Consider the following 54,625-nt stretch of genomic DNA (forward strand, 5'->3'; position numbering starts at 1 on the left):
TCCACCAATTTAGGGAGTGAGTCTAGCAGTTACAAGCCACGTCAATATGACAGTGGCCTGTCAGTCCGCTGCTTCGAGCGATTTAGTGATGCGAGCGAGCATGTCGAGATAGGCCGCGCGCTCGTCCTCGCTCAGCTGCGATAGCGCAGCTGCGTTGATATCGCGAACGGCCTGTTGCACCTCACGCGCCTTTTCGCGGGCCACTGGCGTCAGCGCAATCAGCGCCGAGCGGCGGTCGGCGGGATCGGGCCGGCGTTCGAGTAGGCCATCGCGCTCCATGCGCTTGAGCGTCGCCGCCATTGTCGGCTGCTCGATGGCCGCAATTTCGGCGAGCGCCTTCTGGGTCAGCGCCGAGCCGTCACCCAGCGCGAAGAAGACCGGCATATAACCGCTCGAAACGCCAATCGACTTGAGGCGCCTGTCGACGACGCGGGCAAACAGGCGAGCGGCCCAGTTGGTCATATATCCGGCGGAGGCGCGGCGATCGAATATCATATTACATAGCTTGCTATATAACTACATTGCATGCTATATAAGCAGCATTCGGCAATACAGACAAGAAGGCGATTATGTCGACAAGAAGTACGGCCAACCGCTATGGAACCGTAGCGATCACAATCCATTGGGTGACTGCGGTCGCGGTCCTGGGCATCCTGATTTCCGGCTTCCAGGCGGCAGGCATTGAGAATGAAGCGAACAAGCGGGCCCTGCTCGCTATCCACGCCGGGATGGGGGCATCGATCGTCCTGCTGACGGTTCTGCGCATCGCGTGGTGGCGGTTCGGAGATTCGAAGCCGGCCTCCGCACCGGCGCCGAAATGGCAGCAGATGGCGGCAAGCGCCATGCATGTTCTGCTCTACGTCATCATTCTGGGTATGGGCGCGAGCGGAATCGGCATGCTTGTGCTTTCCGGCGCCGGTGCCGTCCTTTTCCTGGGCGTCCAAGACCCCCTGCCCGATTTTTGGGACTATCTCCCGCGCATTCCGCACGGGATCGGCGCACGCCTCCTGATCGCGCTGGCGCTCGTGCACATCGGCGCGGCGCTCTATCACCAGTTCGCCATGAAAGATGGCCTGATGGCGCGCATGGGGCTAGGCACGGAAAAACGGCGCTGACGGAACCGCCAGCGCCGCGCGGGTTACCGTTGGTCCGATGCCGGGTTACGCCGCCGCGTGCAGCTTGCTGTGCGCCGGTTTCCCGGCGTTCTCCTCCACGAGGCTGCGGTGCAGCGCAATCACGGCCCTGTCGAAATCGTCCTCCTCGACGATCACCTGTAGATCGACTTTGCGGATCATGTCGGTCATGCCCATCGGCTCGATGCCTGCGTCCGCGAGCACTCCGATGGCGCGCGCAAGCGTGGAGGCTCCACGCAGATCGCGCCCGATGGCCGAAACCATCGCGACCTTCCTCAAGCTGATCGTTGCGGTCGGGAACGCCTTGGCAAGGTCACCCTCGACCCGCCGGATCGCCTTCATCGAGCCCTTCAGGAAGTGCGTGATCGTATTGGCATTCGAAGACTTGGAGATGATCCAGACCTTGTGCCGGGTCAGCGCCTCGAGGATTTCGGCATCGTAACCTTTCACGCCGACCATGTCCTGATCGTAGAATTCGAGCGCGAAGACGCCCTTCAACCCGGTAACGATCTCGGCGCCCGGCGTTCTGGCCTCAAGGTCCGAGCGGATCACGGTGCCGGGATGTTCCGGCTCGAAGGCGTTCTTCACCCGCAGCGGAATACCCGATTGGCGCAGGCTTTTTGCCGCGCGCGGATGGATCGCTTCCATCCCCATGTTCGAGAGCTGGTCAGCGACGTCGTAATTGGTCTCGCCGATCACCCGCACGCGGTCTTCGCCCACAAGCTTGGGATCCGCGGAGGAAAGATGGAATTCCTTATGGATAATCGCCTCGGCAGCGCCGGTCACGACCGCAACGCGGGACAATGTGACTTCGCTATAGCCGCGATCGTATGTCTTCATCAGCACTTCGGCGCACTGGGCATAGCCGGTAACGATGGGCATCTCGGTGGCAAAATCGACGCCCTCGAAAGCGTTCTCGATCTGCGTGTCGAGCTTGTGCTCACCATCCTGCCGCCAGCCGGTCAGGTCCACCATGCGGGCATTCACGCCGCGCTCCTTCAAGAGCAGCACGGTGTTGTAAGCCGAATGCGCCTCGCCGAGCGAGGAGAGCATTTCGCGTACGGTCAAAAGATGCTGCTCGAGCTGAAAATGGCCGAACGAACACAGCCGCGACAGGTCGATAAGGCATGACCGCACACCTTCCACGCGCTCGCGGATGAACTTGTCGGCCATCTCCCGGGTCGAGGCGTCCGAGAAGATCTCGGCGTTCTTGTCGAGCATCTTCTTGCACACATCCGAAAGCGCATCGCCCCAGCTCCAGCCGCTTTCGGCGGAGGAAAAGAGCGAATAGACACCCGGCTCACCGGATTTCTTGTGCTCGAGCAGGGCGTCGGTCATCCCGCCATAGGCCGAAACCACGAACACGCGGTTGTAGAGCGCATCGCCCTTGCGGTCCCCGATAAGGACCGTATCGAGCAGCTCATGGCTGCGGGACATCGATGTGCCGCCAATCTTTTCGACGGTATGGGGGTGCTTACTCAATTCTGCCTCCCGCCGGCCGCTATGGGCCCGGCGTTGCTTGTGTTCGGATGAGGACGAAGGCCCCATATGGCCCCTCTCCCGCAGGGGGAGAGGGGAAGGGAGCTTCCCGCCTAGGCGATCTCTCCGCTCTCAATCGTGATCGGGCCTTTGGGCTCGCGCTCGGACAAGAACGCCGGGCGCGGCGCCTTGGCTGCGAACGGGTGCGTTACTTTGTTCGACCAGGCGTTGTAGACGAAGAACGCGTTCGAGCGCGGGAACGGGGTAATATTGCCGTTCGAACCGTGGATCGTGTTACATTCGAAAAGGATCACGGTACCGGCCTTGCCGGAGGCGTATTCTATGCCGAACGTTTCGGCCATCTTTTTGAGCGCCTCGTGGCTCGGCACGCCAATCTCCTGTTTCTTGAGCGAGGATTTGTAGTTGTCCCCGGGCGTCTCGCCTGCGCAGGCGATGAAGTGCTTGTGCGAACCGGGCATCAGCATCAGCGGACCGTTAAGCGCATCGTTGTCGGTCAGAAGGATCGACGCTGAAATCGCCCGCATGCGCGGCATGCCGTCCTCGGCGTGCCAGGTTTCGAAGTCCGAGTGCCAGTAGAATTCCTTGCCGGTGAACCCTGGCTTATAGTTCAGCCGACTCTGGTGGAGATAGATATCCTCATCGAGCAGAAACTTGACCTTTCCGGCAATACGCTCATCGCGCGCCAGCCGGTCGAAGACGGCACTCTCGGTGTCGAGCCGGAAGACGGTCCGAACCGCGTCGGAGTCCGGCTCGGTGATCACGTTTTCACTCGAAAGATCTGCCTCGCCGGACCGCAGGCGCGCGGACTCGGCCTTGAGTTTTTCGATCTCGGCTTCGGAGAACAGGTCCTTCAGGATCAGGAAACCGTTCTTCTCGAAGCTTTCGGTTTCGGCGCGCGTCAACGGCGCCTCGGGAGACCATTTGCCCCAGAATACGGGGTCCTGGCGCTCCATCCAGGATTCTTCGGGTAGCCGGGTCGGGTATGCGTCCCCAGTGTTATGAACGGCAGAGAGTGTCATAGCAGTAATTCCCTTCTCTTTTGTTCTAGGTTGACTTGGGCGGGTACGAACCCGTCCCGTGAGACTGCCCCTAGCGCCCCGCAGGATGCGGCGCGACTTGGCCTTGCGCGAGGCACTATGCCCCGCGCAAGAGATTCAGGCGCTCTGCGCCAGTTCCGCGGCAGGTGCGTACGAGCCGTCCTCGCGATGCACCTCGGTGCCCGTAACGGGCGGATTGAAGCAGCACGCCATCACCATTTCGCTGCGCGCGGTGAGGCGGTGCTTGTCGTTCTTGTCGAGCGCGTACATGACCCCGGGCTTGATCTGGTAAACCGTGCCGGTTGCGAGATCCTCGATTTCACCGTCGCCCGAGACACAATAAACGCTCTCGAAATGGTGCTTGTAGTGGAACACGTGGGTCGTGTTCTCGTGGATCCGGGTGATGTGGAACGAGAAGCCCATATTGTCCCCGGCGAGCAGCAGGCGGGTCGAATCCCAGCCATTGGAATGGATCAGCCGCTCGCCCTGCCGAGCCTCGTCGAGATCACGTACGATCATTTTTCTTCCTCTTGTTCTTTATTCGGCCGCCGCACGCGGCGCGTTCTTGGCCATCACCGCCTCGAAGGCGTCCTCGATGATGTCGAGGCCCTTGTCGAACTGGGCCATATCGATGGTCAACGGGCAGAGCACCTTGACCACCTCGTCCTCGCCACCCGACGTCTCGATGATCAGGCCCTTTTCGAAGCACTTGGCGCAAATCTCGGACGCCGCTTCGCCGTCGTCGGTGTTGATGCCCAGCATCATGCCGCGCCCGCGCAGCGACAGGTAATACCGCTCCGCAATAGCACCGAGACGTTTCCTAAGGTGCGCGGCCTTCTCCTTGACGGATTTGGAGAACGCTTCGTCCTTCCAGAATTTCTCGAGCGCCACACGTGCCGTCACGAAGGCATGGTTGTTGCCCCGGAACGTGCCGTTGTGCTCGGCGGGCTTCCAGATGTCGTGCTCGGGCTTGATCAGCGTCAGCGCGAAGGGCAGGCCCATGCCCGAAAGCGACTTGGCCTGGGTGATGATGTCCGGATCGAGCCCGTAGTCCTCGAACGAGAAGAACGTGCCCGTCCGGCCGATCCCGGCCTGGATATCGTCGAGGATGAAGAGCGCGCCGTGCTTTCTGGCGATCTTTTCAATTTTCCTGAGCCACTCGCCGGACGCGGCGTTCAGCCCACCCTCGCCCTGCACAGGCTCAACGAGGATCGCCGCAGGCGCATCGATGCCGCCGGAGGGATCGTCGAGCATCTGCTCGAGCATATCGGCGGTATCGACGTTGTCGCCGAAATAGCCGTCGAAAGGCGCGCGATAGACATCGTTGAGCGGCACACCGCCACCATTGCGCTTACCGGCATTGCCCGTCGCGGCGAGCGCGCCAAGGGTCATGCCGTGGAAGCCGTTGGTGAACGCGATGACATTGGTCCGCCCGGTCACCTTGCGCGCGAGTTTTAACGCAGCCTCGACCGCGTTGGCACCGGTCGGACCGGTGAACATGAGCTTATAGTCCATGCCGCGCGGCTTGAGGATGATCTCTTCATACGCTTCGAGGAACTTCTCCTTGGCGTCGGTGAACATGTCGAGCCCGTGGGCGATCCCATCGGACGTGACGTAATCGACCAGCGCAGCTTGCATGTCCGGGTCGTTATGACCGTAATTCAAGGAGGAACAGCCGGCGAGGAAATCGATATATTCCCTGCCGTCTTCCCCGAAGATCGTCGCGCCCTTGGCTTTGTTGAAGAGCTTGGGAAAGCTGCGCGAATACGAACGCACCTGGCTTTCCACGCGATCGAAGGTCGAATGGTCGGTCGTGGTCATTGCATCGTCTCCTTTGGGGACGGCGTTGAGATATTTATGCCGGGCCGGCGATCAGGCTGCGGAGCGCACCGGGAGCGCCTCGCGCTCGAACGGGCCGATGGTCACGAGAAACTCGGTGTCGTGCAGGCCGGCGAAGTGGTCGTCGCGCGTAAAGTGCGGCTTGCGGCTCAATTCGGTTTCGAGCGTTTCCGCGATCGAGCCGAAGAGCGCCCAGGACGCCTTGTTGTCGCTGGTGATCGTCGATTTCACATGCGTGACATTCCCGCATACCTTACGGGCGAGCACTGCCGCGATCAGGCGCTTGGCAAGCCCCTTGCCACGGGCCTTCGCGTCGACGCAAACCTGCCAGACGAAATAAGCTTCGGGATCTTCGGGCGGGATATAGCCCGACACCCAGCCAACGATCTCCCCATCCATTTCCGCAACCGCGCATGTCGAGGCGAAATGAGTGCACTGCAGGAGGTTGCAGTACATGGAGTTGTCGTCGAGCTTTGCGGTGTTTTTGATCAGCTGCCAGACGTCCGAGCCATCTTCGCGCCGGGGCGTCCGAATCGAAATCTTCTGGTCCGCCTTGCCCTTTATGGGCGTGATCGCCGTGAGTTGCATATTCATGCCTCCGCTCGTTTCGGGCATTTAGTTAGCTCATTCAAACTAAATGTCAACCGCGCAAAGGCCGTCAACCGCCGCCGATTATAGCCAAACTACCGCGATAATTGCCGTTTTCCGGATCAGAAAATTATTTCCGACTCAGAATAATCCATCCTCCCTTGCGTCAAGAGTGGAATGCTTTATTTTCTATATACAAACTAATTTTCTCTCGATAAATGCGTGAGCCGCTTGGGTTGCGCGGAAGGGATCGATTAAGATGGACGCGCGAAACCGCCATCGGACCAACGCCTTGGAAAACCGCACGAAAACAGCCCTGTCGGCGATGCGCAAAATCCTGCGCAAAACCGAGCTTAATTCCAAAGCACTCATGCGCGAGACGGGCCTCACGCCGTCCCAGCTCGTGTTCATGCAGCTGCTCGAGGACGGCAATGAGCAGACGGCCGGCAGTGTTGCCGGCCGCATGGGCATCACCCAGGCGACAGCGACGGCGCTCATTCAGAAGCTCGAAGCGCAAGGCCTGGTTGTCCGCCGCAAGGGCGAAACGGACCGGCGTCAGGTCTGGCTCTCGCTCACCCCAGCGGGCCGCGAGGTGCTCGCGATTGCGCCGGATGGTGTGCACGCGCGTTTCCATGAGCAGTTCACCGCGCTCGAGGAATGGGAACAGCTCATGCTGATCGCCGCGCTGGAACGCGTTGCGAGCCTCCTGGGCCAGGACGACATGGACGCAGCGGCGGTGCTCGACGCCAGCGCTACCATCGCGCCGAAGATGGTGGCGGAGACCGAGGCGCAGTAGGACCAACCGGGATTTTGTGTATCCTGCCCTCTTGCAATTCGGACATTTTTGTCCGATATTGAGACTGAACGCGCGGATGGGGGCAGCGTGGACAAACGAGACCGCTTTATAGCGGAGATCAGGAAAGAGGCTAAGGCGCAAGGCCTTGCCTTTTCGATCCGCAAAGGCAGAGGCAAGGGCGGTCATGCAATGCTCTATGTGGGCACACGGTTCTCTACCCTGCCGTCGCGGGAAATAGATCCCAAGACTGCGCGAAGAATTAGAAAGGCCCTGGGCCTGGACTAGGCGCTCTGCCGTTCGAACGGGAGTATACCATGCGCACTTATGCTTATCCGGCGATGTTCGAGCCGAGCGAGGATTCGGACGCCATCTTGGTTACGTTTGCCGATTTCCCGGAGGCGATCTCCGAGGGAGACGACGAGGTCGAAGCACGCACCAACGCGGCGGATGCTCTGGGCATCGTCATGCTCGAATATCTGCGCATAGGCCGAACTCTGCCGACACCTTCGGCAGGCGCGCTGCTTATCGCGCCGGAACCGGATGTCGCCGCCAAGATAGCCCTGCTCGAAGCGTTCAAAGCATCGGATATTTCCCGCAGCGAGTTGGCGCGACGATTGAACTGGGACGAAAAGGCGGTAAGGCGGGCGCTTGATCCTTTTCATGCCACTAAGCTTCCCCACCTGTCTGCCGCACTGAATGCGCTTGGTCGACGCCTCATTGTCTCGGTGGAAGCGGCGTAAGCTAGGCCGAGCCTACCGACAACCGGTGCCGGGGGGGGCCTCGTCACAGAATGGCAGAAACCGCCGGTGTGAACACGGCGCCGATGCGCGCCTCGGCACCTTGCCCATCGCCAAAATCGGGCACCTTGTATTCAGCGATGCTCCGCAGCGCCGACGCCGGTAAATCCACCCGCATCGGATCGCCGATCAGCACCTTGATCCCCGCTGCAGCGCACCGGTCTGCAAAAGGCAGCATGCGCCGGGCAACGTCAGCGTCGTAAAAGACGTCGCCCATCAGAACCACGTCAACCTCGGGCAGCGGAGCGCCAAGAAGGTCACCGGCGAAAAGCTCGAGACAAACGCCGTTGGCCTCGGCATTGAGCTCCGCGGCAGCGATGGCGTTGGGGTCGATATCCACAGCCAGAGCGCGCCGCGCGCCCGCTTGCGCAGCGGCAACGGCAACGACCCCTGAACCGGTGCCCAGGTCGAGCACCGACAATCCCGCAACGCTCTGGGGATGATCCCGAATGTACCGCACCAGCACCAATCCACCGCCCCAGGCATAGGCCCAATACGGCGGCAAATCGCCCGAGATGCGGGATAACCCGGTTCCCGGGTGGGCCCGATAAAGGCTGATCCCCTCCAGCCCCGGTACCTGCTCAAGGCGCATCCGTTCCCGGATGAACTGCCGCAGCGGTGCGGACGCGTCCGCCGCTGCACTCAATCGGCCGGCTCCCAATGCGGCCAGTCGGCGATGTGGCTTTCCCAATCCTCGGTATTGGCATCGGCCTCCGCGACCGTCCGGCTGCGCACCGAGACGCCCGCTTTATGCACCGTCTCGGGATCGCCCGAAACCAGCGGATGCCACCAGGCGAGCCCCCTGCCCTCGGCCAGCCGGCGGTAGGCGCAGCTTTTGGGGATCCATGGGATTTCGGTGACCTTGTCGGGAGTCAGCTTGATACAGTCGGGCACCTTGGCCTGGCGATTGGGATAATCGGTGCACCGACAGGTGTCGCCGTCGAGCAGCGAACAACGGACATCGGAGGTGTAGATTTCACCCGTATCCTCGTCCTCGAGCTTCAACAGGCAGCACTTGCCGCACCCGTCGCAGAGCGCTTCCCATTCCTCTTGGTTCATGGCCGCGAGCGGCTTTTCATCCCACCAGGACATATCCAGCCTACAGTTCATCTGGGCATAAACCCAAAGCACATAGAAGTGTTGTGACCTAAACCCTTTGCTGGCAATAAGATAGGTATAATTACCGAGAGAACCACCCGCGCGGCCCGGAGCGCATTTTTCGTGAAAGACCCATTCTATCAAAAGCAGAAGCGTGCCAAGAGCAAGACGCGCCTCCTCGAGGCCGATGCCTGGCTCGATTCCGCGCTTTACGATGGGTTCAAATCGGCCGGGCGCACATACATCAAAATCCAGGACTTCTTTTCGCTCTTCGCGGTTCGCGGGATCAAGCGGTTTTTCGTTGAGATCGCCTCGGATGCCATGAGCTTTGCGGCCATCGGCGCGGTTCTGATGACCGCGCTGGCGCTCTCGGCGATGGACGCAACGGCTTCAGGCGAATTCAATCGTGCCGAAGACTATTCGGTCGTTTTTCTCGATCGCTATGGCAACGAGATCGGCCGCCGCGGCATCCGCGCCGACGATTCCGTGGCGCTTTCGGCCATCCCCGACTACATGATCGAAGCCACGCTCGCGACCGAGGACCGGCGCTTTTACAATCACCTTGGGATCGACGTCTGGGGTACGCTGCGCGCGCTTGTGTCCAATGTGGAGGGCGACTCCAGCCTCCAAGGCGGCTCCTCGATCACTCAGCAGCTCGCCAAGAACCTGTTCCTGACCAATGAGCGGACGCTCGAGCGCAAGATCAAGGAATTGTTCCTCGCCTTCTGGCTCGAGGCCAATTTCTCCAAGGACGAGATTTTGAAGCTCTATTTCGACCGGTCTTACATGGGCGGCGGCGCATTCGGCGTCGTGGCGGCGGCGGACTTCTATTTCGGCAAGCGTATCCAGGATATCACGCTCGCCGAAGCGGCCATGCTCGCGGGGCTTTTCAAGGCCCCCACGCGCTATGCACCTCATGTCGATCTCGCGGCGGCGCGCGGGCGGGCCAATGTGGTTTTGTCCAACCTCGTCGATGCCGACTTCATGACCGAAGGCCAGGTCACCGGCGCACGGCGCCGGCCCGCCGAGCCGATCGTGCGCAACGATATCGCCGAAGCACCCAATTATTTCCTCGACTGGGCGTTCCTCGAAACCAAACAGCTCGTCGGCGACAGCGATGAAATCGGCTTCATCGTCCGCACCACCATCGATCCCGAGCTTCAGGACTATGCCGAGGACGCCATACAGACCGTTCTGCGCGAGGAGGGCGATGCATTCAACGTCTCCCAGGGTGCGCTCGTGGCCATGGATCATGACGGCGCCGTGCGGGCGATGGTCGGCGGCGTCGACTATGGGGCCAGCCAGTATAACCGCGCCACCAATCCGACCCGCCAGCCGGGCTCGTCCTTCAAACCCTTCGTCTATGCGACGGTATTCGAGATGACAGATTACACGCCACGCTCGACGATTACCGACGCCCCCGTCTGCATCGGCAATTGGTGTCCTCAGAACTACGGGCGCTCCTATCGCGGCACCACATCGATCCGCGCCGCCGTCGCCGCCTCGATCAATACCGTGCCGGTCCGGCTTTCGATCCAGACGGGCCGCGAACCCATCGCGGATATGGCGCATCGGCTGGGTATCCAGAACGATTTCCCTATCACCCGTTCGCTCGCGCTGGGCGTGGCGTCCGTGAGCGTCCTCGATATGGCGTCGTCATACGCCGTTTTCGCCAATGGCGGTTGCCGTGCGACAGGCTATGCCGTGACCCGCATCACGACCCTAAGCGGCGATCTCGTCTACGACGCACCTGAGAATACCGGTTGCGACCGGCTCTTGAGCGATGAGGTCGTGCTTTCGATGAACGACGTGCTGCACGCGGTCAACTATGGCGGCACCGGCGGGCGGGCTGTCGTCGAAGGTGTGCCCTCGGCAGGCAAGACCGGTACGACGACATCGTACCGCGATGCCTGGTATATCGGCTATACGGGCAATTACGTCGCTGCCATTTGGTACGGGAACGACAATTACGAGCCGACCAATAATCTCACGGGCGGGCGCCTGCCCGCGCAGACCTGGCACAATTTCATGGACAACGCCCACCGCGGCATCGAGGTGCTGCCGCTCTACGGCGTCGAAATGGAGCCTCGCCCGCTGATCATCGCCGAGGGCGAGGACGCGCCCGGACAGGCGGAAGAGGAGGCGCCTCCCCCCACGCTCACCGAGGCGGCAGCCGTCAAACTCCTTGATCTCTCTGAGAAAATGCGTCAGGCACAGACCGGCGCGGGATCCGGTTCACTCGATCAGGCTGCCGTGCCGATCCCTGGCAGCTCCGAGAGTTTGTGATCCTTGCGGTTCATCGTCTCCCTTATCGTCATGCTTGCGGTCGCACTCGGCGTGGGATTTGGCACAAGCTATTACGCGCTTACCGACGGGCGCCTGTTCGGTGCAATCCGTATCGGCCCATGGGCCGGTTGGTCGGAGATCGGCACCGAAAACCCCGACCCCTATTCCCGCGCCTATCTCGCGCGTACGGGGCTTTTGCAACTGGGCAAATCCGAAGGTATCCGGTTCGTCGCGCGCACGGACAGCGAGGGGGACCCGCTCGAGCGTGACTGCAACTATGCCATGACCGGCAATACGCCTGGCGCAACGTTCTGGACCTTGCTTGCCATCGCCGAGGACGGCGCGACCATCGCCGCTTCGCCAGCGCTGAGCTATTTTCATTCCGAGCGGATCGTCTATGATCCCGACGGCACCGTCACGCTGCATTTCGGTCCTGAAATGATGCCGGGCAATTGGCTGCCGACGGATGGCGATGGCCGCTTCGCGTTCGTTATGACACTCTACGATGCCGCCGGACTGGCGGGCGGGGGGGCGTCCGTAAGCACCTTGCCGGCCATCGAGAAGGTGTCCTGTTCATGACGCGCCTGATTGTGTGGATATTCGGCGGGCTCCTCTTGGGCGGGCTCATCCACGTCGTCGTGATCCTCACCCTGCCCAACCTCGCGACCCGTGACGTTTGGAGCCAGATCGCAGCGCTCAATACGCACGAGAACATGACGGCAATCGCCGCGCCCGAACCCGGAGAAGCCAATCCGCTCGGCCTCGATCCAGCGCTTTTGTATGGCATCTGCCAACTGGACCTCGATGAGGGCCCGGGCGTCGTCAACGGCACGCTGCCGCTGAGTTTCTGGTCCGTCGCGGTGTTCGACCGGCAAGGGCAAATCGTCTATTCGACGACCAATCGCTCCGGTTCGGGCACCGGTCGCGCGCTCGACATGGGCATATTCAACCCTGCGCAGATGCGGCTTCTGGCCGAGCAGCGTTTCGAGATCGAGGAGGGCCTGCTGATCGTCGAGGCGCCGTCCGACGACGTGATGGTCGTCATCCGTCTGGCCCCGGCCCACGCCGCTATGCGGGCACGGTATCGCGACATGCTCAACGACTTGCGGTGCCTTACTATCCGGTAACAAGCAAGGTGCGCTCTACTTCCTGATACAGGGAAACCGGGTGAAGGATATGGGCCTGTTTGGTCCCCCCTACGACATTCACACGTCGCCATTTGAGACTGCGGGACTTGAACGGGGCACGGTTCCCCTTCTCCCCTTGAGGGAGAAGGTGGCCGCGAAGCGGTCGGATGAGGGGTGCCTGCAGCGTTGCGAACAGCACAGAGTCTATGCGTTTTCGCAGGCGCGCACCCCTCATCCGACCCTCGCTTCGCGAGGCCCACCTTCTCCCTCAAGGGGAGAAGGGGAACCGTGCGTATGGTAAGGATTGGGTCTCAAACGGAAATGTGTGAATCCTGTAGGGTGATGACGGGGTGGCCGGAATCGGAACAAGGCGTTTCCGTCCTTCACCCGACGGCCCTACTTCCTGATATCAGGCTCCGATACCATCGTTGCATACCGCGACGGAACACCGCCATCCTTGCTCACAAACCCACCCGGATTGACCGCACAGAAATCCCCCGCTTGTGCCCGACGGACAAAGATTTCCATCTGCGCCAACAATGTATCGACAGTGCGGGCTTCGGGGTCCGGGGTTTCGACGAGCAGCCGCTCAAGCGCCGTCGAATAGGAATCGAAGCGATAGTCGAGCGCGCGGGTGAACCAGGCGATGCGCTGGTCGTTCTCCCACTTGCGCGCGGCCACCTCGGCCCGCGCATCGGGCGCGGCCAGCGTGACATTGGCCACGGCGATGGCGCGCTGGCGGTCGATCTCGATCACCGCGCAGATCGACTGGAACGTTGCCGGCAACGTCGCGATATCGAGCGTGATATCGTTGGCCACCGTACGGTAGCGAACTGCCGAGGACGCATATTCGGTCGTGCGCAGGTCGTGGTAATACCTGTCCGCCGAAAACTGCGTGTCGGTGGCTCCCGAAATCCGCGTGCGCTGCAGCTCCACCGCCGTATCGTAGAACCAGTCACGGGTATGTGGGGCGACGAGGAAGCGCCAGACGCGGTTGTGCATCTCGCGTTCCTGATCGGTCAGGTTGAAATCGGACACCGGTTCACCCCGGGCGGACGCCAGTCCATCGCCGATTTCAGGCATAATGTCGTCATGGAGCACGCTCGGCCGCGCACGGCCGAAATCGCCGACAGGCCGGGCACAGGCAGCAAGGTCAAAAGCAATCACCAGTGCGGCCAGTGCGCACCCCAACCTGCCTAACTGCAATTCTTAGCCCTTGCGTCTTTGACGGCGCGCGGGGGTCTTGCCCCCCACGCCTTGTCCCCTGTCATAGCGGATGCCGGTAAAAAGGAGCACTTTTGCCGGCTCCCGCCGGACCGATTGCGCGAGGATGGGCCGCGCGGTTCGGGGACTGAATTTGATCAGCATACCCATTGTAGCCTCTTCTTTTAGAGCCTGACCGGATGCCGGATGCCCCCTATCCGACCGGCAAATCACCGCCGCGATCCCGTACTGGCACAAGGCATTAAGAGTTCATCAAGGTTAACAGTCCGCTAACGAATTATACTTAATGCTGGGGTATTCATCCTAGAGTCGCGATATCGAGTCGGCCCATATGATCGGCTTCCAGCCATACGAAACGTTCCAGTTGCTCATCGAGACCGGTGGTGTCGAGCGCGCCAATACGCTGCTCGTCGCAGCCTGTGACGCCTTCGCGCGACGGCCCAGGCCGATGAGTGCGGAGGTCGCACAGTTCGAGACGCTGGCCGCCCGGCTGTTCCCCACCGCCATGCCCTCTGCCCGTGCCAAGGCTGCCGGCATTCTCGCGAGCGCTCCAGGCCTGACGCCGAACCTCGAAACCCTGGTTTTCGAAAACCTTGGCACCGGACTGATCCCGCACATCCAGAAGGCGGAAACGATTTCCGAGGACGTGCTGATGCGCCTGATCGACAAGCGCGAAATTGATGTCATTGCCGCGATAGCAAGCCGGCCGGACCTGTCCAACGCCGTCCTGGCCAAGCTTTTCCCCATCAACAGCCGTAAGGTCTATCGTGCGCTCGCAGCGAACACGGCGCTCGCGCCGCGTGGCGCCTACCTCAAGGCGCTGGCGCGTTCGGCGCAGATGGACCAGGAGGTTGCCGCGACGCTCTGCCGGCGCGACGATTTCGACGCGGCGCTTCTGAGCGAGGCCTTCTTCGATCTGCCCGAGGACGGACGGCTCGCGGTTATCGGGGCCTATGCGCATCGCCGCCTGCCCCAGGCACCGATGATGGCGACATTCGAGCACATCTCGGTGGCGACCGAGGAGTTCACCGGCGCGCTGATGAAGCTCTTTTCCCAAAACCAGCGCCCCAGGATCACGCGGCTCCTTGCGCAGATCACGGGGCTGGACGACGTCCGCTGCGGCCAGATTGCGCACGATGTCAGCGGCGCGGCGTTGTTCGTGGTTCTGCGCGCCTTCGGGTGCACGGCCCATGACGGGCTCAAGGTGCTGATCCACGCCACCAGCCATGACGAAGACCGCTCGCAGCACCTTGCACGTTTCGCGCGCCTTTTCGAGGACGTGCCGCCAGCGGCGATGGTCTATATGCTCAGCGCCTGGCGCGGCGACGTCAATCCGTTCGAGCTTACCAAGTCCGACTATGCCCCGTTCGTACAGCCCAGCCGTCGCACTGCAGAACGCCCTGCGGCCCAGCCGCGTTCGGGCGGCGTCGGCGACCGCGCACTCGAAACGCTGGACAAGCTGCGGTCGCTTCGGGCGAGCTAACTGTTAACAACCTCCAAGCCCGGATCGCCATTACGCAAATCCAGGGCGATGACCCAAAGGTCAGGATCGAAATCAACTTCGCGCGCGATCCGCTCCCGGATCGTCAGCGGTTCGACCTTGTCGTAGCGAAGCTGGAACGTTCTTTCGAGGCCATCGCTCGTGGCGCTCGGCGCGGGCACGAAGAGCGAACTCGTGCCATTAAGATGATCCACCTCGACCCAGATCTGCCCGGCAACAGGATCCCCACGCCGCGCGATGACGCACATGCGGCCCAGATCGTTATGCCGCCGCACAAAGGCGGCGCACCAGATGTCGCTGCGCAGACGCTGCATCAGGGCCTGTCATCAATTATGGATAGGGGTTTGACGGGCCATATTCGGAGGGAGTTTCGTGGACGGTTCGGGCGGAAGGCTTGCCGCCTTTGGGCCTGACCGTTCGCGAAAATCACCCGAATATGGTCCGCCCGGAGGGTTTTGCATAAATCGTCCACTGCCGGCGCGTTTCCCGCAGAACGGGGGATAACCCCGCCCTGCGGGAAACGCTTGGCATTGAACGATTTATGCAAAATCAAACCCCTATCCATAATTGATGACAGGCCCTTTGGCCTCTATCGAACCTGAATGAAGCGCCGGTTTATATGTCTGCGCCGGCGGCTTCAAGCATGTCGACGAGATCCCGGCTGACCTGTCCTGTCGTGCGGTAGTTGTGGAAGATCTCGAACTTGCGGATCGCTTCCGCCGTACTCGTGCCAGCGACGCCGTCAACCGGTGCCTGAAGGAAGCCCAATTGGGCCAGCCCGCGCTGGACCGTGCTCACGAGTTCCCGGTCGAGCGCAGCGGGGATGGGCGCGGACGCCGGGCCCGACGCCGTTTGTGCGGCCGGTTCGCTCCCACCGGATGCTGACGGATCGAAGAGCTGTGCGTCGGCTTGCTGGATTGGCACCTCGGCAGGCGCCGTTTCGTTACCGGCGATAAGCGCCGCGATATCCTGTCCCGCGGGTTCCACTGCAACCGGTGCGGGCATCGACTGTGCAGCCGGCTGCTGCGGGGGTTGAGGGGTTACCTCCGATGTCGTGACGGGTGCGTTGCGCACGGCGTCGATGACTTCAGGTGTCGCGGCCCCGGTGCGCGGCAAGCCCGTGCGCGCCTCGAATGCACGGATCGCATCGGCGGTCTTGGGGCCGTAATAGCCGTCCACGACGCCGTCGAACAGGCCCATGGCCTTGAGCTTGCGCTGGAGTTCGGCGATGTCCTCATTGCCGATCGCAACGGATGCGTTTGCACTGGTCTCGGACGTGGCCGTCTGTGTCGCGGGCTGCGCCTCTTGAGCGGCGGGCGTGGATGGCGCCACCGGGCGTTCGGCGGCAGGCTGAGGTGCTGCCGTCAGGTTGGCCGGGCGTTCGACAACGGGTTCGACGGGCTCGGGACGGCTGACTGCCGGCGCGCCGAACATGGGCGCCGGGTGATATCCATCCTGCAGGAACAGCGCGTTGGCCGCCGCCATCATCGAGAGCCCCGCGACAACGATCACGCCGGTCGAGGTCATCGGCGCGTGCATCATCCTGCCCGCTCCCCACGCAACGCCCCGTCCGATAAACGAAATGAAGGCGTTGCCAATCGCCATTGGCATCGAAGCGGTCGAGGTCTGGTTCATCTTGCGGCGCTTTGTCTTTCGTCGTGTTGCCATTTGTCTTCGTCGTTGCGGCTGGTGTCCTTATGGAGGACCGCGATTTCCGCCGAATGCGGCTTGCGCGTGCGTTCGGGCCCGTCGAGCGGCAGCAGGACGGTCACTGTCGTGCCGATTCCCGGCTCGGAGGTGACGTGCAGTTGTCCGTCATGGAGCCCCACAAGTCCCTTTACGATCGAGAGCCCAAGCCCCGTCCCCTCATACCGGCGCGAGAGACCGCCCTGCTCCTGCAGGAACGGTTCGCCGATGCGCCCGATGGTTTCGGGCGTCATGCCAATTCCGGAGTCGGAAACTGCAACGGCGAGCATCTTGCCCTGCCGCCGCATGGCCAGCTGCACCTCACCGCCTTCGTGGCTGAATTTGACTGCGTTCGAAAGCAGGTTGATGAGGATCTGGCGGCAGGCCCGCTCGTCCGCCATGAGTTGCGGCAGGCCAGGCGCCAGTGCGCGGGTGAGCGTCACGCCCTTGTCGGCGGCTTGCTGCTCGACGAGTTGGATACAGGGATCGACAAGCGTTTCAGGCGAAAACAGATCGGTCGAAATCTCGAACTTGCCCGCCTCGATCTTGGACATGTCCAAAAGCATGTTCACGACTTCGAGGAGGTGCAGTCCGCTCTGGCGGATGTGCCCGGCATATTCCTGATGCCCGGGCGAGAGCGTACCGCCGATCCCCGCTTGCATCATATCCGAAAACCCGACAATGGCATTGAGGGGTGTGCGCAGCTCATGTCCGATGGTGGCGAGGAAGCGCGACTTCGCCTCCGAGGCCTGCTCGGCCTCGCGGCGGGCCTTTTCTGTCTCGCCCTCGGTGTCCTTGCGGGCAGTAATGTCGCGCATCACACCGATGACGTCGTGCGCGTCCATGCCCTCGGCAGATTCGCTGACGGGGGAAAGGCTCATCTCGATCCAGACATAGTGTGCGGACCGGCCCGGCGTTTCGCTATCGCGGCGCATCCGCATTTCGACCTGCGAGACCTTGCCGCGCCGCGTGGCGCTGGAGATTGCGGCCATATAGGCGGGGCGGTCCATCACGTGGATGCGTTCGAAAAAGCCGTCGCCGTCGAGTTCATAGCGCTGGCACGCCAGCAGGCGACTCGTGGAGCGCGTGAGATAGCGTAGCGCGCCATCGCCCCCAAAAACGGCCACGGCATCGGGCACGCTTTCAATGAAGTCCGCAAAGGCCGGCCGCTCAGCACCCGCCGCACCCCATGCGTTTTGGGACGTAGGGTTGCGGCGAATATAACCTCCGAACGCGAAAATCACGACGCCGATGAGAGCCGCGAGCCCGAAATCGAGGACATCGGGATCTGCGAGCGTCAGCGTCAAGCCGAGCGCGGCGACGGTCGCGATAAGACAGGCCCGTTCCTGCGCGAAGCGCTTGTGCATATGCAGCGCGAGGGAAACCCCGCCGCCAGCCATGGCAATGCTGGCAAGAAGGAAAGGAATCCTAAGCCCGGTCGTCAGAAAATAGAGCGCGAACGGATAGGCGATCGCGGCGGCGGCAAGCAGACCCATAGCAGCAAAAAACAGCCCTTCGCGGCCCTTGCGCGTGGCCCGGGTTCCGATCGCCGCCGGCTCGGCCAGGGATGCGCCGATATCCACGAATTTCAAAGGGTTGCGCATGAAGCTACTCGACTTTCCGGGCGCTACTCGCCCGAATCCCACAGGAGATTTCCAGTGGTTGGCGACACAGTTCCATCCCAAGCCCTAATGCACCCTTAAGTCCCTGGCCGAAGACGTTGCCAAAGCGCAATTTGAGTGCCGAATCGGGTCGGTTTCTCCGGTTAGCGTAAATAGTTCCTTGCTGAATCCTGCCTTACCGGAGCGCCTGCAATTGATCGAAAATTTGATGACAATTTTATGCGTTTTTTCCAGACCGGCTTTACGGCGCCCTGCTAGCCTGTCCGACGTTGGTTCCCTTGCATCGGGGCAAAGGTGGTTCGGAAAATGTTTCTACTGCGCTCGGCTTTCTGGCTCACTGCCGCCTATCTCGTGCTTGCACCCCATGCGGGCACGGATATCGGCAATGCCGCACAGGCTGTCAGCAAATCCGCGCCGCAGATTGCGGTTGCGGGACTTTCGAGCCTCCCCTGCGGCTCGCTCGAATGCACCACGGGGCGCGCCGCCGCGCTTGGTGTTCTGGAGAGTATCGGTAAAGACGATGGCACCCTCCCCACCGTCATCGCATCTGCCGATCCCGCCACTTTGACGCTCATGGACGCAGCCGTCGTCCCCGAGAGCGCGCCTGTGCCGCCCAAGCGCCCCGACTGGGCAAGCTAACGACACTCCTCCCCCGGAGCCTGCTGTGGCCGAACTTGGCCGGGCACGCTTCTTCATTAGGCCGCAGATGCACGGTTTTCCGCGTCTGCGGCCCTTTTTTTGTGGCGCGCAGTACTCTATCTAGGGCGTATGACGACGACACCCGCATTTGACGAAATTGCCGAAAACCTTTCCTTCCTCGATGATTGGGAGGATCGGTACCGCTATGTCATCGAGTTGGGGCAGGCCCTGCCGCCGCTTGCGGAAACCGAGCGCAACCCGGCGAATAAGGTGCATGGCTGCGCCTCGCAGGTATGGCTTGTCACGGAGCCGCATGCGGTCAATGGCGAAACCGTGCTGACCTATCGCGGAGAGTCCGACGCGTTGATCGTCAAGGGCCTGGTTGCGATCCTGCTCGCGCTTTATTCCGGCCGCACGCCCAGGGACGTCGCCGAGACCGACGCGATCCCGCTGCTCGACGATATCGGCCTGCGCGAGCACTTGTCCACGCAGCGCTCGAACGGGCTGGCCGCGATGGTCAAGCGTATCCGCTCGGACGCCATGGCGATGGCCTGAAGCCCTGTCCGGGACAAGAACCGGCTTTCCGCTGCAGCCCCCGCAACACCATGCTTCAGGGCGAAAACAGGTGAACCAGAAAAGTTCCAAACAGCACCAGCGTCAACGCCCACAGGCTGACGGTGAGGGCATTGCCAGCAAACCGGCGAAAAGGACGCATCCGCGCGCGGCGCATCCTGTCACGGCGATTGTCTTCACCAATCTGTTTGCAATACCCCATATCCTCAACCCGATACCTCGATGGCCCCGAAATATCTGATTTTGCGATAATCTGAATTTCAGATTATTGCGAGTCCCCGTTGACGGTCTACGGGGGCGGAGTTGGAAAAAACGCTGGCATCGGCGCGCCATCGCGCCCTGATCGAATTCCTGATCGAGCAACGTCAGGCAGCCGGAATAACGCAAGCGGAACTGGCGACCCGGCTCGGCGAATATCAGTCATTCGTCGCACGACTCGAAAGCGGGCAGCGGCGGGTGGATGTGGTCGAATTTCTCGCAATTGCGGAAATTCTGGGCTTCGATGCGGCGGCAGCCTTGCGGCAATTGGCTGAAGCGTAACCCACGCAAGCTTCCCAACCGAAACCTGGCCCTACGCCATCAACAGAACTCCGCCGGCCGCGCGTCGCGATCCATCCAGCCTCTGTCACGGGCTGTGTCGGGTCCTCTTGCCACTGGCATCAGCCCGTAATCCCTGGCCAGTTGATCGAGGCCGATCCTCAGTACAAGCTTCGCGGAGCGCCGGGGCCAGCCGCGTTCGGTCTCGACCGTCTGCAACCCCTTTTCATATCCGCACACGTCGATGACGACCCCGGCGCAATCGCGCGGAAGGCGGGCGTGGATTTCCGCCAATCTTTTGCGTGCCGATGCCGCCATGTCGGTGATATCGGCAGCGCCCTGCCCATCCCGCCCGCCGGACGTCGTGACGGGACTATAGGCCATGGTGGTGCGGGGAGTGAGATGCGCCCGGTCGAATAATTGCTGAACCCTGCGCCCGGCCTCCAAATGATGCGGCGCAAGGAAAGCCGGACGGCCGCCGGTCGAACGCGCCAACGGAGCCAGCTGAGGCAGCGGATCGGTCGTTGGCGGTATGGTGCAGGGCTCGACGCCCTGAGACGCCAGTGCCCTGCGCAACCATTCGCGCGCCGGGGCGGCCGCTCGTAGTCCTGCTTCCGTTTCCGTAACGATCCCGTCCGCGATCAGCTCTGTCCGCTCACGCACCGAGAGGCTTTCGGCCTCCGCGCCCCTGCCGCGCAACAGGCCGCGGACGAACCGGATCTGCCGTTCAGTGGCGGGCATGGCGGACCTCCCGGTCTTTGCCTGGGCACATGCGGGCGGCAACCAGCGCATCCTCGATCACACGCTCAAGAGCAGCGAGGTGTTCATCGACTGCCTTGTCGTCGCGCATGTCCTCGACGGCGGCGCAGGCGTGGGAGACGGTTTTGCGGTCCCGCCCGAAAGCGCGGCCGACTTCAGTCATCGTTGTGCTCAAAAGCGTGTGGCTGAGATACATTGCCACCTGGCGCGCCGCCGCCACCTTCGCCCGCGATCGGTTGGGGGTAAGCAGTTCGGCAAGCGTCACGCCATGCGCCTCGGCAACGTGGCGCCCTACTTCACGGCATGCACGCCGCACCAGACGATCCCGCTCTGGCGGAATAGCGCCGGAACCCCCGGATTTTCCAGGCTTTTGAGCCGTCTGGATGTAGGTTTGTTCGGTCGTCATAGGAATACCCCCTCGTATATAGGATATAATTCCTATAACCGCATATGAAGGGGGCGGGGATAACTTCTTTTTCCCATGGTTTATTCGGGCACGAAAAAGGCCGCCCGGAGGCGGCCTCAAACACGATAATCGATTTGGATTCAATGCGAATCCGCTGTCCCCGACGCGGCAGGTGCGCTGCGTCTTCAGCCCGTAATCAGGCCGACTTGCGGCCCAGGCCGTTGACCTTGGCGAGTTTGGAGCGCGTGGCCGAATAGCTCGGCGCGACCATCGGGTAGTCGCTCGGCAGACCCCATTTCTCGCGGTATTCTTCCGGCGAAAGGTTGTAGTGCGTGCGCAGATGGCGCTTCAGCGACTTGAACTTCTTGCCGTCTTCGAGACAGATGATGTAGTCCGGCGTCACAGACTTGCGCACGGGAACAGCCGGCTTCTTTTCTTCTACCGGCGGGGCAGTCTCTTCGGCCTGCAATGCTTTGAGCGCCGCGTGAACATCGCCGATCAGCTTGGGAAGATCGGTCGGGCTGATGGCATTATGGCTTACATAAGCCGATACGATTTCGGTACTGAACTCAACAAGGTCGACATCGACCTTGGGCTCCGCATCCACCGTGTTGGTCATTGCGTTTCCCTTTCAGGTTGGGGACATATAAAGCTTACGCGGGGTGATTGGACGCGCATGCATCAATTGGGTACGTCTACGGTTATTTAGTCACAGATTCAAGCTTTGCAATACATCTTGGCGAAATTTAGCGCATTCTAATCTTTACTTGAATTGCCCTCACGATTTTCCAGCGCGTTAAATACGGTTTCTCCACAGGGTTTGTATCCCGCGATATAGGCGGCCCTTGCCAGAAGATGGGCGGAAATCGGTGCAGTCAGCATGAAAAACACGATCCCCACAAGCGCCCGGAGAATCACCGCGCCGTCGAACGATATCAACGCGATCGCGATCAGCGTGAGCCCCGACCCCACTGTCCCGGCCTTGGAGGCGGCGTGGGCACGCGTATAAAGATCGGGCAGCCGCAGAATGCCGACGACGGCAAGGAAACTGAACACGGCGCCAATTACAAGGAGTAGACCGGCAACGAAATAGAGCAGATCGGCGATCATTCCCTGGCCTCCTCGCGGGACTCTTCTTGCGCGCTGCGAGAGAATTCCCAGCGCTGGTAGATGAAGCGGGCGAAGGCCACGGTCGAGAGGAACCCCACCAGCCCCAGCGCGATGGCGATGTCGAGATAAAGCGTAAAGCCCGTGCGGATGGCGATAACGACGATATAGCCGATCACCACGGCCACCAGCATGTCGAGCGCCAGGATACGGTCCGGCAGCGTCGGGCCGACGACGATACGATACATCGTTAGGAGCAACGACGCGGTTAAAAGACCGAGCGAAATGGTGGTCGCCAGATGCAGGAATTCGGGGCCGGTCATGGCTCAAATACCTCAAGGATCTTGGCTTCGAAGCCGGTGCGTATGGATTGGACGGTCTCTTCCTCGCTACGCAATTCCAGCGCATGGACGTAGAGCGTCTTGCGGTCTTCTGACACGTCGATGCTCAGCGTACCCGGCGTGAGCGTGATGAGATTGGCCAGAAGCGTGATCTCGGCGTCAGAGGTGACCGTCAGCGGATAGGCGATGATGGCGGGATGGATTTTGCGCTTCATGTCCGGCGAGGCCACGAGCACCGCCACACGGATCGCCGACATCATCAGTTCGTAAAGGAATAGCCCGACCAGCGAGAGAACACGCCATATCCGGCGCAGAAAATTCGGCCGTGTCACCCTGTCGCGGACGAAGAACAGCGCGATGACCGCGACGGCGACGCCCAGCAACAGGTTCATGATGCCGAACGAACCGGTAACGGCGCCCCAGACGATGGCGAGAATCAGAACGATGAGGGCGAAATTCATCAGTGCGGCACTCCTGCGAAAACGGCAGAGATGTAACGCTCAGGGTTGAGCATATCGATGGCCGCGATCCCGCCCGCCTCGATCAGCCAGTTGGGGAAAAGTCCCAAAACCACGATCAGCGCAACCAGGACGATGGTCGGAGCGAGCCCCAGCCGGGTTTCATCGGACGTCAGGCGCCGCAAGGTTTCGTTGGGCTGCTCGGAGCGCGCGCCTTCGTGGCCGTTGCGCCAGAAAATATGCGCCCAAAGCCGGCTTGCGGCAATCAGCGTCAAAAGGGAATTGAGCAGGAGCGTCGCGACGATCACCCATTCCCCTGCCCTGACCCCACCTTCGACGAGCAGGATTTTCGGCCACAACCCGAGGAAGGGCGGTAACCCTGCGATGGCGAAAACGAGGATGATAAACAGGATCGAAAGCGGCGCATTGGCCGTATAGATCCCGCCCATATAGCGGATGTCCTGCGTGCCGCTCATGCGCTCGACGAGCCCGCCGACGAGGTAGAAGGCCGTCAGCGTCAGGATCGAATGCACCGCGTAGATGACGCCGCCACCGATCCCGTGCTGGGTGCCCAGCGTCAGCCCGGCAAAAAGCACGCCGATGCCGCCGATCACAAGAAAACCGATGGCCCGGCGCAGATTGGTCTGCGCGAGCGCGCCCAGCGGTCCGAGGATCATCGTCGCTACAGCGATGACGAGAATGACCGGCTCGAGCATTCCCCGTCCCTCGGGCAGCAAGAGCACCAGCACCCGATAGGCGGCGTAAGCGCCAACCTTGGTCAAAAGCCCGCCGAAGAGCGCCGACACAGCGACCGCAGGCGTGTGATATGCCGCCGGCAACCAGGCGTTGGCCGGGAAGGCAGCGGCCTTGATGCCGAAGGCGAACAGGAACAGCCCCGAAACCGTCAGCAGCGGCCCGATTGGCGCCTGCGCCGATTTCTGCGCGATGTCGGCCATGTTGAGCGTGCCGGTGATGCCGTAGAGATAGGCGATCGCGATCAGGAACAGCGTGGTCGCGAGGAAATTCAGGAAGCCGTATTTCACCGCGCCATCGATCTGGATACGCCGCCCGCCCAGAATCAAAAGCCCGAACGACGCAATCAGCATCACTTCGAACCAGACATAGAGGTTGAAGATATCCCCGGTGAGGAACGACCCGCTCACCCCGCACAAGAGCAGCAACAGAAGCGGATAGAAGCCGAAGCGGTATTCGCGCTCGTCAAGTTCGACCTTGGCAAAGATCACAATAACCAAAGCGGCGACCGACGCGGCCAGCGCGAAGAGCGCGCTGGTCATATCGGCGGCAAAGGTGATGCCGAAGGGCGGCAGCCATTTGCCCATGGTCATGGCAAGCGGTCCCGCCTCGAACACGCGCAGAAGCAGATAGACATTGGAAACGATGATCGCGAGCACGACCAGACCGGCGAAAACCGACTGCATCGCCCGCTGGTTGCGCAGCATCACCAGAAGCCCGGCGCCCACGAGCGCAAGCGCCACGGGCCAGACGACGATCCAGTCCGCGGACGCGGTCGCGCCCTCGATCATCGCGGGGGGGAGGTTGAGCGTATCGTGGCCTGTTGTTGCCATTCTTGCTTGGTACCTAGTAGCTCAGGGGCGGACGCGGAGCGTTTTCGGGCTCTGCGAGGCGCATATTGTCGGTGTTGTCGGCGTCGAGCGCCTGATAGGCGCGATAGCCCAGCACCAGAAGGAAGGCAAAGAGCGAGAAGCCGATCACGATGGCGGTCAAAATCAACGCCTGCGGCAAAGGGTTCGCCGAATCCGCAAGTGGCGCATACGCGCCCTCTGGTACGATGGGCGGCACTTCCCGCGTCAGCCGGCCGGTGGTGAAAATCAAAAGATTGACCGCATTGCCCAGAATGGAAATGCCCAACAGCATCCGGATAACGGATTTAGACAGCAACAGATAGAGCGAGACGGCAAAGAACAGGGCGATAAGCCCCACAAGTGCGGTTTCCATCAGTCCTCGTCCTCCCCGCCCTCGAGTGTCAGCGCGATGGTGCCTACAGCCCCCACCACCACGAAATAGACCCCGATATCGAACAGCATCGGTGTGGAAAGTGCGATCTCCGCCCCCTCCACAAAGAAGGTCACCCAGAGCCCAGTCAGGAACGGATCCGCCGCGGGCAACGAAAGGAAGCCGCTCAGCGCGGCAAGGAACACGCCAAATCCCGCGAGTGAAATGGGGTGAACCTTCAAAGCCTTGCGCGTTGCCTCGACGCCGCACGCAATGCCGTAGATCGCTATCCCCGAGGCCCCGATCAGCCCACCGATGAACCCGCCACCCGGCTCATTGTGTCCGCGCAGCAGGACGAAGACCGAAAACATGATCATCAGCGCGGCGAGGATCGGCGCCGCGGTCCGGAAAATGACGGTATTCATGACGCTTTCCTCCGGCGTCTCGCCGTGGGCCTGGCAATGCCTCTTGGCATGTCGCCATTTCCGCCCCGGAGCCGGACGAGCGCCAGAACCGCAATGCCGGCGGCCATCACGACGGAAATCTCGCCCAGTGTATCAATGGCGCGGTAGTCGACGAGGATGACGTTGACGATATTGCGCCCATGCGCCAGCGGCCGGCTTGTCTCGTTGAAGAACTCGGTGAGCGAGAGATCGAGGTTGAGCTGCAGGACGCTCAGCAGCACGACGGCGAAACCCGTCGCCGCCAGGATCGCCACCGCACCGTCGCGCAGAGCGACTTCGAACTCACGCGGATCGCGGGCATCAAGGTGCAGCCGGGTCATCACCAGCGCGAGAATGACGACCGAGAGCGTTTCGACCATGAACTGGGTAAAGCTCAGATCCGGCGCGCCGAAGAGCAGGAAGATGAGCGCGACGGCAAAACCCTGAATGCCCAGCGCAACGATGGCCGTCAGCCGCGTGCGCAGAAGCAGGATCGCGACGAGCCCCGCCGCGGCGATCAGGATGGCGCCCCATTCGTAGAAGGTGAGATCCGGAAATGCGGGCATATCCGGCATCGTCCCGGTGATCAGCATCGGCGCATAGAGCACCACCGCCAAGACGGAGAACATCAAGAGAATATACCATTCGAGCCGCCCGTGATGGAGCACGCGCGTCACCGCGTCGGCAAACCGGATAAGCCCGAACATCAGCGCGTCGAACCCGATATCGAAGGTCCAACCGATCGCCTGCCCGGTCCGCCGCAGCGCGCCGCGCACCGCATCGGCCCGCCAGATGATCGCGCCACCGAGCGCCCAGGTCGCAAGCGAGGCCCACACCGCCGGGTTGGTCAGATCGAAGGCGAGATGGACATGCGCATCGACCTCATGGTTGGTGATCGACCCGCCAATGGGGTTGAGCGCGAAATGATTGATCCAGTCGGTAAAGAGCCCCGCCGAAATGCCCATCACCCCGAGGATCACCGGTCCGATCCAGAGGGACAGCCCCCCCTCGTGCGGCTCGTGCGGCGTGGGCTTTAGCGGCCCAAGGAACGGCTTGGTGGCAACGAGGATGCCGACCGCCATCATCAGCGCATTGCCGAGGATCAGGACCGCGAGGAAGAAAAGATCAGGCCAGAGCCCGTGCACCAGGGCGAGATACATCTCTTCCTTGGCAAGGAAACCCAGCGCAATGGGAAATCCTGCCATCGAGAACGCCCCCAGAGCGGCGGCGATAAACGTCACCGGCAGGTGTTCGCGCAGGCCCCCAAGCGCGGTGATATCGCGCGTCCCGGTGCCGTGATCGATGGCGCCAGCGACCATGAAGAGACCGCCCTTGAAGAAGGAGTGTGCGCACAGATAAAGGATCGCCCCGAGCACGGCTTCCTTGGTGCCGAAGCCCAAAAGCATCACCAGAAGCCCGAGCGAGCCCAGCGTCGTATAGGCAAGTATCTGCTTGAGATCCGTTTGCCGCACCGCCAGCGCGCCGCCCCACAAAAGCGTCAGCCCGCCGACGAGCGTCAAAATCCAGAACCATTCGGGCGTCCCGCCCAGCACCGGGCTCATCCGCGCGATCAGGTAGACGCCGGCCTTCACCATCGTCGCCGAGTGCAGATAAGCCGAGACCGGCGTCGGCGCCTCCATTGCGTTGGGCAGCCAGAAATGGAACGGCACCTGCGCGGATTTGGCGAACGCACCGGCAAGCACCAGCAAAAGCGCAAGCAGGTAGATCGGCTGTTCCTGCATCGTCCCGGCCTGCCCAAGGAAGCCGGTCAGGCTGTTCTCGCCGCTCACCACAGACATCAGGATAAGCCCTGCAAGCAAGGCGAGCCCACCCGCGCCGGTCACCACCAGCGCCTGGATCGCGGCGCGGCGCGCGGCCTGGCGCGAATGGTCGAACCCGATCAGGAGGAACGACGTGATCGAGGTCAACTCCCAGAAGACGAAGAGCGTGAAGATGTTGTCCGCCAGCACTAGCCCGAGCATCGAGCCCATGAACATCAGCATATAGGAGAAGAACCGCCCCTGATGCGGATGCCCGGCGAGATAGCCGCCCGAGTAGATGACGATAAAGGTGCCGATCCCCGAGATCAGCAACCCAAACATCAGGCTCAATCCGTCGATGAAGAACGAGAAGCTGATGCCATAGGAAGGGATCCAGGGCAGCGCCGCCTGGACGACGGTATATTCGGCGACCGGTGTAACGAAGGTCAAAAGCAGCGCGAATATAGCCGCAGGGACGATGGCAAGCACCCAACCGGCGAGCGGGCCGGTAAACGATTTGATCCATGGCGCGAATATGGCGACGATAAAGGGCGCAACCGCGATCAACGCAATCGAAAAATCGAGACTTGGACCCAAATCAGCCCCCGGACCATTCAAACCAGAACCGCGACACCGATGCCCTCAAGCAGCGGAAAAGAGAATCAGCGCGCAAAGAGTAACGTGCCTCACGACAAGCTCAACCGAAACCGGCCCGATCGGACTGGAACACGGGATTGCCGCGAGGAGTTGTGAACACCATATCGCAGACAAACGCTATAATAATGAACAACACTTCAATAAAGGCGAAAACGCACCATGACCGATATGACGAAGACCTCCAACGCCGAATGGCGCGATAAATTGACGCCGGAGCAGTACCACGTCACCCGCGAGCACGGTACCGAGCGCGCGTTTTCCCATCCCTACAACCTCGAAAAACGGGAGGGGATTTATTATTGCGTGTGTTGCGGCACGGCGCTGTTCACCTCGGACGCCAAATACGATTCCGGCTCGGGCTGGCCGAGTTTCTTCCAGCCAGTGTCGGACGATGTGATCAAGGAAGTCGACGACCGCAGCTTTTTTCAGCGCCGCACCGAAATCCGCTGCGCCAATTGCGACGCGCATCTTGGCCATGTGTTTCCCGATGGCCCGGCGCCGACTGGGCAGCGCTATTGCACCAACGGGCTGGCACTGGATTTCAAGCCGGAGGCGTGAGGCTACCCCTCCATCCAGTTCTCGAACCGCAGTTCGGGGACGCGGGCGAACTCACGGCCATTGTTGGTAACCAGAACGCAGTCGGCGGCTAACGCGTGCCCCGCGATCATGGTGTCGTTGCTGCCGATGGGCATTCCCTTTACGGCCAGTGCACGCTTTATCTGCGTTGCCTCGACTGCCGCCGCCGCTTCCCAGGGCAGAATGGCCGAGAGACGCTTGACGAATGTGTCGACCAGATGCGCATGGCGGGGCGACGCATTGCGGCCCACCGTGCCCAGCAGCATTTCGTAGTAGGTGATTACGGAGATGACAATCTGATGCTGGCTTTCCACCGCTTCCTGCAGCCGTTCGAGTACGGAGACGGGCCGCTCGCGCATGATGTAGGAGCAGATGTTGGTATCGAGCATATATATGACCGACATCAGTGCTTACCGGTATCCTCGAACGAGAACCGGCCTTCCTCGATGAGGTCCAGCCGCTCGCGCAAAAAGTCCGGATCCGCGTGCGGCTCGGCCGCAAACGAAATCCAGTCCGGCCGCACGGGGCGCAGGAGGATCGTGTCGCCCTTCCGTTCGATGGACAGCTCGGTTACCCCATGGAACTCAAAATCCTTGGGGAGGCGTATTGCCTGATTGCGGTTGTTGCGGAAAATGGACACTGTGCGAGCCACGGCTGGCCTCCATAGATGCGTTGCCATTTTAGCATATACCGTGCATATGTCAAAATCTCGTACTGAGTTTGCACCCACCCCAGGACATCCCATGACCACCCCCTCCGCCGCCCAGCGTCCCTTCTCCGACACCCGCCACGGCATCACCCGCGAAGACCCCTATGCGTGGCTCCGCGCGGAGAACTGGCGCGAGGTCATGGCCGATCCCGAGACGCTGCCGCAGGACATCCGCGACTATCTCGAGGCCGAGAACGCCTTTTACGAATCCCGGTTCGGCGAACCCACCAAGGCACTGCAGGAAAAAATCTACGCGGAAATCCGCGGCCGCATCAAAGAGGACGACAGTTCCGTCCCCGCGCCCGATGGCCCCTTCGCCTATTATTCGCGCACCCGCGAGGGCGACCAGTATCCGCTCGTCTGCCGCGCACCCCGCGAGGGCGGAGACGAAACGATCCTCCTTGATTGCAACGCCGAGGCCGGTGAAGGCTATTTTGGCTTCGGGGGTGCCGAACATTCGCCCGATCACACCATGATCGCCTGGGCGGCGGACCGGAACGGGTCGGAATACTACACCATCCACATCCGCGACGCCGCGACCGGCAAAGACCGCGAAGAGACCATCGAAAAGGCCGGGTCCGGCGCGCTCTGGGCCAATGACAACGCGTCGTTCTACTACGTCGAACTCGACGAGAACCACCGCCCCTTCCGCGTCCGCCGGCATATACTGGGCACCGCACAGGACGAAGACACCATCGTCTACGAGGAGAAAGACCCCGGCTTCTTCGTCGGCGTCGGGCTCACCCAGTCCCGTCGGTTCATCACCATTTCAGCGCACGACCACCAGACCTCCGAGGTCTGGCTGATCGACGCGGACAAGGGCGGCGCGCCATCTCTCGTCGAGCCGCGGCACGAGAACACTGAATATTCTCTCGAAGAGCGTGATGGCACGCTTTACATCCTCACCAACGATAACGAGGCGGAAGACTTCAAGATCGCGACCGCGCCGGTCTCCGATCCTGGCGTTAGCAACTGGCAAGACCTCGTCCCCCACGAATCCGGCACACTCATCCTCGATATGGACGTGTTGGCCAACCACCTCATCCGCCTTGAGCGCAAGGATGGTCTTCCTCGCATCGTCGTGCGCGATCTGCGCACAGACAGCGAAGAAACCATCGCCTTCCCCGAGGAGGCGTATTCGCTGGGCCTCATCCCCGGCTACGAGTTCGACACCGCAACGATCCGCTTTTCCTATTCCTCGCCGACGACCCCCGCTCAGGTTTACGACATGGACCTCGAAACCGGCGCGCGTGTCCTCCGCAAGCAGCAGGAAGTGCCATCGGGCCACGACCCCGCGCTTTATGAAACCAGACGTCTCTTCGCCACAGCGGCCGACGGCGAAGAGGTGCCCGTCACCCTCCTCTATCGCAAGGGCCTCAGCCTCGACGGCTCGGCGCCGTGCCTTCTTTACGGCTACGGCTCTTACGGCCATTCGATTCCCGCCGCATTCTCAGTCTCCCATCTGTCGCTGGTAGACCGCGGCTTCGTCTTTGCCACGGCGCATATCCGTGGCGGCATGGACAAAGGCTATCGCTGGTACAAGACCGGCCGCGCCGAGCACAAGGTCAACACCTTCACCGATTTCATTGCCGCCGCCGAAATGCTGATTGAGGCCGGCTATACCGCCAAGGGCAGGATCGTCGCCGAGGGCGGTTCGGCGGGCGGCATGCTCATGGGCGCGATTGCAAACATGCGGCCCGATCTCTGGGCGGGCGTGATGGCCATCGTCCCCTTCGTCGACGTGCTCAACACCATGCTCGACGACACGCTTCCGCTCACCCCGCCCGAATGGCCCGAATGGGGGAACCCGATCGCGTCGAAAGAAGCGTATGAGCGTATCGCGTCCTACTCGCCTTACGACAATGTCGAAGCGAAAGACTACCCGCCCATCCTCGCGCTGGCCGGGCTCACCGACCCGCGCGTCACCTATTGGGAGCCGGCCAAATGGGTGGCGAAACTGCGCGCGACCAAGACCGACACCAATCCATTATACCTGCGGACCAATATGGGCGCCGGGCATGGCGGCGCCTCGGGCCGCTTCGAACGGATCAAGGAAACCGCGATCACCTACGCCTTCGCGCTCAAATGCGTGGGGCTGGCGTAGGTTTACGCCGCGTCGTCCTGCAGCGCGCGAACGGGCGGCTATTTGCGCTGCATGGCGCGCCACAGGTCGTAATTAGCCTGCAAGGCGATCCAGGCGCGCGCCGTGCTCACGCCGGCCTTTTCCAGCCGGATCGCCAAATCCGGGCTGATTCCGGCCTCGCCGTTCACGACCCGCGAAAGCGCCACGCGCGACATCGCCAACCGTTCGGCCGCCTCGGTTACAGAGAGGCCGAGCGGTTCGAACACGTCCTCCTTGAGGATTTTCGAGTTCGACGTCAGATCCAGCAAAACGGAACGTTACAGGCCAATTGCCGTTCACCCATACTGACCAGTGTCCCGCAAGATCACCCTTGAGCGGATGAAGCCTGTACGATGGAATCGCGACATCCTGCGGCCCGTGCGCCACTTCAAGCAGCCCCAGAATACGCCGCAGCTTCCGCGCATGCGCGACCTGAATTCCCCGTGTCGATCCTGTGCGATAGACGCTTCGAGGCCCTTGTGCCAAAACCCGGAGATCATACACAGGTTGCATCGCGTATAGCTATACGACACAAGACGAAAATCCGGAACAACTTTTCCCGTTATCCCGATTGCCCGTGCGGTTCGCTCACGTTATATAGAAAGCATTCACTTGGTAAATTCGCCAACCCTATCTTCCATATATCCCGATCCTCACTCAACAGGAGGCCAACAATGAGCTTTTCCCTTCCCGATCTTCCCTATGCCTACGATGCGCTTGGGCCTTATATGTCGGCCGAAACGCTCGAATACCATCACGACAAGCACCATCAGGCTTATGTGACCAATGGTTCGAAACTGCTCGAAGGCTCGGGCCTCGAAGGCAAAGCGCTCGAGGACATCGTCAAGGAGAGCTACGGCAAGAACCAGGGCCTCTTCAACAATGCCGGCCAGCACTACAACCACATTCATTTCTGGAAGTGGATGAAGCCCAATGGCGGCGGCTCCTCGCTGCCGGGCAAACTGCAGGCTGCCGTTGACAGCGACCTTGGCGGCTTCGACAAATTCCGCTCCGATTTCCTCGCCGCCGGCGCCGGTCAGTTCGGTTCGGGCTGGGCCTGGCTCGCCCTCAAAAACGGCAAGCTTGAAGTCATGAAGACGCCGAACGGAGAAAACCCGCTGGTCCACGGCGGCGTACCGCTTCTGGGCGTCGATGTGTGGGAGCACTCCTACTATATCGACTACCGCAACGCCCGTCCGAAATACCTCGAAGCCTGGTTCGACAACCTCGTGAACTGGGAATACGTGGAAGAGCTCTTCGACGCCGCCTCGTAAGTCCTCTCCTGGTCAGAACGGTATCGAAGCGTTTTTTCGCACAAGCATGTCCCCGGACTTGATCCGGCGATGGGCACCACTTTTGCGGGTTTACCCAAAGGGCCGCGGAAGCGGAAACGTGACAAACGCTCATATGCCCCGTCTGTGTCCACAGGCGGGGCTTTTACTTTAAGCATGCCCGCACCCTCCGCTTCCGACTCGCGGCCACACATGTTAAGAGTTTATTAAACATAGTATTAGGGGGTGCATCTTGACGGAATCTGTGCCGACCGTCGCCGTATTGTCGTCCAGCCCGGCGCTCGTTTCCATTCTGGGTGCGACGCTGCGAAGCCGGCGGGACTGGCGCGTGCGCGAATTCCGCGATGCACGGTCGCTCAACGCCTATATGCGGATCGCACCGGTCGCCATGCTGGTTTCCGATTTCACGTTTGAGGACGGCAATCTCGCCACGCTCGCTCAAGCCATCCGCAACGACGAGATGGTCATCTCCAAGCATGTGCAGATCATCGCTCTGAGCCGCACGGTCAGCCCCCGCATGCGCCGCGAATGTGTCACCGCGGGGATTGACGAAGTGATCGTCAAGCCGATGAGCCCGATCTACCTCAAGGAGCGCATCGGCGCCCGCATCGCCAAAGGCCCCACCGACCACATCGTCGTCAAGGACAGTTACTTCGGCCCCGAACGCCGCGGCCGCATTCCCATGCGCGACCACCGCGAGATCCCGGTCGAGCGCCGGGGCGACAATGTGGTGTCATTTGCCGCTCACCGTGTGCAGCGTGGGATCGAGACGCGGCCGGAGGCTTAGCCGGCCTTCGGTCTTTCCTATTCGGCACCACAAGCTCCCCCTAACCTGTCACCCTGCGTTCGTCCTCATCGTTGTCCTTAAGCAGGTTCCGCAAAAGCATGCCCTCGGGCTTGACCCGAGGGTGTCCCACGGTTTTGCGACAAGAACCTGCGACAACCAAAGGAATCTAAGCAGGCATTCGTGGGTTTCCCCACGAATGCCTGCTTAGGACGCGGCAGCACTTTGCCCTAAACCAACCGCTTGAGCCTGCCGATCAAATCATCCACGCCATCAGCAAAAACGATCAGCCGATCCGTGCTCCCAAGCCCCGGATTGGCGACATCGGAAATGAACCCGCGCACGATCTCGAACGCCTTCTTACGGTTCAAGAGCCCCACCGGCTTGCCACTCACCGGCCCGCCGACATCGGCCCAAGCGCGATAGAGTGCCGCGGTCGTGGAGAGTCCTCCCGGCAGGCCGATCAGCGCATCTGCGGTTTCCGCGGCAAGCCGTGCCGCGTCTCGTGCATCCTCGGCCAATTCGACAGCAACACTGTCGGGCAAGCCATCGGGCCGATCCGCTTTCGCGCAGATCAGTGTCACGCGCGCACCCTTGCCGAGCGCCCCGGCAACGAACTGCACAGGATAGCGCCCGGCCACCGCCGTCACCACAACGGCCACGCCGCGACTGCCCAGCGTTTCCCCCGCCTGCCGGTAAAGCGTTGCGTGCTCAGTTTCTCCGGCATCGGCAAAAACCGCGGCGGTCATCTTCTGGGCCATCAAAGCCTCCCTTTACCGGCCACGTGAGAGGCTGCCGAGAATGCCGCGCACCAACGCGTTTCCCGCCTGCCGGGCCACTGTGCGCGCGAACTGGTTGAACGCGGCTTCCATCGGCGTCTGTCGTGAAGACCGCCTTGGCGGGGGCCGATGGTTCGCCGCTTCATGCGCCTCGATCCGCGCTTCCCGTACCGCTTGTTGGGCGCGCTGGGCCAGAACCTCGTAAGCCGAACTGCGGTCTACCGCCTCGTCATATTTCCCCGCTACCGGGCTCTGCGCCATCACCGCTTTGCGCTCGGCCTCGATCAGCGGCCCCATACGCGAAGACGGCGGGCGGATCAGCGTACGCCCAACGACCGAGGGCACGCCTTTTTCACCCAGCGTCGAAACCAGCGCTTCGCCGGTGCCCAACTGGGTGATCGCCTGCTCTGTCGAGAAATCCGGATTGGCCCTGAAGCTCTCAGCTGCCGCGCGGACGGCCTTTTGCTCCTTGGGCGTATAGGCGCGCAGCGCGTGCTGCACGCGATTGCCCAGTTGCGCCAGCACCGCCTCGGGCACATCCATCGGGTTCTGCGTCACGAAATAAACACCTACGCCTTTCGAGCGCACCAGCTTCACCACCTGCTCGATCTTGTCGAGCAGCACCTTGGGCGCCTCATCGAACAAGAGGTGCGCTTCCTCGAAAAAGAAAACGAGCCGGGGCTTTTCCGGATCGCCCACTTCGGGCAACTGCTCAAAGAGCTCCGAGAGCAGCCACAAGAGAAAAATCGCATAGAGCCGCGGCGACCGCATCAGCTCATCCGCAGCAAGAATGGAGATATACCCCCGTCCCTCCGCGTCCACCCGCATCAGATCGGCAATATCGAGCGCACGTTCGCCGAAGAAATTCTCCCCGCCCTGCTGTTCGAGCACCAGCAGCGCCCGCTGGATCGCACCGACGGTCGCCGTGGAGATATGCCCGTAGAGCGTGGAAAGCTCCTTGCGCCGCTCACCCACATGGGCGAGCAGCGCGCGCAGATCCTTGAAATCGAGAAGCAGTAGCCCCTCGTCGTCGGCGAGCGCGAACGCGGCGTTCAGAACCCCTTCCTGGGTGTCGTTGAGATCGAGAATGCGCGAGAGGAGCAGCGGCCCCATCTCCGAAACCGTCGTCCTGACCGGATGCCCCTGGCGCCCGAACAGATCCCAGAAAATCGTCGGGAACCCCTCGTATCCATAATCGGCAAACCCGATCTTCTCCGCCCGCGCGGCGAGGAAATCCTTGGGCTCCCCGGCCACCGCCAGCCCCGCGACGTCACCCTTGATGTCCGCGCAAAAAACCGGCACCCCGGCGCGCGAAAAGCCCTCGGCGAGGATCTGCATGGTTACCGTCTTGCCAGTGCCGGTCGCGCCGGTCACCAATCCGTGACGGTTGGCCTTATCGAGCGCGAGATATTCGGGCTCGGTGCTCGTGCCGAGATAAACCGCCGTATCGATGAGCATATCGCCCGATTCCCCACTCGTTATGGTCGCCAACCTATACCGGGCGCGAAGCGGATGGAACAAGTGGGGAGGGGTATCGGCGGATCCATTGCCACCCTTTCCAAATCCCGCCGGACTGTCTATATTATCGGAGTGGTCGGGAAGGCTCACGCCTCCCCGACCGGTGCCTAGATGAAAAGCGAGACCCGGAGTTCCAGTGTCCAGCTGCTCCGGGTCTTTTTCAACCTAAGCGTGACGCACAGCGGTAGAAACCACATTGTCGTCACCTCCGATTTGAGGGCAAGGCCGTTGCCTCGGCCGGGATGGCCCATCCTTCCCGGTGCGCGGGCTGACTCCGCGCCTGCTGCTTCGCCCTCAAACAGGTGACCCGGGTATATAGAGTTCTTGCACTCCGCGAATAGTCAACCCGCGCCTCAAAGCAACAGGACGTCCCGCCATGCCCATCACACGACGCGGATTTGTCGCAAGCCTCGCCTGCACCGGTCTTGCCGCGCCGTTCATCGCACGCACTGCCGTCGCCCAGGACGGCATTGCGAACCACGAATCCCTACAGTCGGCCATCGATGCCAGCACCAACGGTCGTCTCGTCCTGCCGCCGGGCGAAATCTTCACGAGCCCGATCCGCCTGCCCTCGGGCTTCGTTCTCTCCGGCGTCCCCGGCGCCTCACGTCTCGTGCACACTGGCGAAGGCCCCCTCGTCCTTGTCGACGATGTCGAGGGCGTCACGATCACCGGCGTCGCATTCGACGGCGACGGCGCGGACGGCGAGGAATGGCATGGCGGTCTCATCCACATCACAAATGCGTCCGGCGTCACCATCCGCGACTGCGCCGTGACGAACACCGCACTCAATGGCATCGCCGCCCTTTCGAGCGCGGTCACCATCGAAACCTCGCGCGCCGACGCTTCCGCCAGGACCGGCATCTTCATCTATGACGGGATCGCCACCACTCTGCGCGGCAACCACATCCATGATTGCGGCAATGGCGGCATCCGCGTCTGGCGCGGCGAGAACGGCCCGGACGGTGCCATCGTCACGGGAAACCGCATCGAGCGCATCGACTGGACGAGCGGCGGCAACGGCCAGAACGGAAACGGCATCAACGTCTTCAGGGCGGACGGGGTCATCGTTTCGGACAACTGGATCTCCGATTGCGCCTTCTCCGCCATCCGCCTCAACACGACCGACAATTGCCAGGTCCGCGGCAACACCTGCCTCAAGTCCGGCGAGGTCGCGATCTTCTCCGAATTCGGTTTTTCCGGTTCGGTGATCGCCAACAACATCGTCGACGGCGCAGCGGCAGGCATTTCGATGACGAATTTCAACGATGGCGGCCGCCTCGCCACCTGCACCGGCAACATCGTGCGAAACATCGCCGAACGCTCCGAGGTCAACCCGGACACCGACCCCTATGGCATCGCCGCGGAAGCCGATGCGGTCATTTCCGGCAATGTGGTCGATAGCGTCCCAGGCATAGGCATCGCGGCGGGCTGGGGACCGTACCTGCGCGACGTCACGGTCACCGGCAATCTCGTCCGCGACGCCGATATCGGCATCCTCGTTTCAGTCGCCGAAGACGCGGGTGCGGCAGCAGTCACCAACAACACCATCGCCGGCGCCCGCCGCGCCGCGATCGCGGCCAGCCGCTGGGACGAGGTCGCGACCACCGACCTCGCGGCGGACGCGGGGGACTATCCGCAGCTCACGGTCGCGGGCAATTCTGTCAGAGAGTGACCCGCACCCCGTCCGTCGCCTCCAGCACCCCCACCTCGATCCCGCGCCAGTTCGTCGAAACCTGCCGCGAGAACTTCGCGAGCACTGCCGCCTGTTCCGCATCCGGGTCCGCCACCGCCGCAAGCAGCCCCGCGATCATCGCCGTCGCCGCCTTGGGGTTGCCGTCATCGCATTTGAGCGCGAAGCCGAGCCCCCTGTCGCGCAGCGCGCCGCAGAAGACGCCCTCGGCGCCGATCTTGATCATCAACCGGCCCCTGAACACCGTCATAGCCTCGGTATCGAATGCCTCAGTCCCGGCAATGAGGAACGGATGCGCGGTCGCTGCGTCGAACAGCCGCTGCGACGCCGCCGCCATCGGCGCGGACAGCCCCTCCCCTGTCGCCATGCGCGCGAACCCCCGCGCAAAGCTCTTGAGTGGAGCCGCCCATGTTGGGATCGAGCATCCGTCGGTGCCGCATTTGTGCTCGGTCATCGGCGTATCGAGCACCGCTTCCACCGCCGCGCGCACCCGCTTTTGCACCGCGTGCTCGCGCGTCACATAGCCCTTCGTGTCGATCCCCAGCGCCCTGGCCACCGACAGCATGCCCGCATGTTTGCCCGAGCAATTGTTGTGAAGCGGCGACGGCGCCTCGCCAGCCGCCTTGAGTGCCTTGCGCGCGGCGGGGCTCGTGGGCGGATGCGCGCCGCATTCGAGATCGTCGACCGTCAGCTCCGCGCGCTCGAGCATCGTCCGCGCCACCCGCACGTGCTCGGGCTCGCCGTAATGCGATGCGCAGGCGAGCGCCAACGCCTCGTCGTCCATCGCAAAACGCGTATCGGCGCCGGTCTCGAAAATCGGCAGCGCCTGAAGCGCCTTGATGGCCGAGCGCGGAAAAATCGCGCGCTCGATATCCCCAGCAGACGCAATCACATCCCCGTTCGCGTGGGCAATACAGAACGCCCCGCGATGGCGGTTTTCCGTCCAGTTCCCGCGCGTGAATGTGGCAAGTATGGGGTTGGCGTCCATGCTTTGGTCCTTGTTGCAGGCAGGCCTTGCGATTCTGTGTTGCCTGCCCGGAAACGGGTCAGATTCCAAGGCAATCAAGGATCGCACGGGCGGCATAAAGTCAAGATTGAACCCATTGCGCACGAAAGCGTTACCGGTCCGGACCATCAATTTTGCCCGGCGGGCCTGACTTTAGGTCAGAAACAAATCACCCTTTGTGGAGAAATGCTCATAAGGCGTTGAACATTCCGCGATTTTGGCTATTCCCTGCTATTCATACTCCTGTCATTTGTAGTAAACTTTTTACCTAGAAGCGGGTCCGCAACGGGAACGGGTCCAAAGCAAAGTCTGGGAGAACAGACACACTGGTACACGCCGCAGCGAAGTGGAGGGAGGGCTGAGGTGTGAGCCAGCCAAGATCGGGAGGGGCCTCACCCTATGTCGGCTACACGTTTGCTGGTTTTAGCCATTGTCCGGGCACACCGGCGTGCGCATGGCTATCTCGTTGGTCAGGATCTGTTGGCTTGGCAAGCCGACAAATGGGCCAACACCAAGACCGGTTCCATCTATCACGCGCTTCGCCAGCTTGCGAAAGAGGGCCTTTTGAAAGCGCACGAGATCGAGGCAACCGAATCCGTCCCGGCGCGGACAGATTATGAAATCACGGAGGCGGGGGAAGAGGAATTCCAGCGCTTGATGGCCAAGGCGTTGATCGAACCCGAGCCCAGGCCGGATTTTTTCTGCGCCGGTCTTGTCTTCATGTCCGCCCTGCCGCGCGAGACGGTGTTGAAGTTTCTGCGTCAGCGACGTGATATCCTGTTTGAACACCAAACCGCGGTCCTCGACGCTTCGGGCCAGGCCCAATGGACCGGTGGTGACGCGTTGCCCCCGCATGTGGAAGCGCTCCTGAGCTTCTGGATGCACAACACATCCTGCGCCTACGATTGGGTTCAAGGCCTCATCGGCAAGATCGAAGGCGGTGCGTATATCTTTGCGAACGAGAACGCGAAAGCGTTCGGCCAACCCGGCGCGCGCGTGGCGTTTCATTAGGGCGGGATGCGGAAAAGTTGGAACCGGCTTTCCGCAAGAATCCGCGACAACAAAAGGTTAGTACGTTGCCTGGTGGACCGTATCATCATTTCAGATGACACGGCCCACTAGTTGAGCGTCTTGTCCTCGGCAACAAACGCGGTGAACGCCTGGATCATTTCGCTGAGCATCTCGGCCCGCTCCACGCACATCAAATGACCCGCGCCCCTGAGCATTTCATACCGCGCGCCCGGGATCGACTTGGCAAGCTGCGCCACAACGTCCGGCGGCGTCGAGCCGTCCTCTTCGGCCGAAATGCACAACGCCGGCACCGCGATTTCCATCACCGCCGCCCGCAGATCGGCATCCCGTAACGCCGCGCAGGTGGCGATATAGCCATTGGCCGGCTGGCGGGTGAGCATATTGCGGTAGCCCGCCAACTCGTCATTGTCCGGCGTGCGGAAGGCTGACGTGAACCAGCGTTCGAGCGTTCCCTCGGCAAGCGCGGCGATGCCGCCCGCCTCCACCGATGCGATGCGCGCGTTCCACGTCTCGGCATCTGCGAACCGCGCCTTGGTGCCGCACAGGATAAGCCCTTTCACCTTCTCGGGGTGCGTCAACGCAAGTTGCTGGGCGATCATGCCGCCCACCGAAAGCCCACAGACGAAGGCACGCCCGATTTCCGTGTGTTCGAGCAGGAAAGCAAGGTCCTCGGCGTGCCGTTCGATCGTTACCGGCGCAGATCCGGCGTCCGATAGTCCGTGGCCGCGCTTGTCGTAGGTCAGGATCGTGTACTTCCCGGCCAGCCGCACGATAACATCCCGCCAGATGCGGAAATCGGTCCCCAGCGCGTTGGAAAAGACGATCGCGGGTTTGTCCGGCCCCGCCCCGATCACCTGATAATGGATGACGGCATCGTCGATCCTGACGAACTGCATATCGGCTCTCCTGCTGGTGGCGTGGGTGTTTGCCGTCGGGGTTACCGCAAACCGATGCACGCTTGCAATGATCGTCTGCGGAACGGATCTCGCGGCTCCTGCAAGCTGTGACAATCGCCGCGTCGCATGCTAAACGATTGCCCGCGTTGGCCGTCTTGCCACGGCCAGGAATGAACAAACACGTGAACATCTCGGGCTGAATGCAATTCAGCCCGAGATGCTTCAGAAGGGCACGACGCGTATATGGCGGCGACGGACGAACCAGTGATCGACATCTCCAGTGCCGATGGCGTCGTTGTCGCAAGCCTTTCCGGCTCGTGGACCGCGCAATGGGCACGCGAGATGCAGACCCGCATCGAAGCGGCGTTCAAGGATCGGCCGGCCCCGCCCGCGGTACGGTTCGATTTCCATCATGTCACCGGGCTCGATACCGTTGGCGCGTGGCTCATCGCGCGCAAGCGCGACCTCTTTTCGCAAGACGGCACGGTCGAGATCGCCCAGGCCACCGAGGCGTACACGGCCCTTCTGGACCGGGTCAACAAGGTGGGTCCGCACATCAAGCCTCCACGCCGTGGGCCGCCCTGGTATCTCGCGCCGTTCGACGGGCTTGGCAAGATGAGCGTGAACGCGCTGCGGGACATCTTTCTCATCCATGCGGTCATGGGCCAGACCGTCACGGCGGGGGCCGCAACGCTTGGCCTACAGGCACGGTTCCGGTTCACCGCCTTCATCAACCAGTTCGATCTCATCGTCTTCCGCGCGGTGCCCATCGTCGTGCTGATCTCGCTCGTCGTCGGCTCGATCATCACCCAGCAAACCATTCTTCAGCTCAACAATTTCGGCGTCGGCATCTATGTCGTCGATCTCGCGGCCATTCTGATGCTGCGCGAGGTTGGGCTGCTGCTCGCCGCCATCATGATCGCGGGCCGGTCGGGATCCGCGATCACCGCCGAGTTGGGCACCATGCGCATGCGCGAAGAGCTCGATGCGCTCGCCATCATGGGCGTCGATCCCTATCAGGCGCTCATCCTCCCGCGCATGCTCGCGCTTCTGATCGGTATGCCGGCGCTCGCGTTCATCGGCTCGCTCGCCGGGCTTGCCGGGTCGGCGGTCGTCGCGCTCACCTATGGCAACATTCCCATCGAAACGTTCCTCGACCGCCTCCAGGACACGCTGACCTTCCAGTCGCTCTTCGTCGGCCTCATCAAGGCCCCGGTGATGGCCTTCATCATAGGGCTTGTCGCGACGAATGAGGGCTTCAAGGTCCGGGGCAGCGCCGAATCTCTGGGCCGCCACACCACTGCATCGGTGGTGCGCGCGATCTTCCTGGTCATCGTCGCGGATGGGCTGTTTGCGATCTTCTTTGCGGCGATCGGATATTAGGGCCTGTTAACACTTATGGATAGGGGTTTGATTTTGCATAAATCGTTCAATGACAAGCGTTTCTCGGGGTGCGGGGTTATCCCCCGTGCCGCGAGAAACGCGCCGTCAGTGGGCGATTTATGCAAAACCCTCCGGGCGCGCCATAGTCCGGCCCCTTATCGCGAAAAATCCCGCTTGTGGACATTGGTCCACGGCGCGGCATTTTCCACGAAAGTTGCGCAGACTATGGCGCGTCAAACCGCTATCCATAAGTGTTAACAGGCCCTAACATGCTGAACCCCGCTGCCGATCCCATCATCTCGATCAAGGACCTCGTCGTCGGCTTCGACGAGACCAACGTCATCGAAGGGTTCAGCCTCGATGTCCGGCGCGGCGAGGTGCTCGGCGTGATCGGCCCGTCGGGTTCGGGCAAATCCGTGACCCTGCGCGCGATCATCGGGCTTCTGCCCAAGCGCGGTGGCGTTATCGAGGTTCTGGGCTCCGATTATTCCGCTCTGTCGCGCCGTGAGCGCGTTGAAATCGAACGGCGTTGGGGCGTTCTTTTCCAGCAGGGCGCGCTGTTTTCCTCGCTGACCGTGCTCGAGAACGTCGAATTCCCCATGCGCGAATATCTCGGGCTGCCCAAAAAGCTTCGCCATGAGATCGCCCGGTTCAAGATCGACCTCGTGGGCCTGAGCCCGGGCGCGGAGAACCTCTACCCGTCCGAACTCTCGGGCGGCATGATCAAGCGCGCCGCGCTCGCCCGCGCGCTCGCGCTCGACCCGCAGATCGTTTTCCTCGACGAGCCCACCGCCGGGCTCGACCCCATCAGCGCGGCCAAATTCGATGAGCTTCTCCTCGATTTGAAGGACGCGCTGGGGCTGACCGTGTATATGGTCACGCACGACCTCGACAGCCTGACGACGGTCTGCGACCGTATCGCGGCGCTGGGCAAGGGCAAATTGCTCAGGGTGGGGAGCCTGCCCGATATGCTCGCGGCGGACGATCCATGGCTCGTCGAATATTTCCACGGCCCGCGCGCGCGGCATCTGGAGAAGGCAGTACCCGAAGAGAGAACGCATGGAATATAAAGCCAACTACGCCATCGTCGGCGCGTTCGTAACCCTCGTTCTCGCTGCCTTTGCCGGTTTCGTCTACTGGTTCAGCGAAGCGGATTCCGCCGTGCCGCGCACACCCTACACCATCGTTTTCGATGGCGCGGTCACCGGGCTGGGGGTCGGCACCAACGTGCTGTTCAACGGCCTGCCGGTCGGCGAAGTCACGCACGTTAACATCAACCCTGACAATCCCAGCCAGGTGCTTGCGCACGTTCAGGTCAATGCCGACGCTCCGGTGATGAAAGACACAAAGGCCTCGCTGGAGGTTCAGGGGCTCACCGGCGCCGCCCAGATCCAGCTTCTGGGAGGCACCATCGCCGCCGGGCCGCTCGAGCCCGCGCCGGGCGAAACCGTCGCGGTGCTTCAGGGCCAGCCATCGGACTTCCAGGTCATCATGGAAGGCGCGCGCGAGATCGTGACGACGGCCCAGGATACCTTCACCCGCATCGACACTTTCTTCGTCCAGAACGAGGACCGGCTGTCCACAACGCTCGCCAATATCGAATCGCTCTCCTCCTCGCTCGCGGGTCTGGCCGGGGACACTGGAGAAGGTTCGGACTTCCAGTCCATCATTTCGAACGCGGCCGATACGCTCGAAAGCGCGACGGCGACCTTCCAGCGCATCGAAACCTTCGTCAACACAAACGAGCAAAGCCTTTCGGCCACGATCGCCAACGCCGAAACCTTCTCTGAGGCGCTCGCGAGCAACGCCGACGGGGTGGAAAGCTTCCTTTCCTCGGTCACCAGCACGAGTGACCAGATCCGTCCGCTGGCCGACGAATTGCGCAACCTCACCGCCGATATCCGCGAGATCGTTCAGGTCATCCCGCCCGACCAGGTACGCCAGACCTTCGACGACGTGAGCACCTTCGCGCAGTCGCTTTCCGCCAATGTCGACAACATCGACGGGTTCTTCGACGACGCCCGTTCGCTCGCGAGCAATCTTTCGGGGGTGTCCGACGGGCTTCAGGGCACGCTTAACCTCATCGACCAGGCGTCGTCCTCGATCGATCCCGACGTGATCGCCCGCGCCATGAACAACATCGACGCCTTCTCGGAGGCTCTGGGCAACAATTCCGACAATGTCGACGAGATCATCGTCAACGCGCGCGCGCTGACCGATACGCTCAATACCGCGGCGACGAACGCCGACACGCTTCTCACACGCATCGATAATATGATCACCAGCGAGGACGGCGAATCGTTCTTCACCGAGGCGAGCAGTGCCATGACGTCGATCCGGCAACTCGCCGAACGGCTCGATGAGATCGCCGCGTCCGACGATATCTCCACCCTCGTGACAGATTTCTCCGACGCCGCCACATCCTTGCGCCAGATGGCGCAGAACCTCGATGCGCGGATGACCGAAATCACGTCGGGGATCACCGACTTTACCAATCGCGGTCTGGGCGCCTACACTTCGCTCGCGGTCGATGCGCGCGGCACGCTGCAGCGGCTCGACCGTATCCTGCAGAGTATCGAACGCAATCCGCAGGTCCTGGTCTTCGGCGGGGACACGATCCGCGATTTCAGGCCGTAGTAGTTGAGGATATAGCGTAATGGGACAGACATACGGTCGCCGGGCGTTTCTCACCCTCTCGGCAATGGGGCTCACTTCGGCGCTTGCGGGGTGCTTCGGCGTGCAGAAGCTCACCACGTACGACCTCACCGCCGCCACGCAGGATGTCGTCCCACGCCGGTCGAACCGCACGGTAATCGTCGACCTGCCCGACGCCATCCAGATCTACGATAGCGAGCGCATCGTCGTACGCGAAACGGGCGGCGTCCTCTCTTACCTTGCGGATTCGCAATGGTCCGACACGCTCCCCCGCCTGGTGCAGACCCGTATGCTGCAATCGTTCCGCGATGCCGGCGTCGCCAATATCGGCCGCCCGTCCGATCCGCTCGATGCCGATGTGATCCTCTCCACCGACGTCCGCGCCTTCGAGCTCGACACGACGTCGGGCGCTGCCATGGCCCGCGTATCGCTGGCCGTCCGCCTCGTCGACGACTGGAACCGCCGCATCATCGCAAGCCAGACTTTCTCCGCGGATGTCCCCGCCACCAACCTCAACGCCCCCAACGTCGTCGCCGCGCTCAATACCGCGCTGGATGCCGTGCTCGTGGAGGTCGTGGGGTGGACGGCAGCGCGGGCATAAAGAGGCAACCGACCACGGCAGCGCATAGAGCAGTCGCCGCCGTTCAATCGCCCGGCGGTTCGGTCCAACCGATGCGCATGGCCCATTCGTTGGCCCCTTCGACGATGATATCGAAGACCGGGTCCTTTATGTCGTAATAGGCGTCTACATCAGTCGCGAAGCGCTCCGCCAAGCGGCGTTTGATGAGGGCGTAGGCGTCCGCAGCGACCTTGTGAGAACGTAGGAAATCGCGGCACAATAGAGCGTACCGTTGATTGAACCGCCCCTTCTCCCGGATGTGGATGTGCGCGGGCCGGGCAGCGCCTCTGAAAAACAGTTTCGCCAGATCATCCGCCGGCATTTCCATACCGGGCGGGCAATGATCGAGACGGGCCGCAATATGCCTGAACCCAAGACCTTCAAGGCGCGCCGGGTCTATCCGATCGAGCGCGTCGACGCTGATCTGGATGTCGATCACATCCTTGGCGGCGAGCCCGGGAACGGCGGTCGAACCGATATGGTGGAAGACCGACCTGTCTGGCACTGCGCCAAGCAGCACTGCTTTCAACGCCGCGAAATCATCGGGCCAGGACGAACTGGGGGGAACGATTTCAATTGTGTTCATAGCCTGTCCCATCGTCCACATTTACCCTCGCCAGACCTTACCCCGGCGCCATCCGCTCAAACCTCTGCAACCCGGCATCGACCACGTCCCAGGCATACCCACGGACGCCGTAAGTAACCACCACCGGATTGAACTGTCCCGGATCGTCGAGGCTGGCGGCATGGACCGCGATCAGGTCCGGCATTGCCGCGAATGTGAGATAGACCGGCGTTCCACACGTCGGACAGAAGGCGTGAATCTTCTCGTTTCCGCTATCGCCCGCAACCCGCCAGGTTTTCGCCTCGCCCGTAACACGCATCTCGGCGCGCTGGGGGAAGGTCAGATACGACCCGTGCCCTGTGCCGCTTCGCTTCTGGCAATCGCGGCACTGGCAGTGGTTCTCGAAAATGGGGGCGCTATCGGTTTCGTAACGGATCGCGCCGCACGCGCATCCGCCGGTATAGGACTTGGCCATGATTTGGGTTCCTTGGAAGGTTCTGGATTTCGGCCCGCGCCGGATCAGGCGGCCTTGGGTTTTGCGAAGACGTCGAGCCCGCGCCCGGTTTCCAGGAAAGATTTGAGGCTGGACAGAACGATCGGCCACCCTTTGCTGATGCCGTTCGCCATGCCGCTTCCGGCTTCGAGTTCGTCATGGGTGACGGTCAGCCGAACCATATCCTCGTACGCATCGATATCGAACGTCACGCGGCTATAGGCCGCTGGATCGGACGCCTGCGATGCGTTCGCCCAGGTGATGACAAGGCGGTGCGGCGGCGAGACTTCGACGACGTCGCCAACGAGTTGGACCGTCCGTTCGTCATCGGCGCGGATATGCTCCCATTTCGATCCGGGTTGCCAATCGGAGACGTTCTCATGCCCCCAGTAGCGCTTTGCCACCTCCGGTTTCGTGATGGCTTCGAACACTTTTTCCGGTGTTGAAACAATGTAGGTCACGTAGACAAAGCTGGTCGTTTCCTTGGTCATTCCTTTTCTCCTTCGAGTTCTTTTTTCAGATCGTGCAGCAGGCTGAGCCGCTGACGTTCGAACTTCCGCACCCAGCGTTCGTAGACTTCGTGCAGGGGCACGGGATTGATGAAATGTAGCTTTTCGCGGCCGCGCTTCACCGTGCTCACCAGATTGGCCTCCTCTAATATCCCCAGATGCTGGGTGGCGGATTGCCGGGCCATATCCAGGTTCTCGCAAAGCTGGCCAAGCGTCTGGCCGTTCTTCTCGCAAAGACGGTCGAGCAGCTTCCTGCGTGTGGGGTCGCCCAGCGCCTTGAAAACCTTGTCAGCGTCCATCGGTCTCTCTCATGTTCGACACCAAATATGCAGGTAAATACCTGCATGTCAAGAGGCAGGCCGAACTGCGACTCGGTCGTCGGCCCCGCGCCTGCTGCGCAACCTGTTCTCCCGCACTATGCCGTTCCAGCGTGCAAGCCCGCGCCCGCTCCGTTATTGTCCACGTCCGATCCCGTCCGAATCAGATTGCCATGCGCCCCTCTCCCATCTCCGCGATCCTCGCCACCACCGTGTTCCTTTCCGGCGCATCCTTCGCCTCGACAGCGCCCTATCGTGCTATTGTGGGAGTCGAGACGCTGGGGCTGTCCAACGCGATCTATGCCTTGGTGATGGTGCTCAACGCGCTTGGCGGCGCGGCGGCCGCGTTGGCGCTGGGGTGGTTCTCCGACATGGTGGGAGACCGGCGCTGGCTCGTGCTGATCTGCGCCGTCGTCGGCGGATTGGGGTTCGGCTTCATTTGGGCTTTCCAGACACCGATTGCCTACATCATCGCCTTCTGCCTGCTGGTGCCGTTCGGCAACGCCCTCTTTTCGCAGAGCTTCTCGTATTCGCGCGCCTATTACGACAAGATCGATGCCAAGCGTTCGGAATTCATGATGTCGATCCTGCGGAGCCTGTTTACGGTCGCATGGGTCGTCATGCCGCCCCTTGCCGGCTGGATTGCGGCGGAAACTTCGTCCTTTTCGGTCTTTGGCCTGGCTGCGGCGATGCATGTCGGCAGCACGCTGCTGATCGGACTGCTCTTCGCCCAGCCCAAGGCCCGGATCGGTGTGCCCCGGCATACCGGATCGATCGCCGACGCCGTCGATCTCCCCAAGGCCACGATTGCACCCGGGCACCGGATCGGCATTGTGGGCGTGACGCTCGCGCGGGTCGCGCTTCAGATCAACATGACCGTACTGCCGCTCATCATCCTGCGCGATCTTAGCGGCAGTCTGGCCGATGTCGGGATCAACGCAGCCGTCGCCGCGGCAATCGAGGTTCCCTTCATGATCGGCTGGGGATACCTTGCCATGCGCATGCCCAAGGAAACCATCCTCGCGATAAGCTGCGCCATTTTCGCTCTCTACATGGTCCTCATGGCCGTCGCCCAATCGGTGTTGCAGGTTCTCATGCTCCAGGGCATTGCCGCCATCGCGATTGCGGCGCTCATGAGCATCACCATCAGCTATCTGCAGGAAGCGATCAAAGGGCGGGTGGGGCTGTCGACCTCGCTGATGGATGTCACGCAGGTGCTTTCCGTCATGGGCGCGTCCGCCGTTTTCGCGCTCAATCCCGGCGCGCTCTACGCCCCTCTCATGGGTGTCGCGGCGCTGTTGAGCATAGCCGCCGCCCTACTGCTGATCGCGGCGGGTCGCCTCGCCCGGCGCGAAATCGCCGCCGGAGCGACCGTCGACTGATGGAGGACGCGAACGGTATGCGGTAACGCGAGCGGGATTTCCCTCGCGCCCCGTCCTGCGGCGCGCTATTGAACCGCGATGACCAACGCCGCACCCTTCGAAATCTTCCTCATGGCCCCGCCCGGCCTCGAATCCGCCCTCGCCGACGAGGCCCGCGCCAAGGGCTTCGCCGATCCAAAACCCGTCCCCGGCGGTGTCATCACCCAAGGCGGCTGGCTGGACATCTGGCGCGCGAACCTCACCCTGCGCGGCGCAGGCCGTGTCCTCGCCCGCATCGCGGAATTCCGCGCGCAGCACCTCGCCCAGCTCGACAAGCGCGCCCGCCGCGTCCCCTGGGCCGAGGTCCTCAGGCCCGATATCCCCGTCCGCGTCGAAGCCACGTGCCGCAAGTCGAAGATCTACCACTCCGGCGCCGCCGCCCAGCGCATCGCCACCGCGATTGCCGAGGAGCTTGGCGCCCCAATCGCGGACAACGCCGCGCTCACCATCAAGGCGCGCATTGACAACGACGTTGTCACGATCAGCATCGATACGTCCGGAGAGTCGCTCCACAAGCGCGGCCACAAGGAAGCCGTTGCCCGCGCGCCGATGCGCGAAACGCTCGCGGCGCTCTTTCTCTATCAATGCGGCTATGATGGGCACGAACCCGTGCTCGACCCCATGTGCGGCTCGGGCACCTTCGTCATCGAAGCGGCTGAAATCGCCGCCAACCTCGCCCCCGGCCGCGCCCGGAGCTTCGCCTTCGAGGATCTTGAAACCTTCGACGCCAAAGCCTGGCAAACCCTCCGCGCCTCGACCACCCCGACCGTCCCCACAGCCCGCTTCTACGGCAGCGACCGCGACCCCGGCGCCATCCGCATGAGCCAGGCCAACGCCGAGCGCGCCGGCGTCGCCAACTGGACCGAATTCGCCCAACGCACAATCTCCACCCTCACCCCACCCGAAGGCCCCCCGGGACTCGTCATCGTCAACCCGCCCTATGGCGCGCGGATCGGCAACAAGGGGCAATTGACCGCCCTCTACGCCGCGCTGGGCCAAACGCTCCTTACCCGCTTTTCCGGCTGGCGCGTGGGGCTGATCACGAGCGAACCCGGCCTCGCCAAAGCCACCCGCCTGCCGTTCGTGCCCACAGGCGCGCCGGTGGACAATGGCGGGATCAGGGTGACGCTTTATCGGACGGGGGTGTTGAGCTCTTAATCCCAGTCCTCAATGCACAACCCGGAAACACGCTGGAATTCGCCAGTATTACGGGTGATCAACGTCATCCCCCGCGCTTTGGCCTGTCCGGCAATCAGCACGTCGTAAGGACCAATCGGTGACCCGGCCCGCTTAAGTTCGGCGCGAATCTCCCCCGCGACGCGGGCATCCTCGCCATCGTAGTCGAGCACAGAAATATCGGCAAAGAGTAGCCTCAACGTTTCGAGATTGAATGCGATGCGCTCGCTCTTATAGGCCCCGAAGTAGAGTTCGTGCGCGACAATTGACGAAACGCCTAGCGCGCCCTCTGCCAGATCCTCTATACGGCGCCATAACGCATCCGACCGTCGACCGATAAGGTCGATAACTGCGTTGGTATCCAGCAGATATTCCATCAGCGAAACGCCCTGTCGAGCGCCGGCCGCTCCTGCTCTCCGGACTGCTCGCGCCCATCCTCCATAAAATCCTCGGAAAACCCGCGCGCCGCAGCCGCGTGCAACGCCGCCCAGCGTCCTTTTAAAACGCGATGGGGGCGCAATACGACCGCATCGCCTTCGCGGGAAATTTCCACTTCGTCCACATCGAAGCGGAACTCCTTGGGCAAGCGCACGGCTTGGGAGTTGCCGGACTGGAACACACGCGTCGTTTGGGGCATAGCGAAGACCTCCGGGACCAGAAAGATATACGCTATTGTATATACTCTGTCTTGCCGAACCGTGCAAGAACCAAGCACCTCCCAGCACAGTCGCCTTCACCCGTCCGGCCCACGCACTCTGGACCACCCGCCCTCAAACCGTGTACCAAACATGGCCAAGAGGAGCCTGCCGAACCTAATGTCCCGACCGCCCTTCACCCCAATCATCGAAGCGCTGCCCGCCACCGTGCCGTTCGTCGGCCCGGAAACCATCGTCCGGGAAACCGGCCGCCCGTTTCGTGCTCGCCTGGGTGCCAACGAATCCGGCTTCGGCCCCGCACCGTCGGTCATCGCGAAAATGCGCGAGGTGGCGCCGGAGGTCTGGGCCTATGGCGATGCGCAGAACCATGATATCCGCGCCGCGCTCGCCGCGCATCTGGGCGTTGGGCTCGAAAACGTCACCGTGGGCGAAGGGATCGACGGGCTTTTAGGCCTCACCTGCCGGCTGTTCCTTTCACCGGGGGACCGCGTCGTCACCTCGCTGGGCGCCTATCCGACATTCAACTACCATGTCGCCGCCCAAGGTGCCGCGCTCGCCACGGTCCCCTATGTGGACGACCGGGAATCGCTCGAAAGCCTCCTCGCCGCCACGCGCGAAGAGCCGACACGGATCGTCTACCTCGCCAACCCCGACAATCCGATGGGCACGGTCTGGACCGCCGACAAGGTCGCGGCCTTCATCGCCGCGGTCCCCGAAGAGACCCTGATCGTGCTGGACGAGGCCTATTGCGAGACCGCACCGCAATCCGCCTTCCCCGCCTTCGATACCGCCCGCCCCAACCTCCTGCGCTTCCGCACCTTTTCGAAAGCCTATGGCCTTGCCGGCATGCGCGTGGGCTATGCCGTTGGCCACCAGGACGTCATCGCCGGCTTCGACCGCATCCGCAACCATTTCGGCGTCACCCGCATGAGCCAGGCCGCCGCGCTTGCTGCCCTGGCGGATCAGGCCTACCTCGCCGAAGTCGTCGCAAAGATCGCCCGTGCCCGCGAGACGATCTACGCCTTCTCGTCCAATCTGGGCCTCGCGACCATCCCCTCCGCCACAAATTTCGTCGCCATCGATTGCGGCCGCGATCACGATTACGCGCTCGCCGTCCTCAACGGCCTCGCCGAACGCGGCGTTTTCGTACGCAAGCCCGCCGCCCCGGTTCTCAACCGCTGCATCCGCATGAGTGTGGGCCCGGACGAAGAGTTGGCGATTGCCGCCGAAGCGCTCGAAGATACGCTCAGAGCCTGACCCGAAAGTTTGCGCCGGGGGCTCTCGAGGCGCCGGGGGGAAACGCCTTTCACCCCACATTGATTACCATCAAGGGAGCCGGACGCGTTTCATGGGAGTATAATCGTCCAAACGGGAGAACGGGATCATGAAGACAGTTCAACATATCCTCGATGCCAAGGGCCACGATGTGTACGCGGTCGGACCCGACGATACCGTCGAAGACGCACTCCGGATGATGGCGCACAAGAACATCGGTGCCGTCCTCGTCATGGACGGCGAACGCCTCGCCGGTATTTTCACCGAGCGGCATTATGCTCGCAACGTGTTCCTCAAGGGCCGCACCTCGCCCACCACGCGCGTGGCCGAGGTCATGAACGAAGACGTGCTCTATGTGGAGCCTGCGCAGTCCGCCGAGGCCTGCATGGCGCTGATGACCGACAAACGGATCCGGCACTTCCCGGTCCTCGACGAAGGCCGGATCGTCGGCGTCATTTCCATCGGCGACCTGATGAAAGCCATGATCGACGACCGCGAGTACGACATCGCGCAGCTTGTGCAATACATGCATGGCGCGGGCCGGATGTGAAGGGCGGACGGCGCGCCGTCTGGAAGCCTCTCAAGAATAACTGCGCCGGACCGGAACGGACCGGCCGTCAAGACAGGCTCCTACTCGCCGAGCACGCGCCGCCGCTCCTCATACTCGGCCTTGTCGATCTCTCCGCGGGCAAATCGTTCCTTGAGAATGTCGAGCGGCGTTCGGGAAGACGGCGGCGCTATCGTCTGCGCCGGCCCACCGAGCCAGCGGACGATTAGCACCACTATGGCGATCAACGCCGCAAGGAAGAGGATCATGAAAAGCGGACCAAAAATCATGCCGTACCAGCCTCCATTCCACCACATGCCATGCGGCCCCCAGGCGTAGCGTTCGACATCCACCTCTGCCTGCGCCCAGGCCGCGCCGGGCACAACGGCCAAGGCTGCGCCTGCACTACATGCAAGCCGTCTCCAAAAGGTTTCCATTGGGTCACTCCGTCATTGACATCCAAATCCTATATGGCCTACCGGTCCGCGCATTGCGTTAGATCAAAACCACCGTCAGGTTCCCGGTTCCATACTCTCCAGCCATTGTAAAATGGCCACCATTCCGGAAGTCGCGGAAACGGCTTAATCCCAAAGGTACCTGTGTGACGATCAACCCTTGAAACGCTCCGTCCTTCGGCGCATTCCACGCAGCGTCTGGGCGCCGTGCCCGGCGCATCGACCCTCACGGTCGGCTTCATCGAGGGCATTGCCGGGGCGATCTCCAACATCACCAAGATTTTCGCCGGCGCGATCTGGGAACTGGCTCGGCCATCACAAAACCGGTACTCCCACTCGCAAACACTGTCGGCTGGATCGTCATCGCCCACTTCGTCGACCGCATCGGCAAGGGCGTTCGCGGTGCGCCGCGCGATGCGCTCATTGCCGGCATCACACCGCCGAACCTGCGTGGCGCGAGCTTCGGCCTGCGCCAGTCGCTCGATACGGTCGGTGCCTTTATAGGTCCCCTGGCCACGATCGCACTCATGGCGCTGACCGCCGAAAATTTCCGCGCCGTCTTCTGGGTGGTCGCCGCGGCATCGGCGGTCCTGATGCTCGCCCGCGTCAGCGAGGCGTTCCTCATCCTGCGGGCGCAGGACGTGGACCTGTCTGTCGCGCTCGTGCCGGCGGTTAGAGCCCAACGGGAAATTCGGCGGCGGAGGGCTGACGAGGGATTTTCCGCCTTCCACGGGCAAACAAAACCCGCCAGACCGACCCGACCGGCGTTTAAATCGGGCTCTTGGAGCCTGACCTAACAGTCTGACGGCCTCCAGGCCTTGTTCACTTCGAGACGTCCGCACAATGCCAGCCCACCCCACCCGTCATTCCGGGGCTTGTTCCCGGAATCCCGCCACGCGCTGTCCAGCGCGTGAAAGGACTCCCTGCCCCGCACACCGCCCCTTGCACCGCCCGACAACCCCGTACACACTCCTCCCATAACAACCCCGCAGGCCCATCCATGCCAACGTCCCGCACCGGCGGCCAGATCCTCATCGACCAGCTTGCCATCCACGGCATCGAAAACGTCTTCTGCGTCCCCGGCGAGAGCTATCTCGCCGCGCTCGATGCGCTCTACGAGTCCCCGATTTCGATCACCGTCTGCCGGCAGGAAGGCGGCGCGGCAATGATGGCCGAGGCAACAGGGAAACTCACCGGCAAGCCGGGCATATGTTTCGTCACCCGTGGGCCGGGCGCAACCAACGCAGCCCATGGGGTCCATATCGCAAAGCAGGATTCCACCCCGATGATCCTGTTCGTGGGCCAGGTGGGGCGCGACATGCAGGGCCGCGAAGCGTTTCAGGAGCTCGATTATCGCGCCGTCTTCGGAACCATGGCCAAATGGGCCACCGAGATCGACGATGCCGCACGCATCCCCGAGGTCGTCGCGCACGCTTTCGCAGTTGCAACTTCCGGGCGCCCCGGCCCCGTCGTCATCGCGCTGCCCGAGGACATGCTGACGGAAGCCGCCGAGGTCGAAGACGCGCGGGCCTATACGGTCCCCGATCCTGTCCCCTCCGCGGCCGACATCGCCGCAGTTCTGGATTCGGTCGAGTCCGCCGACCGTCCGCTCGCCATTCTCGGCGGCAGCCGCTGGACAGCGGAAGCACGCGACGCCATGCACAGCGTTGCCGAAGCGTTCGGTCTGCCCGTGGCGGTCTCGTTCCGCCGGCAGATGCTCTTTTCGGCGGATCACCCCAACTATATCGGTGACCTCAGCCTGGGCCCCAATCCGTCGCTTGTCGCCTATGCCAAATCCGCCGATCTCGTGCTCCTCATCGGTACGCGCCTTTCGGAGGTGGCCAGTCAGGGCTATACGCTCCTGGATGCGCCTACCCCCCGCACGCGGCTCATCCACGTGCACCCGGACCCGAATGAACTCGGCCGCGTCTATCAGACTGAACGCGGCATCGCGACGTCGCCCTCCGCCTTCGTCGAAGCGCTCGCGGGCGCCCTGCCCGCGTCCCGGATCCGCCGCAACGCTGTTGCCGCCGAGCGTGCGGCGTTCGAGGCGTGGAATACGCCCAGGTTACGCGAAACCGGCGCCGTCGATATGGGGGCCGTCATAGCCTGGCTGCGCGAGACACTGCCACCCGAAACCGTGCTCACCAATGGCGCGGGCAACTACGCCACATGGCTGCACCGGTTCTACCGCTTCACACGATTTAACACCCAACTTGCCCCCACCTCGGGCAGCATGGGTTATGGTGTTCCAGCGGC

The 54,625-nt window shown here is 62.2% G+C and carries 62 protein-coding genes and 2 pseudogenes (1 of these 64 only partly in view); 26 read left to right on the forward strand and 38 right to left on the reverse strand.

What is annotated here, in order from left to right; all coding sequences use genetic code 11:
• Nucleotides 1-60 precede the first annotated feature (60 nt).
• The gene (locus LG281_RS06440; RefSeq protein ID WP_404405511.1) at nt 61-495 is read right to left on the reverse strand and encodes a MarR family winged helix-turn-helix transcriptional regulator; all 435 of its coding nucleotides are present in this window, start codon (nt 493-495) and stop codon (nt 61-63) included.
• A 74-nt stretch (nt 496-569) separates the two neighbouring features.
• Between LG281_RS06440 and LG281_RS06445 the strand changes: the two genes are divergently transcribed.
• Nucleotides 570-1,115, forward strand: coding sequence for a cytochrome b (locus LG281_RS06445; RefSeq protein WP_404405513.1), 546 nt, complete (start codon nt 570-572; stop codon nt 1,113-1,115).
• Nucleotides 1,116-1,160: 45 nt separating this feature from the next.
• Here the strand turns inward: LG281_RS06445 and LG281_RS06450 are convergent, their stop codons facing one another.
• From LG281_RS06450 to ectA, 5 genes are all read right to left on the reverse strand, one after another.
• Nucleotides 1,161-2,615: an aspartate kinase gene (locus LG281_RS06450; RefSeq protein ID WP_404405515.1), complete on the reverse strand. Its 1,455-nt coding sequence runs from the start codon at nt 2,613-2,615 to the stop codon at nt 1,161-1,163.
• Between the two features lie 110 nt (nt 2,616-2,725).
• Nucleotides 2,726-3,652 carry an ectoine hydroxylase gene (gene thpD / locus LG281_RS06455; protein ID WP_404405517.1) on the reverse strand — a complete coding sequence of 309 codons (927 nt, stop codon included), beginning with the start codon at nt 3,650-3,652 and terminating at the stop codon, nt 2,726-2,728.
• Nucleotides 3,653-3,787: 135 nt separating this feature from the next.
• Nucleotides 3,788-4,189: an ectoine synthase gene (locus LG281_RS06460; protein ID WP_404405519.1), complete on the reverse strand. Its 402-nt coding sequence runs from the start codon at nt 4,187-4,189 to the stop codon at nt 3,788-3,790.
• 18 nt (nt 4,190-4,207) lie between these two features.
• Nucleotides 4,208-5,491: a diaminobutyrate--2-oxoglutarate transaminase gene (ectB, locus tag LG281_RS06465; protein WP_404405521.1), complete on the reverse strand. Its 1,284-nt coding sequence runs from the start codon at nt 5,489-5,491 to the stop codon at nt 4,208-4,210.
• Nucleotides 5,492-5,542: 51 nt separating this feature from the next.
• Nucleotides 5,543-6,103: a diaminobutyrate acetyltransferase gene (gene ectA / locus LG281_RS06470; protein ID WP_404405523.1), complete on the reverse strand. Its 561-nt coding sequence runs from the start codon at nt 6,101-6,103 to the stop codon at nt 5,543-5,545.
• A 253-nt stretch (nt 6,104-6,356) separates the two neighbouring features.
• Here ectA and LG281_RS06475 point away from each other — a divergent pair, with 253 nt between their 5' ends.
• Together LG281_RS06475 and LG281_RS06480 are read left to right on the forward strand one after the other, a co-directional pair.
• A complete protein-coding gene (locus LG281_RS06475; RefSeq protein WP_404405525.1) occupies nt 6,357-6,893 on the forward strand; it encodes a MarR family winged helix-turn-helix transcriptional regulator in 537 nt (178 codons plus the stop codon).
• 314 nt (nt 6,894-7,207) lie between these two features.
• Complete coding sequence (locus LG281_RS06480) at nt 7,208-7,633, forward strand: type II toxin-antitoxin system HicB family antitoxin (protein WP_404405527.1); 426 nt, start codon at nt 7,208-7,210, stop codon at nt 7,631-7,633.
• Between the two features lie 43 nt (nt 7,634-7,676).
• Here LG281_RS06480 and LG281_RS06485 read toward each other — a convergent pair whose 3' ends face one another.
• Complete coding sequence (locus tag LG281_RS06485; protein ID WP_404405529.1) at nt 7,677-8,336, reverse strand: class I SAM-dependent methyltransferase; 660 nt, start codon at nt 8,334-8,336, stop codon at nt 7,677-7,679.
• Nucleotides 8,333-8,800: a YcgN family cysteine cluster protein gene (locus LG281_RS06490; protein WP_404405531.1), complete on the reverse strand. Its 468-nt coding sequence runs from the start codon at nt 8,798-8,800 to the stop codon at nt 8,333-8,335. Before LG281_RS06490 ends, LG281_RS06485 begins: the two co-directional genes overlap by 4 nt.
• A 111-nt stretch (nt 8,801-8,911) precedes the next feature.
• Between LG281_RS06490 and LG281_RS06495 the strand changes: the two genes are divergently transcribed.
• From LG281_RS06495 to LG281_RS06505, 3 genes are read left to right on the forward strand one after another with little or no spacing between them, the layout of a single operon-like run.
• Complete coding sequence (locus LG281_RS06495; protein ID WP_404405533.1) at nt 8,912-11,074, forward strand: transglycosylase domain-containing protein; 2,163 nt, start codon at nt 8,912-8,914, stop codon at nt 11,072-11,074.
• Nucleotides 11,075-11,077: 3 nt separating this feature from the next.
• A complete protein-coding gene (locus tag LG281_RS06500; RefSeq protein WP_404405535.1) occupies nt 11,078-11,653 on the forward strand; it encodes a DUF1214 domain-containing protein in 576 nt (191 codons plus the stop codon).
• The gene (locus tag LG281_RS06505) at nt 11,650-12,201 is read left to right on the forward strand and encodes a DUF1254 domain-containing protein (RefSeq protein WP_404405537.1); all 552 of its coding nucleotides are present in this window, start codon (nt 11,650-11,652) and stop codon (nt 12,199-12,201) included. Before LG281_RS06500 ends, LG281_RS06505 begins: the two co-directional genes overlap by 4 nt.
• 396 nt (nt 12,202-12,597) lie before the next feature.
• Here the strand turns inward: LG281_RS06505 and LG281_RS06510 are convergent, their stop codons facing one another.
• Both LG281_RS06510 and LG281_RS06515 read right to left on the reverse strand, forming a co-directional pair.
• Nucleotides 12,598-13,368, reverse strand: a complete 771-nt coding sequence (locus tag LG281_RS06510) for a hypothetical protein (RefSeq protein WP_404405539.1) — start codon at nt 13,366-13,368, stop codon at nt 12,598-12,600.
• 42 nt (nt 13,369-13,410) lie between these two features.
• The gene (locus tag LG281_RS06515) at nt 13,411-13,575 is read right to left on the reverse strand and encodes a hypothetical protein (protein ID WP_404405541.1); all 165 of its coding nucleotides are present in this window, start codon (nt 13,573-13,575) and stop codon (nt 13,411-13,413) included.
• A 181-nt stretch (nt 13,576-13,756) separates the two neighbouring features.
• On the opposite strand from LG281_RS06515, the gene LG281_RS06520 reads away from it, so the two are divergent.
• Nucleotides 13,757-14,908, forward strand: a complete 1,152-nt coding sequence (locus tag LG281_RS06520) for a DUF2336 domain-containing protein (protein WP_404405543.1) — start codon at nt 13,757-13,759, stop codon at nt 14,906-14,908.
• Here the strand turns inward: LG281_RS06520 and LG281_RS06525 are convergent.
• The 3 genes from LG281_RS06525 to LG281_RS06535 form a co-directional block, all read right to left on the reverse strand.
• Nucleotides 14,905-15,240 (reverse strand): DUF1491 family protein, encoded by a 336-nt coding sequence (locus tag LG281_RS06525; protein WP_404405545.1) that lies wholly within the window; start codon nt 15,238-15,240, stop codon nt 14,905-14,907. The genes LG281_RS06520 and LG281_RS06525 overlap by 4 nt on opposite strands.
• A 301-nt stretch (nt 15,241-15,541) precedes the next feature.
• Entirely contained in the window at nt 15,542-16,594 is a 1,053-nt protein-coding gene (locus tag LG281_RS06530) for a peptidoglycan-binding protein (RefSeq protein WP_404405547.1), read from the reverse strand.
• Nucleotides 16,558-18,216: an ATP-binding protein gene (locus LG281_RS06535; protein WP_404405549.1), complete on the reverse strand. Its 1,659-nt coding sequence runs from the start codon at nt 18,214-18,216 to the stop codon at nt 16,558-16,560. The genes LG281_RS06530 and LG281_RS06535 overlap by 37 nt, the downstream gene beginning before the upstream one ends.
• Nucleotides 18,217-18,540: 324 nt before the next feature.
• On the opposite strand from LG281_RS06535, the gene LG281_RS06540 reads away from it, so the two are divergent.
• The 3 genes from LG281_RS06540 (at nt 18,541) to LG281_RS06550 (ending at nt 19,986) form a co-directional block, all read left to right on the forward strand.
• A complete protein-coding gene (locus tag LG281_RS06540; protein ID WP_404405551.1) occupies nt 18,541-18,873 on the forward strand; it encodes a hypothetical protein in 333 nt (110 codons plus the stop codon).
• A 129-nt stretch (nt 18,874-19,002) separates the two neighbouring features.
• Entirely contained in the window at nt 19,003-19,428 is a 426-nt protein-coding gene (locus LG281_RS06545; RefSeq protein ID WP_404405553.1) for a SufE family protein, read from the forward strand.
• A 321-nt stretch (nt 19,429-19,749) separates the two neighbouring features.
• Complete coding sequence (locus LG281_RS06550; protein WP_404405555.1) at nt 19,750-19,986, forward strand: multiprotein-bridging factor 1 family protein; 237 nt, start codon at nt 19,750-19,752, stop codon at nt 19,984-19,986.
• A 39-nt stretch (nt 19,987-20,025) separates the two neighbouring features.
• Here LG281_RS06550 and LG281_RS06555 read toward each other — a convergent pair whose 3' ends face one another.
• The 10 genes from LG281_RS06555 to LG281_RS06600 form a co-directional block, all read right to left on the reverse strand.
• On the reverse strand, nt 20,026-20,724 hold the full coding sequence (locus LG281_RS06555) for a DUF6456 domain-containing protein (RefSeq protein WP_404405557.1): 699 nt from the start codon (nt 20,722-20,724) through the stop codon (nt 20,026-20,028).
• Complete coding sequence (locus LG281_RS06560; protein WP_404405559.1) at nt 20,711-21,148, reverse strand: helix-turn-helix domain-containing protein; 438 nt, start codon at nt 21,146-21,148, stop codon at nt 20,711-20,713. Before LG281_RS06560 ends, LG281_RS06555 begins: the two co-directional genes overlap by 14 nt.
• 196 nt (nt 21,149-21,344) lie before the next feature.
• Entirely contained in the window at nt 21,345-21,767 is a 423-nt protein-coding gene (locus LG281_RS06565; RefSeq protein ID WP_404405561.1) for a MucR family transcriptional regulator, read from the reverse strand.
• A gap of 137 nt (nt 21,768-21,904) precedes the next feature.
• Nucleotides 21,905-22,258 carry a monovalent cation/H(+) antiporter subunit G gene (gene mnhG, locus LG281_RS06570; RefSeq protein ID WP_404405563.1) on the reverse strand — a complete coding sequence of 118 codons (354 nt, stop codon included), beginning with the start codon at nt 22,256-22,258 and terminating at the stop codon, nt 21,905-21,907.
• Entirely contained in the window at nt 22,255-22,578 is a 324-nt protein-coding gene (locus LG281_RS06575; protein WP_404405565.1) for a cation:proton antiporter, read from the reverse strand. The genes mnhG and LG281_RS06575 overlap by 4 nt, the downstream gene beginning before the upstream one ends.
• Entirely contained in the window at nt 22,575-23,057 is a 483-nt protein-coding gene (locus LG281_RS06580) for a Na+/H+ antiporter subunit E (protein WP_404405567.1), read from the reverse strand. Before LG281_RS06580 ends, LG281_RS06575 begins: the two co-directional genes overlap by 4 nt.
• Nucleotides 23,057-24,640, reverse strand: coding sequence for a Na+/H+ antiporter subunit D (locus LG281_RS06585; protein WP_404405569.1), 1,584 nt, complete (start codon nt 24,638-24,640; stop codon nt 23,057-23,059). The genes LG281_RS06580 and LG281_RS06585 overlap by 1 nt, the downstream gene beginning before the upstream one ends.
• Before the next feature lie 13 nt (nt 24,641-24,653).
• Nucleotides 24,654-25,031, reverse strand: coding sequence for a Na+/H+ antiporter subunit C (locus tag LG281_RS06590; protein WP_404405571.1), 378 nt, complete (start codon nt 25,029-25,031; stop codon nt 24,654-24,656).
• Complete coding sequence (locus LG281_RS06595; RefSeq protein ID WP_404405573.1) at nt 25,031-25,453, reverse strand: Na+/H+ antiporter subunit B; 423 nt, start codon at nt 25,451-25,453, stop codon at nt 25,031-25,033. Before LG281_RS06595 ends, LG281_RS06590 begins: the two co-directional genes overlap by 1 nt.
• Nucleotides 25,450-27,828 carry a putative monovalent cation/H+ antiporter subunit A gene (locus tag LG281_RS06600; protein WP_404405575.1) on the reverse strand — a complete coding sequence of 793 codons (2,379 nt, stop codon included), beginning with the start codon at nt 27,826-27,828 and terminating at the stop codon, nt 25,450-25,452. Before LG281_RS06600 ends, LG281_RS06595 begins: the two co-directional genes overlap by 4 nt.
• Before the next feature lie 219 nt (nt 27,829-28,047).
• On the opposite strand from LG281_RS06600, the gene msrB reads away from it, so the two are divergent.
• Nucleotides 28,048-28,446, forward strand: a complete 399-nt coding sequence (gene msrB, locus LG281_RS06605; RefSeq protein WP_404405577.1) for a peptide-methionine (R)-S-oxide reductase MsrB — start codon at nt 28,048-28,050, stop codon at nt 28,444-28,446.
• Between the two features lie 2 nt (nt 28,447-28,448).
• On the opposite strand, the gene LG281_RS06610 is transcribed toward msrB, so the two are convergent.
• Nucleotides 28,449-28,868 carry a type II toxin-antitoxin system VapC family toxin gene (locus tag LG281_RS06610; RefSeq protein ID WP_404405579.1) on the reverse strand — a complete coding sequence of 140 codons (420 nt, stop codon included), beginning with the start codon at nt 28,866-28,868 and terminating at the stop codon, nt 28,449-28,451.
• Nucleotides 28,868-29,116 carry a type II toxin-antitoxin system VapB family antitoxin gene (vapB, locus tag LG281_RS06615; protein WP_404405581.1) on the reverse strand — a complete coding sequence of 83 codons (249 nt, stop codon included), beginning with the start codon at nt 29,114-29,116 and terminating at the stop codon, nt 28,868-28,870. The genes LG281_RS06610 and vapB overlap by 1 nt, the downstream gene beginning before the upstream one ends.
• Nucleotides 29,117-29,207: 91 nt before the next feature.
• On the opposite strand from vapB, the gene LG281_RS06620 reads away from it, so the two are divergent.
• Complete coding sequence (locus LG281_RS06620; RefSeq protein WP_404405583.1) at nt 29,208-31,277, forward strand: S9 family peptidase; 2,070 nt, start codon at nt 29,208-29,210, stop codon at nt 31,275-31,277.
• A gap of 38 nt (nt 31,278-31,315) precedes the next feature.
• On the opposite strand, the gene LG281_RS06625 is transcribed toward LG281_RS06620, so the two are convergent.
• Together LG281_RS06625 and LG281_RS06630 are read right to left on the reverse strand one after the other, a co-directional pair.
• Nucleotides 31,316-31,564 (reverse strand): HigA family addiction module antitoxin, encoded by a 249-nt coding sequence (locus LG281_RS06625; RefSeq protein WP_404405585.1) that lies wholly within the window; start codon nt 31,562-31,564, stop codon nt 31,316-31,318.
• 49 nt (nt 31,565-31,613) lie between these two features.
• Nucleotides 31,614-31,808 (reverse strand): annotated as a pseudogene (locus LG281_RS06630) (type II toxin-antitoxin system RelE/ParE family toxin); the annotation flags it as partial.
• A gap of 161 nt (nt 31,809-31,969) precedes the next feature.
• Between LG281_RS06630 and LG281_RS06635 the strand changes: the two are divergent.
• Both LG281_RS06635 and LG281_RS06640 read left to right on the forward strand, forming a co-directional pair.
• Nucleotides 31,970-32,569 (forward strand): superoxide dismutase, encoded by a 600-nt coding sequence (locus LG281_RS06635; protein ID WP_404405587.1) that lies wholly within the window; start codon nt 31,970-31,972, stop codon nt 32,567-32,569.
• Nucleotides 32,570-32,819: 250 nt separating this feature from the next.
• On the forward strand, nt 32,820-33,374 hold the full coding sequence (locus LG281_RS06640) for a response regulator (protein WP_404405589.1): 555 nt from the start codon (nt 32,820-32,822) through the stop codon (nt 33,372-33,374).
• A 227-nt stretch (nt 33,375-33,601) separates the two neighbouring features.
• On the opposite strand, the gene LG281_RS06645 is transcribed toward LG281_RS06640, so the two are convergent.
• Entirely contained in the window at nt 33,602-34,132 is a 531-nt protein-coding gene (locus tag LG281_RS06645) for a hypothetical protein (RefSeq protein ID WP_404405591.1), read from the reverse strand.
• Nucleotides 34,133-34,144: 12 nt separating this feature from the next.
• Nucleotides 34,145-35,608, reverse strand: a complete 1,464-nt coding sequence (locus LG281_RS06650) for a helicase HerA-like C-terminal domain-containing protein (RefSeq protein WP_404405593.1) — start codon at nt 35,606-35,608, stop codon at nt 34,145-34,147.
• Nucleotides 35,609-36,044: 436 nt separating this feature from the next.
• Here LG281_RS06650 and LG281_RS06655 point away from each other — a divergent pair, with 436 nt between their 5' ends.
• Nucleotides 36,045-37,343 (forward strand): TIGR03808 family TAT-translocated repetitive protein, encoded by a 1,299-nt coding sequence (locus LG281_RS06655; RefSeq protein WP_404405595.1) that lies wholly within the window; start codon nt 36,045-36,047, stop codon nt 37,341-37,343.
• On the opposite strand, the gene LG281_RS06660 is transcribed toward LG281_RS06655, so the two are convergent.
• Nucleotides 37,333-38,349, reverse strand: a complete 1,017-nt coding sequence (locus LG281_RS06660) for an asparaginase (RefSeq protein ID WP_404406645.1) — start codon at nt 38,347-38,349, stop codon at nt 37,333-37,335. The two genes, LG281_RS06655 and LG281_RS06660, sit on opposite strands and share 11 nt — an antisense overlap.
• Nucleotides 38,350-38,766: 417 nt before the next feature.
• Here LG281_RS06660 and LG281_RS06665 point away from each other — a divergent pair, with 417 nt between their 5' ends.
• The gene (locus tag LG281_RS06665; protein ID WP_404405597.1) at nt 38,767-39,378 is read left to right on the forward strand and encodes a PadR family transcriptional regulator; all 612 of its coding nucleotides are present in this window, start codon (nt 38,767-38,769) and stop codon (nt 39,376-39,378) included.
• A 107-nt stretch (nt 39,379-39,485) separates the two neighbouring features.
• On the opposite strand, the gene pcaD is transcribed toward LG281_RS06665, so the two are convergent.
• Complete coding sequence (gene pcaD / locus LG281_RS06670; RefSeq protein WP_404405599.1) at nt 39,486-40,295, reverse strand: 3-oxoadipate enol-lactonase; 810 nt, start codon at nt 40,293-40,295, stop codon at nt 39,486-39,488.
• Nucleotides 40,296-40,538: 243 nt separating this feature from the next.
• Between pcaD and LG281_RS06675 the strand changes: the two genes are divergently transcribed.
• The 4 genes from LG281_RS06675 to LG281_RS06690 all read left to right on the forward strand — a co-directional run bounded on the left by LG281_RS06675 (nt 40,539) and on the right by LG281_RS06690 (nt 44,934).
• Nucleotides 40,539-41,678, forward strand: coding sequence for an ABC transporter permease (locus LG281_RS06675; protein WP_404405601.1), 1,140 nt, complete (start codon nt 40,539-40,541; stop codon nt 41,676-41,678).
• 269 nt (nt 41,679-41,947) lie between these two features.
• Nucleotides 41,948-42,748 carry an ABC transporter ATP-binding protein gene (locus LG281_RS06680; protein WP_404405603.1) on the forward strand — a complete coding sequence of 267 codons (801 nt, stop codon included), beginning with the start codon at nt 41,948-41,950 and terminating at the stop codon, nt 42,746-42,748.
• On the forward strand, nt 42,738-44,315 hold the full coding sequence (locus tag LG281_RS06685; RefSeq protein ID WP_404405605.1) for an MlaD family protein: 1,578 nt from the start codon (nt 42,738-42,740) through the stop codon (nt 44,313-44,315). The genes LG281_RS06680 and LG281_RS06685 overlap by 11 nt, the downstream gene beginning before the upstream one ends.
• Nucleotides 44,316-44,334: 19 nt before the next feature.
• Nucleotides 44,335-44,934 (forward strand): ABC-type transport auxiliary lipoprotein family protein, encoded by a 600-nt coding sequence (locus LG281_RS06690; protein WP_404405607.1) that lies wholly within the window; start codon nt 44,335-44,337, stop codon nt 44,932-44,934.
• A 43-nt stretch (nt 44,935-44,977) separates the two neighbouring features.
• Here the strand turns inward: LG281_RS06690 and LG281_RS06695 are convergent, their stop codons facing one another.
• The 4 genes from LG281_RS06695 to LG281_RS06710 are packed head-to-tail and all read right to left on the reverse strand — an operon-like array spanning nt 44,978 to nt 46,818.
• Nucleotides 44,978-45,538 (reverse strand): GrpB family protein, encoded by a 561-nt coding sequence (locus LG281_RS06695; RefSeq protein WP_404405609.1) that lies wholly within the window; start codon nt 45,536-45,538, stop codon nt 44,978-44,980.
• A gap of 37 nt (nt 45,539-45,575) precedes the next feature.
• Entirely contained in the window at nt 45,576-45,992 is a 417-nt protein-coding gene (locus tag LG281_RS06700) for a GFA family protein (protein WP_404405611.1), read from the reverse strand.
• Nucleotides 45,993-46,036: 44 nt separating this feature from the next.
• Nucleotides 46,037-46,501 carry an SRPBCC family protein gene (locus LG281_RS06705; protein WP_404405613.1) on the reverse strand — a complete coding sequence of 155 codons (465 nt, stop codon included), beginning with the start codon at nt 46,499-46,501 and terminating at the stop codon, nt 46,037-46,039.
• Nucleotides 46,498-46,818 (reverse strand): ArsR/SmtB family transcription factor, encoded by a 321-nt coding sequence (locus tag LG281_RS06710; protein ID WP_404405615.1) that lies wholly within the window; start codon nt 46,816-46,818, stop codon nt 46,498-46,500. The genes LG281_RS06705 and LG281_RS06710 overlap by 4 nt, the downstream gene beginning before the upstream one ends.
• A gap of 191 nt (nt 46,819-47,009) precedes the next feature.
• Here LG281_RS06710 and LG281_RS06715 point away from each other — a divergent pair, with 191 nt between their 5' ends.
• Complete coding sequence (locus LG281_RS06715) at nt 47,010-48,218, forward strand: MFS transporter (protein ID WP_404405617.1); 1,209 nt, start codon at nt 47,010-47,012, stop codon at nt 48,216-48,218.
• Nucleotides 48,219-48,296: 78 nt separating this feature from the next.
• Nucleotides 48,297-49,415, forward strand: a complete 1,119-nt coding sequence (locus tag LG281_RS06720; RefSeq protein WP_404405619.1) for a class I SAM-dependent RNA methyltransferase — start codon at nt 48,297-48,299, stop codon at nt 49,413-49,415.
• On the opposite strand, the gene LG281_RS06725 is transcribed toward LG281_RS06720, so the two are convergent.
• Both LG281_RS06725 and LG281_RS06730 read right to left on the reverse strand, forming a co-directional pair.
• Complete coding sequence (locus LG281_RS06725; protein WP_404406647.1) at nt 49,412-49,813, reverse strand: type II toxin-antitoxin system VapC family toxin; 402 nt, start codon at nt 49,811-49,813, stop codon at nt 49,412-49,414. The two genes, LG281_RS06720 and LG281_RS06725, sit on opposite strands and share 4 nt — an antisense overlap.
• Nucleotides 49,810-50,070: an antitoxin gene (locus tag LG281_RS06730; protein ID WP_404405620.1), complete on the reverse strand. Its 261-nt coding sequence runs from the start codon at nt 50,068-50,070 to the stop codon at nt 49,810-49,812. The genes LG281_RS06725 and LG281_RS06730 overlap by 4 nt, the downstream gene beginning before the upstream one ends.
• Before the next feature lie 178 nt (nt 50,071-50,248).
• Between LG281_RS06730 and LG281_RS06735 the strand changes: the two genes are divergently transcribed.
• Together LG281_RS06735 and LG281_RS06740 are read left to right on the forward strand one after the other, a co-directional pair.
• The gene (locus tag LG281_RS06735; RefSeq protein ID WP_404405622.1) at nt 50,249-51,346 is read left to right on the forward strand and encodes a pyridoxal phosphate-dependent aminotransferase; all 1,098 of its coding nucleotides are present in this window, start codon (nt 50,249-50,251) and stop codon (nt 51,344-51,346) included.
• A 127-nt stretch (nt 51,347-51,473) separates the two neighbouring features.
• A complete protein-coding gene (locus LG281_RS06740; protein ID WP_404405624.1) occupies nt 51,474-51,914 on the forward strand; it encodes a CBS domain-containing protein in 441 nt (146 codons plus the stop codon).
• A gap of 80 nt (nt 51,915-51,994) precedes the next feature.
• Here the strand turns inward: LG281_RS06740 and LG281_RS06745 are convergent, their stop codons facing one another.
• Nucleotides 51,995-52,294 (reverse strand): SHOCT domain-containing protein, encoded by a 300-nt coding sequence (locus tag LG281_RS06745; protein ID WP_404406649.1) that lies wholly within the window; start codon nt 52,292-52,294, stop codon nt 51,995-51,997.
• Between the two features lie 270 nt (nt 52,295-52,564).
• On the opposite strand from LG281_RS06745, the pseudogene LG281_RS06750 reads away from it, so the two are divergent.
• Both LG281_RS06750 and LG281_RS06755 read left to right on the forward strand, forming a co-directional pair.
• A pseudogene (locus LG281_RS06750) lies at nt 52,565-53,040 on the forward strand (MFS transporter); the annotation flags it as partial.
• A gap of 326 nt (nt 53,041-53,366) precedes the next feature.
• A protein-coding gene (locus tag LG281_RS06755; protein WP_404405626.1) for a thiamine pyrophosphate-binding protein crosses the window boundary here: on the forward strand, nt 53,367-54,625 show its 5' portion. 406 nt of this gene lie beyond the right edge of the window; only the first 1,259 of its 1,665 coding nucleotides appear in the window; its start codon is at nt 53,367-53,369; its stop codon lies beyond the right edge, outside the window.

The organism is Pelagibacterium halotolerans (assembly GCF_044811015.1).
Lineage (GTDB): Bacteria > Pseudomonadota > Alphaproteobacteria > Rhizobiales > Devosiaceae > Pelagibacterium > Pelagibacterium halotolerans_A.

Excerpts from the sequence above, each read along its gene's own strand:
- LG281_RS06445 (WP_404405513.1), top strand. The coding sequence starts at position 570 with ATGTCGACAAGAAGTACGGCCAACCGCTATGGAACCGTAGCGATCACA.
- LG281_RS06560 (WP_404405559.1), bottom strand. The coding sequence starts at position 21,148 with ATGACGACCGAACAAACCTACATCCAGACGGCTCAAAAGCCTGGAAAA.
- pcaD (WP_404405599.1), bottom strand. The coding sequence starts at position 40,295 with ATGCAGTTCGTCAGGATCGACGATGCCGTCATCCATTATCAGGTGATC.
- LG281_RS06710 (WP_404405615.1), bottom strand. The coding sequence starts at position 46,818 with ATGGACGCTGACAAGGTTTTCAAGGCGCTGGGCGACCCCACACGCAGG.
- LG281_RS06720 (WP_404405619.1), top strand. The coding sequence starts at position 48,297 with ATGACCAACGCCGCACCCTTCGAAATCTTCCTCATGGCCCCGCCCGGC.
- LG281_RS06535 (WP_404405549.1), bottom strand. The coding sequence starts at position 18,216 with ATGCGCAACCCTTTGAAATTCGTGGATATCGGCGCATCCCTGGCCGAG.
- LG281_RS06440 (WP_404405511.1), bottom strand. The coding sequence starts at position 495 with ATGATATTCGATCGCCGCGCCTCCGCCGGATATATGACCAACTGGGCC.
- LG281_RS06735 (WP_404405622.1), top strand. The coding sequence starts at position 50,249 with ATGTCCCGACCGCCCTTCACCCCAATCATCGAAGCGCTGCCCGCCACC.
- LG281_RS06655 (WP_404405595.1), top strand. The coding sequence starts at position 36,045 with ATGCCCATCACACGACGCGGATTTGTCGCAAGCCTCGCCTGCACCGGT.
- LG281_RS06580 (WP_404405567.1), bottom strand. The coding sequence starts at position 23,057 with ATGAATTTCGCCCTCATCGTTCTGATTCTCGCCATCGTCTGGGGCGCC.
- LG281_RS06520 (WP_404405543.1), top strand. The coding sequence starts at position 13,757 with ATGATCGGCTTCCAGCCATACGAAACGTTCCAGTTGCTCATCGAGACC.
- LG281_RS06515 (WP_404405541.1), bottom strand. The coding sequence starts at position 13,575 with ATGGGTATGCTGATCAAATTCAGTCCCCGAACCGCGCGGCCCATCCTC.
- LG281_RS06660 (WP_404406645.1), bottom strand. The coding sequence starts at position 38,349 with ATGGACGCCAACCCCATACTTGCCACATTCACGCGCGGGAACTGGACG.
- LG281_RS06590 (WP_404405571.1), bottom strand. The coding sequence starts at position 25,031 with ATGGAAACCGCACTTGTGGGGCTTATCGCCCTGTTCTTTGCCGTCTCG.
- LG281_RS06740 (WP_404405624.1), top strand. The coding sequence starts at position 51,474 with ATGAAGACAGTTCAACATATCCTCGATGCCAAGGGCCACGATGTGTAC.
- LG281_RS06650 (WP_404405593.1), bottom strand. The coding sequence starts at position 35,608 with ATGCTCATCGATACGGCGGTTTATCTCGGCACGAGCACCGAGCCCGAA.
- LG281_RS06540 (WP_404405551.1), top strand. The coding sequence starts at position 18,541 with ATGTTTCTACTGCGCTCGGCTTTCTGGCTCACTGCCGCCTATCTCGTG.
- LG281_RS06645 (WP_404405591.1), bottom strand. The coding sequence starts at position 34,132 with ATGGCCCAGAAGATGACCGCCGCGGTTTTTGCCGATGCCGGAGAAACT.
- ectA (WP_404405523.1), bottom strand. The coding sequence starts at position 6,103 with ATGAATATGCAACTCACGGCGATCACGCCCATAAAGGGCAAGGCGGAC.
- LG281_RS06610 (WP_404405579.1), bottom strand. The coding sequence starts at position 28,868 with ATGTCGGTCATATATATGCTCGATACCAACATCTGCTCCTACATCATG.
- LG281_RS06490 (WP_404405531.1), bottom strand. The coding sequence starts at position 8,800 with ATGAACTGTAGGCTGGATATGTCCTGGTGGGATGAAAAGCCGCTCGCG.
- LG281_RS06715 (WP_404405617.1), top strand. The coding sequence starts at position 47,010 with ATGCGCCCCTCTCCCATCTCCGCGATCCTCGCCACCACCGTGTTCCTT.
- LG281_RS06730 (WP_404405620.1), bottom strand. The coding sequence starts at position 50,070 with ATGCCCCAAACGACGCGTGTGTTCCAGTCCGGCAACTCCCAAGCCGTG.
- LG281_RS06690 (WP_404405607.1), top strand. The coding sequence starts at position 44,335 with ATGGGACAGACATACGGTCGCCGGGCGTTTCTCACCCTCTCGGCAATG.
- mnhG (WP_404405563.1), bottom strand. The coding sequence starts at position 22,258 with ATGATCGCCGATCTGCTCTATTTCGTTGCCGGTCTACTCCTTGTAATT.
- LG281_RS06585 (WP_404405569.1), bottom strand. The coding sequence starts at position 24,640 with ATGGCAACAACAGGCCACGATACGCTCAACCTCCCCCCCGCGATGATC.
- LG281_RS06700 (WP_404405611.1), bottom strand. The coding sequence starts at position 45,992 with ATGGCCAAGTCCTATACCGGCGGATGCGCGTGCGGCGCGATCCGTTAC.
- LG281_RS06575 (WP_404405565.1), bottom strand. The coding sequence starts at position 22,578 with ATGACCGGCCCCGAATTCCTGCATCTGGCGACCACCATTTCGCTCGGT.
- LG281_RS06695 (WP_404405609.1), bottom strand. The coding sequence starts at position 45,538 with ATGAACACAATTGAAATCGTTCCCCCCAGTTCGTCCTGGCCCGATGAT.
- LG281_RS06545 (WP_404405553.1), top strand. The coding sequence starts at position 19,003 with ATGACGACGACACCCGCATTTGACGAAATTGCCGAAAACCTTTCCTTC.
- LG281_RS06705 (WP_404405613.1), bottom strand. The coding sequence starts at position 46,501 with ATGACCAAGGAAACGACCAGCTTTGTCTACGTGACCTACATTGTTTCA.
- LG281_RS06620 (WP_404405583.1), top strand. The coding sequence starts at position 29,208 with ATGACCACCCCCTCCGCCGCCCAGCGTCCCTTCTCCGACACCCGCCAC.
- LG281_RS06565 (WP_404405561.1), bottom strand. The coding sequence starts at position 21,767 with ATGACCAACACGGTGGATGCGGAGCCCAAGGTCGATGTCGACCTTGTT.
- LG281_RS06635 (WP_404405587.1), top strand. The coding sequence starts at position 31,970 with ATGAGCTTTTCCCTTCCCGATCTTCCCTATGCCTACGATGCGCTTGGG.
- LG281_RS06475 (WP_404405525.1), top strand. The coding sequence starts at position 6,357 with ATGGACGCGCGAAACCGCCATCGGACCAACGCCTTGGAAAACCGCACG.
- LG281_RS06680 (WP_404405603.1), top strand. The coding sequence starts at position 41,948 with ATGCTGAACCCCGCTGCCGATCCCATCATCTCGATCAAGGACCTCGTC.
- LG281_RS06480 (WP_404405527.1), top strand. The coding sequence starts at position 7,208 with ATGCGCACTTATGCTTATCCGGCGATGTTCGAGCCGAGCGAGGATTCG.
- thpD (WP_404405517.1), bottom strand. The coding sequence starts at position 3,652 with ATGACACTCTCTGCCGTTCATAACACTGGGGACGCATACCCGACCCGG.
- LG281_RS06505 (WP_404405537.1), top strand. The coding sequence starts at position 11,650 with ATGACGCGCCTGATTGTGTGGATATTCGGCGGGCTCCTCTTGGGCGGG.
- LG281_RS06530 (WP_404405547.1), bottom strand. The coding sequence starts at position 16,594 with ATGGCAACACGACGAAAGACAAAGCGCCGCAAGATGAACCAGACCTCG.
- LG281_RS06685 (WP_404405605.1), top strand. The coding sequence starts at position 42,738 with ATGGAATATAAAGCCAACTACGCCATCGTCGGCGCGTTCGTAACCCTC.
- LG281_RS06665 (WP_404405597.1), top strand. The coding sequence starts at position 38,767 with ATGTCGGCTACACGTTTGCTGGTTTTAGCCATTGTCCGGGCACACCGG.
- ectB (WP_404405521.1), bottom strand. The coding sequence starts at position 5,491 with ATGACCACGACCGACCATTCGACCTTCGATCGCGTGGAAAGCCAGGTG.
- LG281_RS06675 (WP_404405601.1), top strand. The coding sequence starts at position 40,539 with ATGGCGGCGACGGACGAACCAGTGATCGACATCTCCAGTGCCGATGGC.
- msrB (WP_404405577.1), top strand. The coding sequence starts at position 28,048 with ATGACCGATATGACGAAGACCTCCAACGCCGAATGGCGCGATAAATTG.
- LG281_RS06595 (WP_404405573.1), bottom strand. The coding sequence starts at position 25,453 with ATGAATACCGTCATTTTCCGGACCGCGGCGCCGATCCTCGCCGCGCTG.
- LG281_RS06555 (WP_404405557.1), bottom strand. The coding sequence starts at position 20,724 with ATGCCCGCCACTGAACGGCAGATCCGGTTCGTCCGCGGCCTGTTGCGC.
- LG281_RS06525 (WP_404405545.1), bottom strand. The coding sequence starts at position 15,240 with ATGCAGCGTCTGCGCAGCGACATCTGGTGCGCCGCCTTTGTGCGGCGG.
- LG281_RS06460 (WP_404405519.1), bottom strand. The coding sequence starts at position 4,189 with ATGATCGTACGTGATCTCGACGAGGCTCGGCAGGGCGAGCGGCTGATC.